General features: G+C 62.9%; 52 protein-coding genes and 1 tRNA gene (2 of these 53 only partly in view). 42 read left to right on the top strand and 11 right to left on the bottom strand.

Features of this window, described 5'->3' with window-relative positions; genetic code table 11:
- The 5 genes in view from DW178_RS00325 to DW178_RS00345 are tightly spaced (at most 44 nt apart) and all read left to right on the top strand, a layout consistent with a single transcriptional unit that may run on beyond the window.
- Nucleotides 1–311: the 3' portion of a YraN family protein gene (locus tag DW178_RS00325; protein WP_286168402.1), read on the top strand. Its footprint begins 247 nt before the window's first position; the window shows 311 of its 558 coding nt (coding positions 248–558); its start codon lies off the left edge, out of view; it ends in the stop codon at nt 309–311.
- Entirely contained in the window at nt 308–1,798 is a 1,491-nt protein-coding gene (locus DW178_RS00330) for a YifB family Mg chelatase-like AAA ATPase (protein WP_118349177.1), read from the top strand. The genes DW178_RS00325 and DW178_RS00330 overlap by 4 nt, the downstream gene beginning before the upstream one ends.
- Before the next feature lie 44 nt (nt 1,799–1,842).
- Complete coding sequence (dprA, locus tag DW178_RS00335; RefSeq protein WP_118349309.1) at nt 1,843–2,772, top strand: DNA-processing protein DprA; 930 nt, start codon at nt 1,843–1,845, stop codon at nt 2,770–2,772.
- Between the two features lie 29 nt (nt 2,773–2,801).
- The gene (gene trmFO / locus DW178_RS00340) at nt 2,802–4,190 is read left to right on the top strand and encodes a methylenetetrahydrofolate--tRNA-(uracil(54)-C(5))-methyltransferase (FADH(2)-oxidizing) TrmFO (protein ID WP_118349178.1); all 1,389 of its coding nucleotides are present in this window, start codon (nt 2,802–2,804) and stop codon (nt 4,188–4,190) included.
- Nucleotides 4,180–5,151: a tyrosine recombinase gene (locus DW178_RS00345; RefSeq protein WP_118349179.1), complete on the top strand. Its 972-nt coding sequence runs from the start codon at nt 4,180–4,182 to the stop codon at nt 5,149–5,151. The genes trmFO and DW178_RS00345 overlap by 11 nt, the downstream gene beginning before the upstream one ends.
- Before the next feature lie 90 nt (nt 5,152–5,241).
- On the opposite strand, the gene DW178_RS00350 is transcribed toward DW178_RS00345, so the two are convergent.
- Together DW178_RS00350 and DW178_RS00355 are read right to left on the bottom strand one after the other, a co-directional pair.
- Nucleotides 5,242–5,589, bottom strand: coding sequence for a nitrous oxide-stimulated promoter family protein (locus tag DW178_RS00350; RefSeq protein WP_118349180.1), 348 nt, complete (start codon nt 5,587–5,589; stop codon nt 5,242–5,244).
- A 10-nt stretch (nt 5,590–5,599) separates the two neighbouring features.
- Nucleotides 5,600–6,367 carry a teichoic acid transporter gene (locus DW178_RS00355; protein WP_118349181.1) on the bottom strand — a complete coding sequence of 256 codons (768 nt, stop codon included), beginning with the start codon at nt 6,365–6,367 and terminating at the stop codon, nt 5,600–5,602.
- A 317-nt stretch (nt 6,368–6,684) separates the two neighbouring features.
- On the opposite strand from DW178_RS00355, the gene DW178_RS00360 reads away from it, so the two are divergent.
- Entirely contained in the window at nt 6,685–7,554 is an 870-nt protein-coding gene (locus DW178_RS00360) for a TerC family protein (RefSeq protein WP_118349182.1), read from the top strand.
- 159 nt (nt 7,555–7,713) lie between these two features.
- Here the strand turns inward: DW178_RS00360 and DW178_RS00365 are convergent, their stop codons facing one another.
- Nucleotides 7,714–8,625 (bottom strand): diacylglycerol/lipid kinase family protein, encoded by a 912-nt coding sequence (locus DW178_RS00365; RefSeq protein WP_118349183.1) that lies wholly within the window; start codon nt 8,623–8,625, stop codon nt 7,714–7,716.
- A gap of 68 nt (nt 8,626–8,693) precedes the next feature.
- Between DW178_RS00365 and rnd the strand changes: the two genes are divergently transcribed.
- The 5 genes from rnd (at nt 8,694) to DW178_RS00390 (ending at nt 13,989) form a co-directional block, all read left to right on the top strand.
- Nucleotides 8,694–9,848, top strand: coding sequence for a ribonuclease D (gene rnd, locus DW178_RS00370; protein WP_118349184.1), 1,155 nt, complete (start codon nt 8,694–8,696; stop codon nt 9,846–9,848).
- A gap of 211 nt (nt 9,849–10,059) precedes the next feature.
- Nucleotides 10,060–10,731, top strand: a complete 672-nt coding sequence (locus tag DW178_RS00375; protein WP_118349185.1) for a zinc metallopeptidase — start codon at nt 10,060–10,062, stop codon at nt 10,729–10,731.
- Nucleotides 10,732–10,945: 214 nt separating this feature from the next.
- The gene (gene xseA / locus DW178_RS00380) at nt 10,946–12,400 is read left to right on the top strand and encodes an exodeoxyribonuclease VII large subunit (protein WP_286168443.1); all 1,455 of its coding nucleotides are present in this window, start codon (nt 10,946–10,948) and stop codon (nt 12,398–12,400) included.
- Nucleotides 12,401–12,413: 13 nt separating this feature from the next.
- Nucleotides 12,414–12,668, top strand: coding sequence for an exodeoxyribonuclease VII small subunit (xseB, locus tag DW178_RS00385; RefSeq protein WP_118349186.1), 255 nt, complete (start codon nt 12,414–12,416; stop codon nt 12,666–12,668).
- A 106-nt stretch (nt 12,669–12,774) separates the two neighbouring features.
- The gene (locus DW178_RS00390) at nt 12,775–13,989 is read left to right on the top strand and encodes an acetate/propionate family kinase (protein ID WP_118349187.1); all 1,215 of its coding nucleotides are present in this window, start codon (nt 12,775–12,777) and stop codon (nt 13,987–13,989) included.
- A gap of 481 nt (nt 13,990–14,470) precedes the next feature.
- Here the strand turns inward: DW178_RS00390 and pta are convergent, their stop codons facing one another.
- Entirely contained in the window at nt 14,471–15,478 is a 1,008-nt protein-coding gene (gene pta, locus DW178_RS00395; protein WP_118349188.1) for a phosphate acetyltransferase, read from the bottom strand.
- Nucleotides 15,479–15,687: 209 nt separating this feature from the next.
- On the opposite strand from pta, the gene DW178_RS00400 reads away from it, so the two are divergent.
- From DW178_RS00400 to cydC, 4 genes are all read left to right on the top strand, one after another.
- On the top strand, nt 15,688–16,725 hold the full coding sequence (locus tag DW178_RS00400; protein WP_118349189.1) for a glycosyltransferase family 2 protein: 1,038 nt from the start codon (nt 15,688–15,690) through the stop codon (nt 16,723–16,725).
- Between the two features lie 136 nt (nt 16,726–16,861).
- Nucleotides 16,862–18,151, top strand: coding sequence for a branched-chain amino acid transport system II carrier protein (gene brnQ, locus DW178_RS00405; protein WP_199669201.1), 1,290 nt, complete (start codon nt 16,862–16,864; stop codon nt 18,149–18,151).
- Complete coding sequence (locus DW178_RS00410; RefSeq protein ID WP_286168409.1) at nt 18,148–18,951, top strand: type III pantothenate kinase; 804 nt, start codon at nt 18,148–18,150, stop codon at nt 18,949–18,951. Before brnQ ends, DW178_RS00410 begins: the two co-directional genes overlap by 4 nt.
- A 249-nt stretch (nt 18,952–19,200) precedes the next feature.
- Nucleotides 19,201–22,677 (top strand): thiol reductant ABC exporter subunit CydC, encoded by a 3,477-nt coding sequence (gene cydC, locus DW178_RS00415; protein WP_118349190.1) that lies wholly within the window; start codon nt 19,201–19,203, stop codon nt 22,675–22,677.
- A gap of 131 nt (nt 22,678–22,808) precedes the next feature.
- Here the strand turns inward: cydC and yfcE are convergent, their stop codons facing one another.
- The gene (gene yfcE / locus DW178_RS00420; RefSeq protein ID WP_118349191.1) at nt 22,809–23,357 is read right to left on the bottom strand and encodes a phosphodiesterase; all 549 of its coding nucleotides are present in this window, start codon (nt 23,355–23,357) and stop codon (nt 22,809–22,811) included.
- The gene (locus DW178_RS00425) at nt 23,354–24,598 is read right to left on the bottom strand and encodes a deoxyguanosinetriphosphate triphosphohydrolase family protein (RefSeq protein ID WP_286168412.1); all 1,245 of its coding nucleotides are present in this window, start codon (nt 24,596–24,598) and stop codon (nt 23,354–23,356) included. The genes yfcE and DW178_RS00425 overlap by 4 nt, the downstream gene beginning before the upstream one ends.
- Nucleotides 24,599–24,767: 169 nt before the next feature.
- On the opposite strand from DW178_RS00425, the gene dnaG reads away from it, so the two are divergent.
- The 15 genes from dnaG to DW178_RS11230 all read left to right on the top strand — a co-directional run bounded on the left by dnaG (nt 24,768) and on the right by DW178_RS11230 (nt 39,954).
- Entirely contained in the window at nt 24,768–26,645 is a 1,878-nt protein-coding gene (gene dnaG / locus DW178_RS00430) for a DNA primase (RefSeq protein ID WP_118349193.1), read from the top strand.
- A 155-nt stretch (nt 26,646–26,800) separates the two neighbouring features.
- The gene (gene def, locus DW178_RS00435) at nt 26,801–27,334 is read left to right on the top strand and encodes a peptide deformylase (protein ID WP_118349194.1); all 534 of its coding nucleotides are present in this window, start codon (nt 26,801–26,803) and stop codon (nt 27,332–27,334) included.
- A 5-nt stretch (nt 27,335–27,339) separates the two neighbouring features.
- On the top strand, nt 27,340–28,296 hold the full coding sequence (fmt, locus tag DW178_RS00440; protein ID WP_118349195.1) for a methionyl-tRNA formyltransferase: 957 nt from the start codon (nt 27,340–27,342) through the stop codon (nt 28,294–28,296).
- On the top strand, nt 28,289–30,259 hold the full coding sequence (locus DW178_RS00445; protein WP_286168414.1) for a transcription antitermination factor NusB: 1,971 nt from the start codon (nt 28,289–28,291) through the stop codon (nt 30,257–30,259). The genes fmt and DW178_RS00445 overlap by 8 nt, the downstream gene beginning before the upstream one ends.
- A gap of 127 nt (nt 30,260–30,386) precedes the next feature.
- Nucleotides 30,387–30,968 (top strand): helix-turn-helix domain-containing protein, encoded by a 582-nt coding sequence (locus DW178_RS00450; protein WP_042434020.1) that lies wholly within the window; start codon nt 30,387–30,389, stop codon nt 30,966–30,968.
- A 105-nt stretch (nt 30,969–31,073) separates the two neighbouring features.
- Complete coding sequence (locus DW178_RS00455) at nt 31,074–32,867, top strand: AMP-binding protein (RefSeq protein ID WP_118349196.1); 1,794 nt, start codon at nt 31,074–31,076, stop codon at nt 32,865–32,867.
- Between the two features lie 8 nt (nt 32,868–32,875).
- Nucleotides 32,876–33,568 (top strand): ParA family protein, encoded by a 693-nt coding sequence (locus DW178_RS00460; protein WP_118349197.1) that lies wholly within the window; start codon nt 32,876–32,878, stop codon nt 33,566–33,568.
- A 124-nt stretch (nt 33,569–33,692) separates the two neighbouring features.
- Entirely contained in the window at nt 33,693–33,899 is a 207-nt protein-coding gene (locus DW178_RS00465; protein WP_042434027.1) for a 4Fe-4S binding protein, read from the top strand.
- Nucleotides 33,899–34,966, top strand: coding sequence for a 3-methyl-2-oxobutanoate dehydrogenase subunit VorB (locus DW178_RS00470; RefSeq protein ID WP_118349198.1), 1,068 nt, complete (start codon nt 33,899–33,901; stop codon nt 34,964–34,966). The genes DW178_RS00465 and DW178_RS00470 overlap by 1 nt, the downstream gene beginning before the upstream one ends.
- A 1-nt stretch (nt 34,967) precedes the next feature.
- Nucleotides 34,968–35,831, top strand: a complete 864-nt coding sequence (locus DW178_RS00475; protein ID WP_118349199.1) for a thiamine pyrophosphate-dependent enzyme — start codon at nt 34,968–34,970, stop codon at nt 35,829–35,831.
- Nucleotides 35,828–36,373 (top strand): 2-oxoacid:ferredoxin oxidoreductase subunit gamma family protein, encoded by a 546-nt coding sequence (locus DW178_RS00480; protein WP_286168416.1) that lies wholly within the window; start codon nt 35,828–35,830, stop codon nt 36,371–36,373. Before DW178_RS00475 ends, DW178_RS00480 begins: the two co-directional genes overlap by 4 nt.
- Before the next feature lie 521 nt (nt 36,374–36,894).
- Nucleotides 36,895–37,644, top strand: coding sequence for a DUF4190 domain-containing protein (locus tag DW178_RS00485; RefSeq protein ID WP_158573941.1), 750 nt, complete (start codon nt 36,895–36,897; stop codon nt 37,642–37,644).
- Between the two features lie 118 nt (nt 37,645–37,762).
- On the top strand, nt 37,763–38,185 hold the full coding sequence (locus DW178_RS00490; RefSeq protein ID WP_118349201.1) for a helix-turn-helix domain-containing protein: 423 nt from the start codon (nt 37,763–37,765) through the stop codon (nt 38,183–38,185).
- A gap of 90 nt (nt 38,186–38,275) precedes the next feature.
- Nucleotides 38,276–39,754 carry a serine/threonine protein kinase gene (locus tag DW178_RS00495; protein WP_118349202.1) on the top strand — a complete coding sequence of 493 codons (1,479 nt, stop codon included), beginning with the start codon at nt 38,276–38,278 and terminating at the stop codon, nt 39,752–39,754.
- Between the two features lie 103 nt (nt 39,755–39,857).
- Nucleotides 39,858–39,954, top strand: a tRNA-Sec gene (locus DW178_RS11230).
- Between the two features lie 300 nt (nt 39,955–40,254).
- Here DW178_RS11230 and selB read toward each other — a convergent pair.
- The gene (selB, locus tag DW178_RS00500) at nt 40,255–42,189 is read right to left on the bottom strand and encodes a selenocysteine-specific translation elongation factor (protein WP_118349203.1); all 1,935 of its coding nucleotides are present in this window, start codon (nt 42,187–42,189) and stop codon (nt 40,255–40,257) included.
- A 6-nt stretch (nt 42,190–42,195) separates the two neighbouring features.
- The gene (gene selA, locus DW178_RS00505; protein WP_118349204.1) at nt 42,196–43,659 is read right to left on the bottom strand and encodes an L-seryl-tRNA(Sec) selenium transferase; all 1,464 of its coding nucleotides are present in this window, start codon (nt 43,657–43,659) and stop codon (nt 42,196–42,198) included.
- 251 nt (nt 43,660–43,910) lie between these two features.
- Here selA and DW178_RS00510 point away from each other — a divergent pair, with 251 nt between their 5' ends.
- From DW178_RS00510 to DW178_RS00525, 5 genes are read left to right on the top strand one after another with little or no spacing between them, the layout of a single operon-like run.
- Entirely contained in the window at nt 43,911–44,753 is an 843-nt protein-coding gene (locus tag DW178_RS00510) for a formate/nitrite transporter family protein (RefSeq protein WP_502695377.1), read from the top strand.
- Nucleotides 44,754–44,765: 12 nt separating this feature from the next.
- A complete protein-coding gene (locus DW178_RS11635; protein WP_353653283.1) occupies nt 44,766–45,023 on the top strand; it encodes a 2-hydroxyacyl-CoA dehydratase in 258 nt (85 codons plus the stop codon).
- The gene (locus DW178_RS11480; RefSeq protein WP_353653285.1) at nt 44,954–45,226 is read left to right on the top strand and encodes a 2-hydroxyacyl-CoA dehydratase; all 273 of its coding nucleotides are present in this window, start codon (nt 44,954–44,956) and stop codon (nt 45,224–45,226) included. The genes DW178_RS11635 and DW178_RS11480 overlap by 70 nt, the downstream gene beginning before the upstream one ends.
- Before the next feature lie 51 nt (nt 45,227–45,277).
- Entirely contained in the window at nt 45,278–45,877 is a 600-nt protein-coding gene (gene yedF / locus DW178_RS00520) for a sulfurtransferase-like selenium metabolism protein YedF (protein WP_042434060.1), read from the top strand.
- 17 nt (nt 45,878–45,894) lie between these two features.
- Entirely contained in the window at nt 45,895–46,137 is a 243-nt protein-coding gene (locus DW178_RS00525; RefSeq protein WP_118349207.1) for a putative Se/S carrier protein, read from the top strand.
- A gap of 110 nt (nt 46,138–46,247) precedes the next feature.
- Here DW178_RS00525 and selD read toward each other — a convergent pair whose 3' ends face one another.
- Nucleotides 46,248–47,309 (bottom strand): selenide, water dikinase SelD, encoded by a 1,062-nt coding sequence (gene selD, locus DW178_RS00530; RefSeq protein ID WP_118349315.1) that lies wholly within the window; start codon nt 47,307–47,309, stop codon nt 46,248–46,250.
- Nucleotides 47,310–47,484: 175 nt separating this feature from the next.
- On the opposite strand from selD, the gene DW178_RS11235 reads away from it, so the two are divergent.
- From DW178_RS11235 to DW178_RS00555, 6 genes are all read left to right on the top strand, one after another.
- Nucleotides 47,485–47,649 carry a hypothetical protein gene (locus tag DW178_RS11235; protein WP_158573943.1) on the top strand — a complete coding sequence of 55 codons (165 nt, stop codon included), beginning with the start codon at nt 47,485–47,487 and terminating at the stop codon, nt 47,647–47,649.
- A 56-nt stretch (nt 47,650–47,705) separates the two neighbouring features.
- A complete protein-coding gene (locus tag DW178_RS00535; protein WP_118349208.1) occupies nt 47,706–48,839 on the top strand; it encodes an aminotransferase class V-fold PLP-dependent enzyme in 1,134 nt (377 codons plus the stop codon).
- 54 nt (nt 48,840–48,893) lie between these two features.
- On the top strand, nt 48,894–50,162 hold the full coding sequence (locus DW178_RS00540; protein WP_118349209.1) for a glycosyltransferase family 4 protein: 1,269 nt from the start codon (nt 48,894–48,896) through the stop codon (nt 50,160–50,162).
- Between the two features lie 553 nt (nt 50,163–50,715).
- Complete coding sequence (pyrR, locus tag DW178_RS00545) at nt 50,716–51,303, top strand: bifunctional pyr operon transcriptional regulator/uracil phosphoribosyltransferase PyrR (protein ID WP_042434078.1); 588 nt, start codon at nt 50,716–50,718, stop codon at nt 51,301–51,303.
- A 3-nt stretch (nt 51,304–51,306) separates the two neighbouring features.
- The gene (locus tag DW178_RS00550) at nt 51,307–52,251 is read left to right on the top strand and encodes an aspartate carbamoyltransferase catalytic subunit (protein WP_042434081.1); all 945 of its coding nucleotides are present in this window, start codon (nt 51,307–51,309) and stop codon (nt 52,249–52,251) included.
- Nucleotides 52,235–53,527: a dihydroorotase gene (locus tag DW178_RS00555; protein ID WP_118349210.1), complete on the top strand. Its 1,293-nt coding sequence runs from the start codon at nt 52,235–52,237 to the stop codon at nt 53,525–53,527. Before DW178_RS00550 ends, DW178_RS00555 begins: the two co-directional genes overlap by 17 nt.
- 244 nt (nt 53,528–53,771) lie before the next feature.
- Here the strand turns inward: DW178_RS00555 and DW178_RS00560 are convergent, their stop codons facing one another.
- Together DW178_RS00560 and DW178_RS00565 are read right to left on the bottom strand one after the other, a co-directional pair.
- The gene (locus DW178_RS00560) at nt 53,772–54,959 is read right to left on the bottom strand and encodes an MFS transporter (RefSeq protein WP_118349211.1); all 1,188 of its coding nucleotides are present in this window, start codon (nt 54,957–54,959) and stop codon (nt 53,772–53,774) included.
- Nucleotides 54,960–55,050: 91 nt separating this feature from the next.
- Nucleotides 55,051–56,247 carry an MFS transporter gene (locus DW178_RS00565; RefSeq protein WP_118349212.1) on the bottom strand — a complete coding sequence of 399 codons (1,197 nt, stop codon included), beginning with the start codon at nt 56,245–56,247 and terminating at the stop codon, nt 55,051–55,053.
- Between the two features lie 367 nt (nt 56,248–56,614).
- Between DW178_RS00565 and carA the strand changes: the two genes are divergently transcribed.
- Nucleotides 56,615–57,468, top strand: the 5' portion of a protein-coding gene (carA, locus tag DW178_RS00570; protein ID WP_118349213.1) for a glutamine-hydrolyzing carbamoyl-phosphate synthase small subunit. Its footprint extends 505 nt past the window's final position; 854 of the gene's 1,359 nt are visible here — the first part of the coding sequence; the start codon lies at nt 56,615–56,617; its stop codon lies beyond the right edge, outside the window.

Below are 57,468 nucleotides of genomic sequence, written 5' to 3' on the forward strand. Positions count from 1 at the left end.
CGCGCGGTTATGAGATCATCGCGCGGAACTGGACGTGCCAGGCTGGCGAGGCGGATATCATCGCGCGTGATGATGACATCTTGGTGTTCGCCGAGGTGAAGACGCGATCGAGTACTGAGAAAGGCTTTCCCAGCGAAGCCGTCGACAGCAAAAAGCGTGGGAAGTATCTTAAGATCGCCGAGCTTTTCGCAGGCAGATACGACGTGGAGGACCTGCAGGTTCGTTTCGATGTCATGTCGTTGGTCGTCACCGACAACGCGCACGCCACCATCCGTCATTACATCAACGCCTTCGGGGCCGAGTCGCTATGAGCGCGTCGTGCGTTGTGCACGCCGCAACGTTGCGCGGCGTGCAGGCGGTTCCCGTTGAGGTCGAAGTGTGCGTGAGCAATGGGATGCCGGGCTTTTCGGTGGTCGGGATGGCCGATGCTTCGGTGCAGGAATCGCGGGAGCGCGTGCGGGCTGCGTTGCGAGCCTGCGGTTTCAGCATGCCGAGCAGCAAAGTGGTGGTGAACCTTGCACCGAGCGCGCTGCGCAAAACCGGTTCCGGCTTCGACCTTCCCATAGCAGTGGGCCTGCTGTGCGCAACGGGCCAAGTGAACCCTGCCGTGCTCGATGGCGTGCTGTTTGCCGGGGAACTCTCGTTGGAAGGGGCGGTGCGGCCGATTGCCGGCTTGCTTGCCTATGCCTTGTGCGCCCAGCGGCAGGACCTTGCGCTTGTCAGCGCGGCTGAGGACGGCGCGGGGCGCATAGAGGGCATAAGGCGGCGCGTCATTGAGTCGCTTGGGCAGCTGCGTCGTGGAGAGTTCGCCGAACTTGGGGGCGCGTTGGCGCCCGAAAAGCCCCAGGAACTTGATTTTCGCGACATCGCGGGTCATGACATGGCCAAGCGCGCATTTCAGATAGCGGCGGCAGGAGGCCATGGTCTGCTGATGATGGGTCCTCCGGGTTCCGGCAAGACCATGCTGGCGTCGCGTCTGCCCTCGATATTAGCCCCTTTGTCGCGTTCAGAGGCGCTTGAGGCGGCGGTCATCCATTCCGTTGCCGGTCGGGATGCCGCGCCGCTGCTGGCGGGCATCAGGCCGTTTCATGCGCCTCATCATTGCGCTACTCTGGCGGGTTTGGTGGGCGGGGGATCGCCTCCGCGACCAGGTGCCATCTCGCTAGCGCATAACGGGGTGCTGTTTTTGGACGAGCTGCCTGAATTCGCCCCTTCGGTGTTGCAGGGCATTCGGCAGCCCATGGAGGCCGGCGAAGTGGTGGTCACGCGAGCCGATGGAAGCGTCCGCTTCCCTGCGCGCTTCATGCTGGTGGCGGCCGCCAACCCGTGCCCCTGCGGCTTTTTCGGCGACTCCGAGCGCACGTGCACCTGCTCGCAGCGCCAGGTGCATCAATATCAGGGACGTGTGGGCGGGCCGCTCATGGACCGCATCGACGTGCATATCGATGTCGCACGCATCCCGCCGGGACAGGTGCTGTCCACAGGGCACGGGACCTCGTCGGCGAAGCTTCGCGAAGGTGTGCTTGCGGCTCGAGAATACGCATCGTGGCGACGCAGCACCACGGGTTTTGATGAGCGCGCGCGTCAGGCCGAGGTGTTGGTCGAGTCGTGTGCGATGAGCGAAGCCGATCGCGACTTTCTGGAGAAGCTAGCCGCATCCGGATCGATGAGCGGGCGCGCCATCATGCGCACGTTGGCGCTGGCGAGAACCATCGCCGATATGGAGCAGGTGCCTAAGGTGGGCCGAGACCACTTATGCGAAGCGGTGGGATTCCGGTTGCGCGAAGAGGGTGCATGATGGCGGCAGGGAGATCTGATGGGAAGGGTGTGCGGTTGGCGGGGATGAGGACGGTGCTGTTGCCCGACGACCCACGGTTTCCCGCTGCTTTGCGCGTCGTCCCGCGACCGCCGAAGCGGCTGTACGTGCTGGGCGACCCTGAGGCGCTTACGGAAGGTCTTGCCGTGGTCGGCGCGCGCAAGGCCACGCCTTACGGCATCGGAGCGGCGAAGCGCTTCGCGCGGTTTGCGGCGCAGCGGGGTATCACGGTGATATCTGGCGGCGCACGGGGCTGCGACGCCGCCGCGCACGAGGCTGCGCTTTCCGAAGGCGCGCCCACGGTGGCTTTTTTGGGCGGCGGTTGCGACGTTCCGTACCCCCGAGAGCATGCGGGCCTGTTCGAGCGAATAGCGCTTTCCGGCGGGGCGGTGGTATCCGAACACGCTTGGGACGCGCCGGCCTTGCCTCAGCAGTTCCGCACGCGAAACCGGCTTATCGCGGGTTTGGCGCGGGCGACGCTGATCGTGGAGGCCGGTTTGCCGTCGGGTACCTTCTCCACCGCCGATGAGGCGCTTGCGGCAGGTCGTGACGTGCTAGTGGTGCCCGGCGCCATCAACTCGGCTTCCTCGAAGGGGGCGAATCGTTTGCTCGTGCAGGGGGCGTTTCCCGTAGTCGACGATGAATCGTTTTCCGATGTGCTGTTCAGCGTGTTCGGCTGCCTGAAGATGCAAGATGCTGATGAGCTGAGCGGGAAAGGGAGTCCAGCAGGGTCGGTCGGCTCGAGGGGCGCCCGCAGCGCAAGCCGCGCGGCTGCGGACCCGATTACGGCTGCGCTGCAAGCGGAGCCGTTAGGTATGGAGCAGCTCTTCGAACTGGCCAGCGAGCACTGTGGCAAGCGGGATGCGCGCGCCTGGCTGATGGAGCGGTTGGCGGTAGGCGAGCAAGCAGGTTCGTTCGCGCGTTATCCTGATGGGCGTTGGGGGCCACGGGCCTAGCGTCTGGTATGCTATGGCCTATGGAAACTATGAAACGAATCTCAATCATCGGGGCCGGTCTTGCAGGAAGCGAGGCGGCCTTGCAGCTAGCGGACCGAGGGTTCTCGGTCCGCCTTGTGGAAATGCGCCCCGAAAAGGGCACGCCCGTGCATAAAACCGGCTTGTGCGCCGAGCTGGTCTGCTCGAACAGCTTGAAGAGCACGAAGCCGGAAAGCGCGGCGGGCATGCTGAAAGCCGAGCTTGCCGCGCTTGGCTCGCAGGTGCACGCTGCCGCCCTTGACAACGCCGTGGCGGCAGGCGGCGCCCTTGCGGTCGATCGCGAGGCGTTCGCCCGTCAGATCACGCTGCGCATCCAGGAGTACCCGTGCATTTCCTTGGAGCATGCGGAGGTGCGTTCGGTGCAGCAGGCGTGTGAGGGCGCCGATGCCGTCATCCTAGCGTCCGGTCCGTTGACCTCGGATGCGCTGGCTGAATCCCTTGTCCAGATCACGGGGTCCGATCATATGGCGTTCTATGATGCGGCGGCTCCCATCGTCATGGCCGATTCGCTGGATATGAGCAAGCTGTTCCGTCAAAGCCGCTACGAGGATGCGGGTGGGCAGGTGGGCGACTACCTGAACGCGCCGTTCTCGCGCGAGGAATACGAGGCGTTCATTGAACAGCTGGTTGGCGCCGATCGCGTGATCCGCCGCGAATTCGAGACGCGCGACCTGTTCCAGGCTTGTCAGCCGATCGAGGAAATCGCCCGCAAGGGCGTCGATGCGCCCCGCTTCGGCACGCTCAAGCCCGTCGGCCTGACCGATCCAGCCACGGGCAGGCGCCCGTGGGCGGCCTTGCAGCTGCGCGCCGAGGATGCGCATGGGGAAAGCTATAACCTAGTGGGTTTCCAGACCAACTTGACGTTCCCCGAGCAAAAGCGCGTGTTCCGTATGATCCCGGGTTTGGAGCAAGCCGAGTTCGCGCGTTATGGCGTCATGCATCGCAACACGTTCATCAACGCCCCAAAGCTGTTGACGCCCGAGCTTAGGCTTCGCAGCACCGGTGGCGTCGATGTGCCCGTGTTCGTGGCGGGTCAGCTGGCGGGAACCGAGGGTTATTGCGAGGCGATCCGTTCCGGGCTTCATGCGGCGCTGCATGTCGCCGCGTTGCTCGGCGGCGTGAAGGCTCCGCAGCTGCCGGCGGAAACAGCGTTCGGCGCATTGCTGGCATACGCTACCGGTCCCGGCACCATCGATTATCAGCCCATGCACGTGAACTTCGGCATCATGGAGCCGCTTGAGCAGCGAATCCGCAACAAGGGGCAGCGCTATGCGGCCTATGCTGAGCGCGGGTCGCAGGCTCTTGAGCACTATTGCGACGAGCTGCGCGCTTGCGGGCTTTTGGGCTGTGCCGGGGAAGCTGCCGAGCATGGCGCCTAAGGCCGAAGCCGCTTGCGACGATAAGGCGCCCAAGGATGTGGATGCGCGCCTGTTCTCGGCTATCGAGCGCTTCATCGGCTCGTGGCGTACCGAGCGCAATCCCTCCGAGAACACCGTGCGCGCGTATCGCATCGACTTGCTCGATTATGCCCGATGGGCAAAGCGCACGCGCGTCGACGGGTTGCATCCTGCCCACCGGCAGCTTCGCCGCTATTTAAGCCAGCTTGAACAGGCGCAGTACTCGCGCGCCACGGTGAATCGCAGGCTGTCCGCCGTGCGAACCTTCTTCCAGTGGCTCAACGTCAACGGGATCGTGTCGGAGGACCCCGCCAGCGCGCTTTCCGGCCCCAAGCAGCCGCAGCGCCTGCCGCATCATCTTCGCCCGCAAGACGTTGCCGCGCTGCTAGGCGTATACGGCAAACGGCTTGATTCCCAAGGGCGCGATGAGCGCACGCCTTCCGAGATGCGCAATCAGGCGTTGCTCGAGTTTCTGTATGCGTGCGGGGCGCGCATATCGGAGGCTTCGGGATTATTGCTTTCCGCGGTTGATTTCGATCAGGGCCAATGCCGTGTGCTCGGCAAGGGGGCTAAGGAGCGCATCGTGCCTTTGCACGATCTTGCGCTTTCGAGCATGCACACGTATCTGCTGTTCGCGCGGCCCCTGCTTGTCAAGGATAAGGAATGTCCATACTTCTTCGTTTCAACGCGTGGCAATCAAATGGGTACCGATGCGATGCGCAAGATGTTCAAACAGGCGCTTGCCGCAGCGGGGCTTCCGTCCACCATCACGCCGCACGATCTGCGTCACACCTTCGCCACCGACGTGCTGAGCGGCGGCGCTGATTTGCGCAGCGTTCAGGAGATGCTCGGTCACGCAAGCCTATCCACCACGCAGATTTACACGCATACCACTCCTGAGCGTTTGGGCGCCGAGCATCATCGGGCGCATCCCAGGGGGTAAATATGCGGTTCGGGCGATTTGCTTCGCGCAAGTATTCGATCTTAGGGGTGCGGATTAGGAAAACGCCACGCGATCGCGTGGCGTTTTCAGTTATCTCCCTAGCAGATGCCTGATCGCGGCAACGGGGTGCTTCGTTATCATGCGCGGACCGCTGTATCGCATGACCTGGCGGATGCGCTCGCGCATTTCCGGCTTGTAGCAGTGGTTCTCACAGGCGTCGCAGCTGGTCTTCACGTGCATTTTGCGGCATCGGCGCGTGCGCAACGCCGCGTATTCGTCAAGCTTGGCGCATTCCGGGCACACTGCTTCGCCGCATATGGCGGTTTCAGTCCTGCTGGCAGGCTCATGGTTGCCAGCGCAGTACAGCGCCACCATTTGCGAGATGGTCTTCTCCTCGCGAGCCCGGCGTTTCGCGACTTGTGGGGTGTCTTGCTGCATGTAAGCCGCCTTACATCGCCGTCAAGCGGATGCCTACGTATGCTGCGGTGCTCGGCAGGCCTTTGATGTCGTATTTGTCTGACAACGGGGCCGCGGACACGCGCCAAGTGTAGGTGACGTCATCGATATCGACGGTGCCGGTTTGGAAGGTGTTGCCCACCTCGTCGGTGTCCATGGACGTGCCAGAGGACTCGAATCCTTCGGCGGCGATGGCAGCTTGGATTGCGGCCTCGAGCGTGCTCGACGAGAAGTCGGCGTACTTCACCGCCATGGTCAAGGTATCGGAGCGGTCGACGGTTAGCGTCCAGCTGCCGTTGAGCAGCAAGGCCGCCTGAGACGCCGAAAGGCTGCCAACGCCCTTTGCGTACATGGCCGCGGCATCGGCCACGGTAACGTCATCGGGAAGCTTGACCAGGTCAAGCCCGGCGGTGCCTTCGGCGGTTTGGTTATATACGGTGTAGCCGGCAGCGGCAAGCGAATCCAGAATGGCCTGGTCGTCCATATCCGCCATCTGCGTGAGCACGGGGAGGTTGTAGCTGACGGTACGCGAGAGGTTCTCCTCGACGCTTGCTTGGCTTTGGGCGTTTGAATCGTTCACCGTGGTGATGGCCCCGGCCGCTAGGCGAACGCCGATGATCACGGCGATGACGACGAAAACCGCCATGACGATCTGCTGGCTGCGCGGCATGTCCATAGGGCGCAGCAGGCTTGAGCCGTCCATGTAGCGGATATTGCCCTGTTCGATGGAATAATCGGTATGGCGATGGAATAACGACATGGGTACCTGCCTGTCGGTTTTTTAGTCGGTTTGTGTGCGTGGGTAAGTATAGCATTGCCCCGAGGGGGCGCTCATGGTAGCCTACGGAATGCCCATGGGGGAGTAGCTGGCAGGACATACCTGCGGTGCGTTCAACATCGTGGCCGGCAACGGTCTGGCGTACCTGAAATTGCAAGACTCATGGCGCAACGTTTTCAAAGCGTTGCGCCATGAGTCTTTTTTTGTTGCGCTGCTCATCCGAGGAGATGGGGTAAACCGCGCGCCGTGCGCAATGGCGTGCTTTGGATCGGACGAAACGACGTAAAGGAGCAATGTTTATGGACTTTTCCATCTTCGCCACACCCGAAGCTTGGATCAGCTTGCTGACGCTGATGTTTTTGGAGGTGGTGCTGGGCGTGGACAACATCGTGTTCATCTCCATCACCACCAACCGCTTGGCGCCCGAGCACCAGCACATCGGTCGCAAGCTCGGTTTGCTGGGCGCTATGATATCGCGCTGCATCTTCCTGTGCTTCGCCAGCTATCTGGTGCATATGACCAAACCGCTGTTCACTTTGGACCTGGGCTTTTTCCAGCATGCGTTCAACGTACGCGATCTGGTGTTGCTGGCGGGCGGCGCATACCTGATTTACAAGGGCATCGACGAGCTTCGCGATGTGCTGGCCTTGACCGAGGAGAAGGCCGCGCACTCCGAGGAGCATAAGGAGCTGCATCGCATCGGCCTGGGTCAGGCTATCGCCACCATTATGGTTATGGACCTGGTGTTTTCCATCGATTCGGTCATCACCGCGGTGGGCTTGGCCGAGCATCTGATCATCATGGTCATGGCGGTCATCTTCGCCATCGTCATCATGATGGTGTTCATCGACGCCATCGCCGATTTCATCAACAGGCATACGGAGATGAAGATCTTGGCCTTGGTGTTCATCACGGTCATCGGTATGCTGCTGTTCTTCGATTCCCTGGGCATCAATTCCGGTATCGAGGTGCTCGACATGCACATGGAGAAGCTCATGGTGTACTGCGCCATGGTGTTCGCGGTGGTGCTGGAGCTGATTCAAATGCGCTATAACTCGAATCTGGCGAAATGGAAGGAAGAGCGTAAGAGCGAGGATCTGGAAAGCGAGCACGGCAAGAACGAGGAGCTCGAAGGCGAGCCTCGCAAGGGCGAGGCACTGAACAGCTAGCCTGATAGCGTCAAAGCAAGCTTGAACGCCCGTCGACCGCCGTGTGCGGGCGACGGGCTCTTTCGCGGGATAGCGTCCGCGTGGCGGTTTCGGGTGGTAAGCCCGAAAGGATGAGGCCCTGCAGGATCGAACCTGCAGGGCCTCATCCGTCTTGCGGCGCTACTGTTTCTTGAACTGCGAGTAGCCTTCATCGGAGATGAACAGGCGCGCGGCCCTGGGCAGGATCCGCGCGGAAAACGGCGTGGAAAGGCCGGTGGCCTCGCCGTCGTATTGGACTTCCATGGCCGGGTCGGCTTCGATCGTGACCTCCTTGGCGCGGAAGAGCTCGAGCGCATCCGTGCGGTCGGGGAATTCGCCGTCTCGATCCAAAAGGCCTGCGATGGCGGCCGGTATCAGGTCGAATGCGGTCTTTGCTTTCAGCACCACCACGTCGAACTCGCCGTCTCGCGGCTTGTTGTCGTGCGTGACCGTGATATCGAACTGGATTTTGCTGAAGTTCACCAGCAACACCCCGAGGCCTTCGCTTTGCACCTGACGGCCGTCCAAGGTGAGCGTGAACTTCGACTGCTGCGGCATGGCGTTGGCCACCGCCGACTGGAGGTAGGCCATGGGGCCGAACAGGCGCTTGCCGCGCTGGGCCCCGCGCATGATGACGGCGTCGTAACCCGCTCCGGCCATGATGGAGAACCCGAAGCGCTTGCCGTCCACGCAGATCTCGCCCATGTCGAAATCAAGGGTCTGCCCGGTGCGCACCATCTTGGCGAGCGCATGAGGCTCGAGCGGGCTTGCAAGGTTGAGGGCCAGCAGGTTGGCCGTGCCGGCGGGGAAGGGCAGCACGGGTATGCCGGTGTTGGCAAGCAGGTAGCACACCGTGGCCACAGTGCCGTCGCCGCCCGCCGCGATCACGGCGTCGAAGTCCTTCGCATCGTCGAGCAGCGTGCTTATCGGGGTGGTGCCGTTGGTGCAGCGCATGCAGATGTCGTCGCCGTCGGCGGCGAAGCTGCGCATGAAATCGTAGATGGCTCCTTCGCCGTATCCCGATGCCAGGTTGTTGATGACAAGCAGTTTCACGGTTTTCCCTTCCGTTGCGGTATTCTTACATCATAAAGCACAACGATATGAACGTGAGGAATTACCGGGTGTATATCGAAGATCAAGAAGCACTGGAGGCGTTCGTCGAGCGAGCACGCCGCTCAAGCATCCTTGCCATCGACACCGAGTTTTTACGCGAGAAGACCTATTATGCGCGCCTGTGCTTGATCCAATTCGCCACCGACGACGAGGTGGCGGTGGTCGACCCGTTTTGCATAGAAGACCTGCATGTGCTGGCCCCGCTTCTCGAGGATGCCGGCGTCATGAAGGTGCTGCACTCCGGCGGGCAGGACCTCGAGATCTTATGGCACGAGGTGGGCGTGCTGCCCCAGCCGCTGTTCGACACGCAGGTTGCGGCGGCGCTTTTGGGGCACACGCAGCAGATCGGCTATGGGGCCTTGGTCGGCGCCGAGTGCGGCGTGGCGCTTAAGAAGGTCGATTCCTTCACCGACTGGTCGCGTCGCCCCCTGTCGGAATCCCAGCTGCGCTATGCCGCCGATGACGTCATCTATCTTCCCCGCATGTACGAGCATATGAAGCAGGAATTGGAGCGCCAAGGGCGCCTTCATTGGCTCGATCCCGAGTTCGCCGAGATGTGCGATCCTGCGCGTTTCGAATCCGATGAACGCGAACGCTACCGCAGGCTCAAGCGCGTCGGCCAGCTTTCGCGAAAGCAGCTTGCGGCGGCCCGCGAGGTGGCTGCATGGCGCGAGGTCACGGCGCAGAAGCGCAACGTGCCGCGTAAGTGGGTCATCACCGACGAGCAGATCGTGGAGGCGTGCAAGCGCGAGGCCCGTACCATCGACGAGCTGTTCATGGTGCGCGGCATGCGCGAGAAGCTCAACACCCGCGATGCTCGAACGGTTGCCGGTCTTATGAAGAAGGCGTTGGAATCCGGTCCGCAAAGCTGGCCGGAACTCGACCGCAGCGGGCGCAACGAGCCCAACGTGGATGCGCCGCTCGACCTTATGAGCGCGCTTGTGCGCCTGCGCGCCAAGGAGAACGGCGTGGCGTTCCCCACGCTGGCAAGCCACGATGACCTGGTGCGCATGGCTCGCGGATATCGTCAGGGCATTGACCTTCTGCGCGGCTGGCGCCGGGCGCTCGTGGGCGAGGAGCTCATCGAGCTGCTCGAGGGCAAGCTCGTGCTGTCCTTGAACGGCCATGATTTGCGCGTCACGCGCCTGGATGGCGAAGAGTAGCTAACGCGTCGCCGCGTTGCGCGGCAACTTGAACGCGGCGAATGCGATGCGTTTCCGGTAACGGATTGCGAACGTTTCGCGGGAACATTCGTGAAGCTGCGGGCAAGGGGTTTCGCTTCGGTATACTTTTGGTTCGTTTAACCGAGCGCGCCGCCTTGCGGCTGCGCCCCGGGGCGCAGGGCATGCGCCGTACGCATTCGATAGGAGTTGCATCACCCACATGAGCATGAGCTATTTGAGCCTGATCGTCGTCACCATGGTCATTGGCATGGGCGCGTCGTGGTACGTGAACCGCCAGATCAACAAATACCTGCACGTTCCCGCGTCCACGCGCGTCACTGGCGCGCAGATGGCGGAGATGATGCTTGCCGCAAACGGCGTGCATGGCGTGCAGGTGTATCGCGGCGGCCCGCAGCAGGACCATTTCGACCCTCGCAGCAACTCCATTACCTTGGACCCTGATGCGTTCGGCGGAACCTCCATCACCGCCATCGCCACGGCATGCCACGAGGCCGGCCACGCCATCCAGTTCGCGCAGGGGTATGCTCCCATGAAAATCCGCGGCGCATTGGTGCCGGCGGTGAACTTCGCGTCCAACGCCTGGGTGTTCCTGCTGATGTTCGGCATCTTCATGCAGCTGTCGGGCCTTACCACGCTTGCCATCATCATGTACGCCGTGGTGGTGCTGTTCCAGCTGGTCACGCTGCCCGTCGAGTTCGATGCATCGCGTCGCGGCCTTGCGTATCTCAAGACCCAGGGCATCTCGCAGGCCGAGCAGGGTGGGGCGTATTCCGTGCTGCGCGCTTGCGCGCTCACCTACGTTGCCGCCGCTTTGACGTCCATCCTGCAGCTGCTGTGGCTGCTGCAGTCTCGTGACGAGTAGCAACGTGGCCTACGATCGATCATATAACAGCGCCGCGGGCAAACCCCGCGGCGTTTTTGCTAACTCGGGGGCTTCCTCGGGCTCGGCGCGAAACGCCGAGGAGGCGGCCCGCGCCTGCGCTGCCGCGTTCGGAGCGCATAAGGCGACGGGTGCGAACGCGGCTTCGCGTAACGGGGGAGCTTCAACGCAGGAATCCGCTTCGCGCGCCTTATCGGTGTCTGCTGCCATGCAGCTGGCGAAAGGGGCGCTCGAAGGCGTGACGGTGTGCCTGGTCGGTGAGATTTCCGAGCTGTCGAACAAGCCCGGGTACAAGGCCGTGTACTTCACGATCAAGGACAAGTCGGCAAGTCTTCCGTGCATGATGTGGAACAACCGCTTCCGCGCCGCTGGCGTGCAGGTAGCGGTCGGCCAGCTGGTGGAGCTGACGGGCAGGTTCACGCTGTACGCGGCGAAAGGTCGCATGAACTTCGACGTGTTCTCGTTGGCGCCGGTAGGCGAGGGCCAATTGCGCTTGCAGGTGGCCAACCTAGCACGGAAGCTTTCCGCCGAAGGCCTTGCGGACCCCGCGCGAAAGCTGCCTTTGCCTGCATACCCGCTTACCATCGGCTTGGTCACAAGCCCGCGCGGCGATGCGGTGCACGATGTGCTGCGCACCTTGCGCCGCCGTTTTCCCGTGGCGCGGGTGCTGTTCTCCGGCGTGGCGGTCGAAGGTCCGCAGGCCCCGGCCGGCATCGTGGAGGGCATGCGCGCCGTGGTTCATGCCGGTGCCGAGGTGGTGCTCGTGGTGCGCGGCGGCGGATCGTACGAGGACCTTATGCCGTTCAACGACGAGTTCTTGGCCCGCATGATCGTCAAATGCCCCGTGCCGGTGGTCACGGGCATCGGGCATGAACCCGATACGTCCATTGCCGACATGGTCGCCGACGTGCGCGCTTCAACGCCCACGGCCGCCGCCGAGGCGGTGAGCCCCGCCCGTGAGAACCTTGATGCGCTCTTCGGTGCGCGTCGCGGCAGTCTGGATACTTGCGTTCGGCGTGCTATCGAGGGCAGTGCGGCGCAGGTCGGGCGCATCGCTAGCCGCCCGGTCTTCTGCGACCCCAATGCTTTGCTAGCAGTTTCGGCGCAGGGTGTCGACCTGTACGCCGACAGGCTGGCAAGGGCGCTGCCCGCTAGCTTGGATCGCGATCGCGCGCAGGTTGATCGGCTGCGCGAGCGTTTAGGTTCGGCGCTTCCCAACGCCTTGACCCTCGACGTTGCCGCCGTTCAGCGGCAACGCGAGCGTTTGACGCAGGCGCTATCGCAGGTGCTCGACCCGCCGACGTCGCAAACGCAACGCGCACGCGAACGTCTGGTGCGCGTGATGCCGCTGGGATGCGAACGCCAACGCGTTGCGCTCGACCATGATCAGCGGCGCTTGCGCGCCGTGGGTTGCCAACTGCTCGAGCCGTTTCGCCGGCAGGCGGGCCTTTCGGCGGCGCAGCTTGATGCGCTGTCGCCCTTGTCCGTCCTTGGCAGGGGCTACTCCATCGCCCGCGACGGCGATGGGGACGTAGTGAAGTCGGTCGAGCAGGCGAAGCCGGGGCAGCCGCTTGACGTGACGGTGTCGGATGGCGTTCTCGAGTGCAGCGTGTCGAGGGTCCGGCGCGCCGGCGTGGACGATATCGCGTGAAAGGAATCATCAAATGGGCAATGAGGCTTTGAAGCCGGTAGAGGATCTGACGTTTCGCGAGGCCATGGCGGAGCTGGACGGCATCGTCGGCGTGCTTGAATCCAACACCCTCGAGCTGGAGGACAGCCTTGCCAGCTACGAGCGCGGGGTTGCGCTGCTGCGCGCCCTGCAGGGCCGCCTGGCAACTGCGCAACAGAAGGTCGACGTGCTCATGGGCCAGCTTGAGCCGGAGGTGTCGGACGAGCAGCGCGATACCACGCTTTCGTAACGCCGCTTGCCGACAGAGTGCCGCGCGGGCGCCGCTTGCAGCAACGTGCGGCGTGTTTTGCATCTACAATGAGTGCTCGAAATCTTTTGGGTAAGGAGGCAGGCCGTTGAACGTTTTGGTTATCAATGCGGGTTCATCTTCGCTGAAGTACCAGCTTATCAATGTTGAAACGCATACGCTCATGGCCAAGGGCATTTGCGAGCGCGTCGGTTCGGCCGAGGCGTTCCACAAGCACGGTCTTGACGATAATGAAGTGGTCATCGACGCGAAGATGGCGGACCATGACGACGCTATGGCGCTCGTGCTTGAATCCCTGGTCTCGGGCGAGGACGCCGCGATCGCTTCGCTTTCCGAGATCGACGCCGTCGGTCATCGCATCGTCCAGGGCGGCAAATACTTCGATCGCTCCGTTCTCATCGACGACGATGTCATCGCGAAGATCGACGAGCTTGCCGAGCTGGCGCCTTTGCACAACGGCGCGGCGCTTATGGGCATCCATGCTTGCATGAAGCACATGCCCGGCATCCCCATGGTTGCCGTGTTCGATACCTCGTTCTTCACCACGTTGCCGCCGAAGGCGTACATGTACCCGCTCCCTTATGAGCTGTACGAGAAGTATGCCATCCGCAAGTACGGTGCTCACGGCACTTCGCATCGCTATATTTCCGAGCGCGCTGCCGCGGTGCTCGACGAGCCCCTTGAGGACCTGAAGCTGATTACGCTACATCTGGGCAACGGCTGCTCGGCATCGGCGATCGACCATGGCGTGGCCGTGGACACCTCCATGGGCCTCACCCCGCTCGACGGCCTTATGATGGGCACCCGCTGCGGTGCCATCGACCCGGCTATCGTGCCGTTCGTCATGGAACATGAGAACCTTACCGCCGAGGAAATGAACAACCTCATGAACAAGCAGTCCGGTTTGCTCGGCATCTCCGGCGTGTCCAACGACCTGCGCAGCGTGCGCACGGCCTCTGAAGAGGGCAACGAGCGCGCCATGCTGGCCTATGACATGTTCTCCAACTCGGTGAAGAAGTACATCGGCCAGTACATCGCCGTCATGGGCGGCGTGGACGCCATCGTGCTGACCGCCGGCGTGGGTGAGAACTGCGACAAGATGCGTCGCATGATCTTCTCCGGCCTGCAGCCTTTGGGCATCGTGCTGGACGAGGAGAAGAACCGCCATCGCGGTTTTGAGCGCATCATCTCTACCGATGATTCAGCGGTGCAGATCATCATCATCCCGACCAACGAGGAGTACATGATCGCGCGCGACACCTACGAGATCGTGCACGACCAGATGGTCGGCATCCAGCCGTAAGCCGCCGGTTGCCCCATAGCGGCAAAACGCTGCGTTACCCGCAATGTCGAAAAGCCCTCGAGAGAGGGCTTTTCTTTTGGCGTATGCGGTCAAGGGTTGTCGGGTGTCGCGCGTGTTGATGCCTCGGATCGACTTAAGATGGCGGCTAGCAGGGTTTTCCGCTGGTTTGCGGGTGTGGACTGCGCATAGTGAGCGATGCGGCTGCGAGCCGCCTTGAAATCTCGGTAACCGTTTTTCTGGGTCCATGGACGTATGTTTAAGCTTCAAAACAGATTCAAACCGTAATGACTGCATTGGCGCCGTTACGGTATGCGTGATTGGCGAGGTTCGCGGCCTGGAGCATGCGGGGGTTCTTGGTTGTCTCGGCAGATTCGACAAGAAAGCCCCCGCTTTCCGAACGTGGTCTTCGATTCAGGAAGCGGGGGCGTGTGCGCTTGGGGTTCAGGCTCTTGTTGCGGGGGCGCTTTTGCGTTGGTACGGGCTACTGGGCGTCGGCGGCTTTTTTCGCCTGTGCCTGCACGCACGTGATGGCGATGACGCCCACGATGTCATGTGCGCTGCAGCCGCGAGACAGGTCGTTGACGGGGGCGGCGATGCCCTGGGTCACCGGGCCGAACGCCTCGGCGTGCGCCAGGCGCTGCACCAGCTTGTAGCCGATGTTGCCCGCATCAAGGTCGGGGAAGATCAAGCAGTTTGCCTTGCCGGCAACCTTGCTGTCGGGGGCCTTCGAAGCGCCCACGGAAGGCACCATGGCGGCATCGGCCTGCAGCTCGCCGTCGAGCGCCAGCTCGGGTGCCAGCTCGCGGGCGATGGCGGCAGCTTCTACCACCTTGTTCGCATCGTCGTTTTTGGCGGAGCCGTAGGTGGAGTGGGAGAGCATGGCCACCACGGGTTCGGTGCCGATAAGGGTTTTCCAGGACTGGGCGGAGTTGACGGCGATGTGCGCAAGCTTCTCCGCGTCAGGCTGGATCTCCAGGCCGCAGTCGCTGAACAGGAACGTGCCGTTCTGGCCGTACTCGCAGTTGGGGACCACCATGATGAAGAAGCTGCTGACCAGCTTCACGCCCGGGGCGGTTTTGAGGATCTGCAGGCTGGGACGCAGCACGTCGCCGGTGGAATGGCAGGCGCCGGAGACCATGCCGTCGGCGCGGCCGGTCTTTACCATGAGCACGCCGAAGAACAGCACGTCGCGCACCTTCTCGGCGGCTTGCTCGAGGGTCATGCCCTTATGCTTGCGCAGTTCATACAAGGTGTTTGCGAACTCATCATGCAAATCGGAGTCCTGCGGGTCGATCAGCGTGACGCCGTCGAGTTTGCGCCTTGATTCCTTGATGGCGGCAACGTTGCCCAAGATGATCAGGTTGGCAACACCTTGCGCGAGGATGGTTTCGGCTGCTTCGAGCGTACGAGGGTCGTCGCCCTCGGGTAGCACGATGGTCTGCTTGTCGGCTTTGGCGCGTGCAAGCATGGTGTCCAAAAACGAGCTCATGTTCGTACCCTTTCTTCGCGATGTGTCGGACGCCGTTGCCGCAAGAGATATTTGGTTTATACGGCGCCCAAGCGGTTCACTTGGATTTTATCCATAATGTCCCCGCAGGGGACAGCCGTGTGCATCTCTACCGGTAAAATGGCGAGCGAACCATTTGAACGGCGCGTTCCCGATCTCGTTTTCGCCGTTGCTTTCAGGAAAGGAAAGGCATGAAAAGCATCACGTTCGCCATCCCGTGCTACAACTCCGCGGCATACATGGATAAGTGCATCGAGTCCATCCTTTCGTGCGGGGGCGACAAGGGCGTCGACGACATCGAGATCATCATCGTCGACGATGGTTCGGTCAAAGACGACACCGCGGAGAAGGCCGATCGTTGGGAGCAGCTGCATCCGGGCATCATCAAAGCCGTTCATCAGGAAAACGGCGGACACGGGCAAGCGGTGAACACCGGTTTGACGAATGCGTCGGGCTTGTACTTCAAGGTGGTAGATTCCGACGATTGGCTTGATCGCCGTGCTATGGAGGACGTCATGGCGTACGTGCGCAGCCAAGTCGGGCGCAGCGCCCCGACCGATCTGGTCATCGCCAATTACGTGTATGAGAAGGTGCACGAGAACACGCGCACCATCATGCATTACCGCAACGTGTTCCCCGAGGGTCGCGAGTTCGGCTGGTCCGAGGTTGGGCATTTCAATCCCAGCCAATACCTGCTCATGCACTCGGTCATCTACCGCACCGAGCTGTTGCGCGGTATGGGCCTTCAGCTGCCCAAGCACACCTTCTACGTGGACAACATCTTCGTGTACGTGCCGCTGCCGCACGTCAAGACCATCTACTATCTCGATGTTGACATGTACCGCTACTTCATCGGCCGCGACGACCAAAGCGTTAACGAGTCGGTCATGATGAGCCGCATTGATCAGCAGCTGCGCGTCACCCGCATCATGATCGACGCCGTCCAGCTCCCCGGCGATGTGCCCGAGAAGCGGCTGGAGCGCTACATGGAGAATTATCTGTCCATGATGATGTGCATCTGCAGCATCTTCCTGCGCATGATCAACACCGTCGATGCCGAGGACGAGCGCGACGCCATCTGGCGTTATCTCAAGGAGAACAACTCCGATGTATACCGCCGAGTCAGGCACAGCGTGCTGAACATGGGCACGAACCTGCCCACTAATCTGGGACGCAAAATCGGCATCACCGGGTATCATGTGGCTCAGAGGATTTTCAAGTTCAATTAAGCGTTAAGCGAAAAGGCCTGCTCGCGCAGACTTTTTTGTTGCAACGTTTTGGCATCGCGCCGAGTTGCCGGCTTCTTTTTTCGTTTGGATTGCGTCATAATAGGCATTTCGGACGCAATTCCATAAAGGAGCATTCTTGAAGAAAGACACTTTGATTACCGGACTGGCCCTGTTCGCCATGTTCTTCGGTGCCGGGAACCTTATTTTCCCGCCGTTTTTGGGCATGGAAAGCGGAACCGATTGGGTGATCGGCTTTTTGTGCTTCATCTTGATTGACGTGGCGCTTTCCTGTCTGGGCATCTTCGCGCTCAACGCTGCAGGCGGGGCGAACGCAGCCGTCGAGGGCTCGTTGGGTCGGGTGCCGGGCCTGGTGCTCAACACCGCCGTCATCTTGTGCACGGGCATGATCATCGCCGAGCCGCGTACGGCCGCCACCACCTACGAGATGTCCATGATCCCGCTGTTCGGCGATTCTGTGAACATGTTGGCGTTTTCCGCGCTGTTCTTCGCGGTGGTGCTTGCGCTTTCCATTCGCCAAACGCGTTTGGTCAGCATCATCGGCAAGGTGCTCACCCCGCTGTTGGTGCTCTGTGTGTTCGTGATTATCGTCACCGGCGTCGTGTATCCGCTCGGTGAGATCGGGGCCCCGCTTTCCAGCCACGCCGCGCAGGATGGCATCTTGGCCGGTTACCAGGCAATGGACGTGCTCGCCTGCGTGGGCTTCGCCATCGTCATGGAGAACGCTGCGCGCAGCGCCGGCTATACGCGTCGCGAGGATCAGCTCAAGGTCATCGCTGGCGCTTCCGTGGTTGCCGGTGCCCTTCTGGCTGTGATTTACGGCGGACTGACTTATCTGGGCGCTTCAAGCGCGCTTGCCTTCGGGGCCGGCATGGACCGTTCTACCCTTATCGTGGAGATCACCAAGCATCTGCTCGGCAACACCGGCGTGATCATCCTCGGCATCATCGTCGGGCTTGCGTGCCTGACCACCGCCATCGGCCTTACCGGCGCATCAGCATCGTACTTCGAGCGCACCACGCACGGTAAAATCTCGTATCGCACTGGCGTCATCGTTACTGTTTTGGTGTCCTTCGCCATTTGCAATCTGGGTTTGAACGCCATCGTGGCGTTCGCGGCGCCTATCCTGTCGGTGGTTTGCCCGCCGTTCATGGTGTGCGTGGTCATGGTGCTGTTCAAGAAGCGGATGGGCACCACATGGCCGATCAAGGGCGCTGCCCTCGGGGCGTTCGTCATCAGCCTGCTCACCACGATTGATGACACCTATGGCGTGCTGCCTGCCATCAAGGCACTTCCCTTCACCGATCTTGGCTTTAGCTGGTTGCCTTTCGCCATTGTAGGCGGGATTATCGGAGCGGTGGTGTTCAGAGTCATCAAGGGGAGCAAGGACAGCAAGGCGGTCGCATGATGGCGCGTTCGAATCAAGGCGGATCCGGGGTAATCCTCGTCGTTGATATCGGGAACTCCGTCACCAATCTGGGACTAGCCTGCGAAGGGGGCCTTTCGTCCGCATGGAGCGTGACCACTCCTGATCGCTTGACCGCTGATGAGGCGCTTTTGTGCGTGACGTCGTTTTTGCGGGTACGCGGATATGATGCGCAAGTACGCGATGCCATTGTGGCTTCCGTGGTTCCCGGGCTTACCGATGCTTGGGTAGAGGCGTTGTCTGTGCTTTGCGGCGTACGTCCGTTAGTGGTGGGACCGGGTTTGAAATCCGGTTTGAAGCTGCATTTGAACAGCCCTGCAGATTTCGGCGCTGATCGTGTGGCCGATTGCGTGGCTGCAAAGCAGCTGTATGGGTTCCCGCTTATCGTCGTTGACTTCGGGACCGCAACCACGCTTGAGGTCATCGACGATGCGGGCGTAGTGCAGGGTGGGCTTATCGCTCCGGGCTTGCGTTTGGCTGCCCGTGCGGTGGCGGACGCCGCTGCCCAGCTCCCCGTCATCGGGCTGCATACGCCCCGGACCATCATCGGCAAATCCACACGCGATGCCATGCAGGCGGGTATCGTCATCGGCGAAGTCGCCCGTATCGACGGCCTGATCCAAGCCGTTTGGGACGAACTTGGCTACGAAACGCGCGTTGTCGCCACCGGCGATGACGCTCAGGCCATGGCCGGGCTTTCCCGACGTATCGAGGTTGCCGACGATCAGCTCACGCTTAAAGGCTTGATCTTGTTGCACCGTAAGAACAGGAGGGCTTGGTAGGGAGTCCTTCCGAACACGCTTGCGCTGTCAGCGGATTTTCGGACTGCAATGGTATATCGAATAGCTGAGCCCGGCATATGCTGGGCTTTTTTGGCGCTATAGATTAGTCATATGTAACAATAATCGATATCATATAGTTTGCTCTGGCTACCAAAGTTTCCCAATGGTACCATTCGACTGTTTGAATCAAGATCGATGCGCCGCATCCCGGCGCCGTGCAGACTTTGGGATTGAAAGGAAATCGGCTCCGTGTTCAACAAACGGTTGATATCGATGGTGCCGCAGGCTATGCGGTACAACCTGTGCAACGTGGCGGCGCAATGGACGGCGCTCGTGGCGAACGTCGTGCTTATGCTTCTTATCGGGCTGTTTCTGCAACGCCTGTTCGATGGCGTCGCCGTCGATGGTTGGGTCGTGATGCTTCTGGGCGCTGGCGTTGCCGTTATCGCGGTGCGCATGGTGTGCTTGACCTACGCGCAGCGCATGGGGGTGGCGGCAGCTGCGGCCGCAAAGCGCTCGGTTCGCCGCCAGGTGTACGACAAGCTGGTGCGCATGGGCCCCGGTTATTCCGAGCGCATCGCCACAAGCGAGGCGGTGCAAGTCAGCGTTGAGGGCTGCGAACAGCTGGAAAGCTATTTCGGGCAGTACCTTCCGCAGCTGCTTTACGCCGTGCTCGCCCCGCTTACCGTGTTCGCGTTCCTGGCCCCGCTGTGCCTGCCCGCCGCCGTGGCCCTGTTGGTTTGCGTACCGCTTATCCCCATCTCCATCGTGGCGGTGCAGAAGATCGCCAAGCGCGTCATGGGCAGGTATTGGGGCGCCTATACCGATCTTGGCGGCGCGTTTCTCGAGAACCTGCAAGGTTTGACCACTTTGAAGATCTATCAGGCCGATGAGGCTTGTCACCGCCAGATGAACGAACAGGCCGAGAGCTTCCGAAGGGCGACCATGCGGCTGCTAACCATGCAGCTCAACTCCATCACCGTGATGGACGTGTTCGCCTTCGGCGGCGCTGCCGTGGGCATCATCGCGGCGATGGTGCAGTTCGCCAATGAGCAGATCCCCTTTTACGCGGCGTTTTGCGTGGTGTTCTTGTCGGCGGAGTTCTTTATCCCCATGCGTGCCCTGGGCTCGTTTTTCCATACGGCTATGAACGGCATGGCGGTAGCTGAGAAGATGTTCGCCATCCTTGATGCGCCCGAGCCCAAGCAGGGGTCGGGCAGCGTCGATCCCGCGCACGCAGGTATCGTCGTGCGCGATGTTTCCTACTCCTATGACGGGCAGCGCACGGTGCTCGACCATGTCAACTTCGCCGCCCCTGCCGGAAGCTTCACCGGCATCGTCGGCGAAAGCGGTTCGGGCAAATCCACGTTGGCCGGCATTCTGTGCGGGCGCAATCGGGGTTTCAAGGGCGATGTGGAAATCGGCGGTGTGCCGCTCGGCGAGGTTTCCCGTGAAAGCATGGCGCAAACGGTGACCGTCGTCCCGTTCTCCAGCTACCTGTTCTCCGGAACGGTGCGCTCCAATCTTCTGATGGCGCGTCCCCAGGCGAGCGATGACGAGCTTTGGGACGTTTTGCGGCGTTGCCGCATCGACGGGTTCGTTCGTGCATCGGGCGGGCTTGATGCGCCCGTATCCGAGCAGGGCGGCAACTTCTCTGGCGGGCAGCGTCAGCGTTTGGCGCTTGCCCGGGCGCTTTTGCACGATACCCCCGTCTACATCTTCGACGAAGCAACCTCGAACGTGGATGCGGACAGCGAGCAAGCCATCGTCGGCGTTATCCATGAGCTGGCGAAAAGCCGCACCGTCATCATGATCTCGCATCGTTTGGCGTCGGTTGCAAAAGCCGATCGCGTCTTGGTGCTGGAAAACGGCCGCGTAGCCGAGAGCGGGTCGCATGAGCAGCTTTGCGCTGCCGATGGGGCGTACGCGAAGCTGTGGGGCCGGCAGATGGAGCTTGAGGCGTTTGCGTCGCGTGCTGAGCAGCGCACTGCCGACGTTGGGGAAGCTGATGAAGCTCAAAGCACCGGCGTCGGTCCTGGGGTTGTACATTCCGGTGAGCCTCAGACGCGCCGTAGGTCGAACCTCTCGATCATGTGCCGTATGGTGAAGCTGGTCAAGCCGCTTGTGCCGGTCATGGTCGCCGCGGTGATCCTGGGCGTCGTCGGTTTTCTGTGCGCGATCTTCCTTACGGTGGGCGCAGCTTTGGTGCTCACGGGAATGGCGGGTTTCGAACCGGCGCTTGGGGTGAGCGCGGGTATCGCTTTGGTCGCCGCCTGCGGCCTTTTGCGCGGTCCCTTGCATTACGGCGAGCAGATGTGCAACCACTATCTTGCGTTCAAAATCTTGGCGCTCGTCCGCGATCGCGTGTTCGGCAAGCTGCGCACGCTCGCCCCGGCGAAGCTCGAGGGTCGAAGCAAAGGCGACTTGGTGTCGCTCGTGACCTCGGATGTCGAACTCCTTGAGGTGTTCTATGCGCATACCCTCTCCCCGGTGCTCATCGCCGTGTTAGTTTGCGCTGTCATGATTGCCTTCATCGGCAGCGTCTGCTGGCAGCTTGCCATCGGCGCGTTCGTCGCATACATCTTGGTCGGAGCGGTGGCGCCGTGGGCTGCGTCGCGCGCGGCGGGGAATGGCGGCAGGGAGCTGCGCGATGCCCTTGGCGACATGAACTCGTTCGTGCTCGATAGCTTGCGCGGCCTTCGCGAAACGCTGCAATTCGGCCAGGAGCATGCGCGAGCCGAGCAGCTTGATGCTCGGATGGATTCGCTTTCGAAGGTGGAGCATCGCCTGAAGGGCCGTGCGGCGCGCAGCGTGGCGGCCACGAACGGGTTGGTTCTTGCGCTCGATGTGGCCATGGCCGCGCTTTCCTGCGCGCTCTGCGCGCAGGGCGTCATCGATTTCGGGCAGGCGTTCGTGTGCGTTGCCGCCCTGATGTCTTCTTTCGGCCCGGTGATCGCCGTTGCGAACCTTGGCAGCGGCTTGCAGCAGACGCTCGCAAGCGGAGCGCGCGTCCTCGATCTGCTCGACGAGCAACCGCAAACCCGGGAGGTCGTCGACGGTTGCAAGGTAGATTCGTTCTCTGGCGCGGCCGCCGAGGACATCGATTTCTCATACGGCGGCAGCCCGGTGCTCAAGGACGTGTCCCTTGAGGTGACGCCTGGCTCGATCGTGCATCTAGCCGGCAGGAGCGGTTCGGGCAAATCGACGCTCTGCAAGCTGTTCATGCGGTTTTGGGATCCAAGCGACGGTTGCATACGCATTTCCGGGCAGGATATCAGAGGCGTGAACACGGACAGCCTGCGCGCCATCGAGGGCTATATGACGCAGGAGACGCATCTGTTCTCCGGCACGGTGGGGGATAACATCGCGCTCGCCAAGCCCGATGCTGCCCCCGAGGAGCTCATGGAGGCCTGCGAGAAGGCGTCGTTGACCGGTTTGATCGCGCGTCTTCCGCAAGGCCTGGACACGCCGGTCGGCGAATTGGGTGATACGTTGTCGGGCGGCGAGCGCCAGCGCATCGGCCTTGCGCGCATGTTCTTGCATAATGCGCCGTTCGTTTTGCTCGACGAGCCTACCAGCAATCTGGACAGCCTCAACGAGGCTGCCGTGTTGCGGGCGCTGTTGGATGCTCGAGAGGGCAAGACGGTGGTGCTGGTGAGCCATCGTGCGTCAACGGCTGCCATTTGCGATGCCTCCTACACCGTGGAGCGCGGAAGGCTATCGTAGCCGAGCGCCTTGAAATCGCATAAGAAGGGAAGGGTCGCAGCTGCGATCTGCGGCCCAGAACACGGACGGCTTGCATAAAGCCTAAGCCGCTGGGGACTGGCTTTGGAACCCCTCCGGAGTCCGTGCCTTCGTTATTCCCAGCCTGCTTCAAGCAACGTTTCCCCGTCAAGCGTCTTCAGGGCGAACGTGCCGTTCTCGTATACGGCATAACTTGCGCAGCCGTCCTTGGGGATGGAGGTGCTCCCGGGATTCACGTACATCACGTCGTCGACGAGCTCAAGGCGCTTGATATGCGTGTGACCCGTGAGCAACGCGCTTCCGTGCGGCAGCGCCGGCGGCCGATCGGGCGAGTTGCCTGCCAGGTGCCCATGGCTCAGATGCAGCAGGTGCCCGTCGGCCCATACCTGGGAAAAGTCGCTTAAGCAGGGGAAACCGAGCACCATCTGGTCCACTTCCGCATCGCAATTGCCCCGAACGGCTACGATGCGCTCGGCAATGCCGTTAAGGGCAGCGAGCACTTCTTTGGGCGCATAGCCTTCGGGCAGGTCGTTGCGCGGGCCGTGATAGAGCAGGTCGCCGAGCAGGAGCACGCGGTCGGGCGTTTCCTGGTCGATGCGTTCCATCAAAGCGCGAACGGCGGGCGCCCCGCCATGCAGGTCGGATGCGATGACGAACTTCATTGGTCATTCCTTTCGATAGATGGCAGATCGGCGCAGTATCCTCGCGCCAAGATGTGCTTTTCGCTGCTGGGGAACAGGTAGCGGTACAGCTCCATGAAGTACCGGTCGGTCATGGACGCCATGTAGTCGACCACCACCTGATCGGGATCGGTGTGCGCAAGGTAGTCCTTTACGGTGATGCTGCGCGACTTCGCCGCCAGCTGCTTGGCGTGGTGCGATATGACCGGTGACCGTTCGTCATCGGTTTGCAGGTCGGTCAAAAGCCTGTCGTACATGTCCTCGAACATCTCGCCGACGGTGTTGCCGCTTCCGGCGCGCCAGCCTTCGCAATCGTAGATGCGATCGTAGTTCTGCCGTTTTGCGCGCTTGACGTCCTCGAAAACCTGGCGGCTCATGCGGATATCGTCTTGTCCGAAGCTGTGGTTGACAACATCGACGGTGATGTTGTTGATGATGCGCGCGTTATCGCGCCCGATGACGTCGGTTTCGAAGCCGTCAAGGGAGGCAAGCACGCCCATGGCGATGGCGTCGTCGCGGTCCTTGCCCAAGTAGGCGATCATGTCAGCCAGGCGCACCACGCAGCCCTCGAGCGTGGAGGGGCGGAGGCGCTTGATGGCGGCCTCGTCGAGCGTGCATGTCTCGACGAGCTTATCGAGCTGCTGAAACGTTTCCGTGTCGCCTTGGCGTAGCACCTGTTGGGCGAACTCGCCGTTATGACACAGCGCCCCGTCAAGCACCTGCAGGCTGATGTTGCGCGGGTAGAGCCGGTCCATCACCCGCACGGAATGGACGTTGTGGTGAAAGCAACGGCCCGTGCGGCTTTGCAGGCACTTCGACAGGAACTTCTCCCCGGCGTGGCCGAACGGCGTATGCCCCAGATCGTGCCCCAGCGCGATCGCCTCGATGAGCTGGCAGTTCAATCCCAGCAGCCGCCCGATGTTTCGCGCGATGCGCCCGACAAGCTGCACGTGCAGCCCGCGGCGGCAGATGTCGTCGTTCTCAACCAGGCTGAATACCTGCGTTTTGCCTGCATAGCGGTTATATGCGGGAATGTTCATGATCTTGTCGATATCGCGTGAGAACGCCGGGCGCGCAAGCGTGGCCGCATCGTGGGGGTTGTCCTCGCGGCGCAGCACCTGTTCGTCGGGGAAGCTGCGCGGATGCATGCGCCCGCAGCGCAGGTTCTCGGCGATGGCCTGTTCCACATCGGGGTCAAGTTGCAGGTATGCGGGTTCGCTCACGGCGCTTCCTTTCCGCATGTCGAGATGTTACGGGCTTATTGTATCGCACGCGCTGAACATACAGGAACATAGGTTCTATGCGGTATACTTTACCCAGAAAAGCAACCGGCACGCCCTTGCGCGGCCGGAATCGGGAACACGGGCACAAGGCGGGGGTTCGGTCACATCCATGGCGATCAGCGATGAGGATATCCAGAAGGTTCGCGAGGCCAGCGACTTGGTGGCCATCATGGGCGAGACGGGTCCGGTCAAGCAGCGCGGTCGCGATTTCTGGCTGTGCTGCCCGTTCCATAACGAGAAAACCCCGTCGTGCAAGATAGACCCCGCCCTGCAGCTGTGGCATTGCTTCGGCTGCGGGGAAGGCGGCGACGTGTTCGCCTTCATCATGAAATCCCAGGACCTGTCGTTCCCCGAAGCGGTGCGCTACCTGGCAGAACGCGCCCATATCGACATTGCCGATGACCAGGCGAAACGCGGACCTGGTATGGGGCAGGGCGCAAAAGCACGGCTGCGCGCCGTGTGCGCGGAGGCTGCGGAGTTCTTCCATATGCAGCTCATGCGTAGCAAAAGCCCGCAGGCCGGCGCCGCACGCGCCTACCTTTCGCAGCGCGGGCTGGGCGGCGATATCCCGAAAACCTGGATGCTCGGCTTCGCGCCTGGACAAGGCGCGCTTGTGCGCCATCTGGCATCGAAGGGCTTCCAATCCAACGAGATGATCCAGGCAAACGTCGCCGTCGTCGGCTCCGATGGGCGCGTGCGCGACCGATTCTTCAATCGCGTGATGTTCCCCATCAAAGACGAGCAGGGCCAGTGCATAGCCTTCGGCGGGCGCGTGATCGGCAAAGGCGAGCCGAAGTACCTGAACAGCCAGGAAACTCCTCTGTTCCACAAGGGCCGCATGCTCTATGCGCTCGACAAGGCGAAGGCGGCTATGGCGTCCACGGGCGTGGCCGTGGTATCGGAGGGCTACACCGACGTCATCGCCATGCACGAGGCCGGCATCCGCAATGCGGTCGCCACCTTGGGAACGGCGCTCACCCGCACGCACATCCGCGTGCTCTCGCGTCATGCCCGCAACCGCATCGTGTACCTGTTCGACGGCGATGCCGCAGGCCAGCGTGCCGCCGATCGCGCTTTGCAGTTCATCGACTCCTCCATGACGCCCGAGGCCGGCGCCGCCCGCATCGACCTGTTCGCCGTCACGCTGCCCGATAACCTCGATCCCGCCGAGTTCATCGACGCTCACGGCGGCCAGGAGCTGCAGGCCCTGATCGACCAGGCGAAGCCTTTGCTGGAATACGGCATCGACCGAAGGTTGGGAAACTGGGACCTTTCGCGTGCCGAAGGCCGCTCCGACGCCGTCGCCGATGCGCTCAGCGTTCTGGCGCCCATCAAGGATTCGCTGCTCGCGAAAGACTACGCACGGCAGATCGCCAGCCGCGCCCGCGCGGACGAGAAGGACGTGTTGGAGCAGCTGGCGGCCCTCAAGCCGCCGCGCGTCTTCGATGCGGAAGCGCCCGCAGCCGACGGCCGCGCCGATCATGGCGTTTCCGCGCCCCCGGTGCGTCGCCGCCTGCCCCAGTCGGAGATGAACCGGCGCAGGTTCGAGCGCCAGCTGCTGGCGCTGTGCGCCGCCCGCACCGATCTTGCCCTGGTCCACGCCGACGCCCTTGCCTCGGTGCAGTGGCACGATCCGGCGTGCGCAGCCGTGTCCGCCAGCATGCTCGACACCTTGGCAGACGATCCCGCCGCTTCCCCGGCGGCCATCGTGGGCGCGGCAAGCATGGCCGAGCCCCGTGCGGCGGGCTTCCTGACAAGGGGCGTTCACGAATCGGCGGTGCCCGAGGACTTGGCGGCGTTTTTGGTCGAGGAGCTTTCCATCGGCGATGCCGAGGAGGCCGTTGCCGCCATGCGTGCGCAGATGTCTGCTCCCGGCTCCATGTCGGCCGAGGACTACGAGCTTATGTTCCAGACGGTGGCGGCCATGCAGCGCGAGCTCACCGCCCGCAAAAGAGCCCATGCCGAAAGCGCCGCCTCAAGCAGATAGGTCTTGCGCTTCCCATTCATGCCGAGCAGGGGTTTTGTGGAACTTTGCGCCCGCAAGGGCGTTCTTTGCGCGTGCATGTCACAATAATCAGAATAGAAAGGCGGGCGTATCGCGCACCCGCCGCCAACCATACCTACCCGCTAAAGGAAATGCATATGCTTTCAATCGTGCAATCGCCCGACCCGTTGCTCAACACGGTATGCGAGCCCTGCGATTTCAATGACAAGAGTCTGAAGCGCCTGGCCAAGCAGATGGCGCATGTCATGTACAAGAACGCCGGCTGCGGCCTGGCCGCGCCCCAGGTGGGCGTGCTCAAGCGTCTTGTGGTCATCGACTGCGACCAGGAGGACGGCGCCCGCGAGCCCATCGTCATGCTCAACCCCGTCATCGTCGCCCGCGAGGGCGAGCCGGTCGCGGAGGACGAGGGCTGTCTTTCCATCCCCGGCATCTCCGTGCCCATCGCGCGTCCACCGTTCGCGCGCTGCCGCTACTACGACCTTGACGGCCAGCTTTGGGAGATCGAGGGCGACGGGCTGCTCGGTCGCTGCCTGCAGCACGAGACCGACCATCTTGACGGCGTCACCATGTTCGAGCGCGCCGAGCCGATGGTCCGTCTGAAGGCCCTTGAGGATTACGAGCGCGCCCTGGCAGCCGGTGCGCGTCCCGGCGAGACTTCGGTGGAGGCGTAGGGGGTATGCGCATCGTATTCATGGGCACGCCCGACTTCGCCGCATCGGTGCTCTCCGAGCTTGCCTCGCAGCACGATGTGGTGGCCGTCTACACGCGTCCCGACGCCGTGCGCGGCCGCGGCAAGCAGTTGGTGCCCAGCCCGGTGAAGGTGGAGGCGTGTGAGCGCAGCATCCCCGTGTTCACGCCGAAAACGCTGCGCAACGCCGACGAGCAGCAAGCGCTAGCGGCGCTCGAGCCCGATGTCATCTGCGTGGCTGCCTACGGCATGCTGCTTCCTGCCGAGGTGCTGTCCATCCCCAAGCATGGCTGCTTGAACGTGCACGCCTCGCTGCTGCCGCGCTGGCGCGGCGCCGCTCCCATCGAGCGCGCCATCCTGTCCGGCGACGAAGAGGCCGGCGTGTGCATCATGCGCATGGAGGAAGGGCTTGACACGGGCGATTACTGCGTGTGCCGATCGCTTGAGGTGGGCGACAAGGATGTAGCGCTGCTCACCGACCTGCTCGCCGACCTGGGCGCGCACGCGTTGCTCACGGCGTTGACGCAGCTGGAGGCGGGATGTATCCGCTGGACGCGCCAGGATGAGGAGCATGTCACGTACGCCGAGAAGATCGGCAAAGACGAGCTTTCGCTCAGCCCGGCCGACACGGTGGAGCAGGCGTGTCGCAAAGTTCGCGCGTCAAGCGCGGCGCACCCTGCGCATGCCACCATCGCCGGCAAGGACGTCACCGTGCTTGCTGCGCGTCCGGCGCCCGCCGATCAGACGGATGCGGTTTGTGAGGGCGTGGAACCCGGTAGCGTGCGATTCGCCGCAAAGCGTTTGTACCTGGGCGCTGCGGACGGCGTGATAGAGCTTATGGAAGTGAAACCCGCCGGTAAGGCGGCCATGGCGGCAAAGGCGTTTGCCGCAGGCATTCAGGGAATCAAGGAAGACACCAAGACTTGGGAGGGCCCGCGTGGCTGAACAGCATAACAACGAAGGCGCGCCGCGTCAGCGCCGCGAAGGCGGCAACGGCGGTTATCGAAAGGGCGGCCAGCACGGCGGCCACGGCAATCGTCAGGGCGGCCCGCGCCGCGACGGCGGCAAAGGCGGCTTCGGCGGTCGCAACGACCGTCGTGGCGGCAATCGCGGTCAGGGCGGCCGCGATGGCCAGCGCCGCGATGGCGGAAAGGGCGGATATCGCGGCCGTGACGGCGAGAAGCTCGACTTCCGCGGACAGGGTGGACGCGACGGCGAGAAGCGCGAGTATCGTGGCAACGGTGGCCGCGACGAGCGCCGCGGCGGCTACAACGGCGGCCGCGATGATCGTCGTGGTGGCTATAAGGGAGACCGCGGCCCGAAGCGCGATTTCAGGCGCGAGGGCACCGAGGGCGGTCAGCGCCCCGAGGCCGCGCGGCATGCCGGCTCCGATCGCCCCGCGCGCGAGCCGAAGCCCGATTTCCGCGGCCGCAACACCGCTCGCGACCCGCGTCGCAAGCCTGAGCAGGGCGCTCAGGGCGTATCGCGCGGCGGCGAAAAGGGCGGCTTCCGCGGTTCTGCCAAGCCGGCGCGCCCGCGTCGCAAGTCCAATGCAACGCCCGCCCGCTTGGCGGCGCTCGACGTGGTGCGCACCGTCCGCGAGCGCAACGCGTTCGCGCAGGACGTCATCGCCCAGGTGATCGACAAGTCCACCATGTCGGTTGAGGACCGCGCGTTCGCCACGCTGCTCGCGCTCGGCACGGTGAGCGCCCGCGGCACGCTCGACGAGATCATCGACCGCGCGCTCGACACGCCCGAGGACATCTTCCGCGAGACGCGCGATGCGCTGCAGATCTCCACCTACGAGCTCATTTTCCTGGGCAAGGAGGCCCATGCGGCCGTCGACCAGGGCGTCGAGATGGTGAAGTCGTTCAGCCCGGGCCCTGCGGCTCGCGTGGCCAATGCCGTGCTGCACAAGATCGTGCGCCTGCGCATCGATTTCCCGTTCGGCAACCCGGCAACCGACCTTGATGCGCTCGCCCGCACCCAGGCGTTCCCCACGTGGATGGCCAAAAAGCTCATGGAGGAGATGGGCCCGCAGGCCGCCATCGAGTTCATGCGTGCGTCCAACGAGCAGGCCCCGCTGTATGTGGCCGTCAACGCCTGCAAGGTGGACGACGATCACGTGCTCAAGGCCTTTGAGCGTGCGGAAGAGGAAGTGCAGCCGGTGGCGCTCGGCGACATGAACGTGCAGGGCTGCCTGCGCGTGCCCGAAAGCCGTGCCCTGCTGGTGCCCGCGCTTGCGCGCCAGCTCGACCAGGGCAAGATCTTGGTCTCCGACGCCGCTGCGCAGATGGTGGCCACCAACGTGCTTCCCGATGAGAAGCCCGAAAGCGTGCTCGAGATCGGCGCCGGCCGCGCCACGAAGACCATCCTGCTGCAGTCCAACGCCTGCCGCAAGTACGGGTCGCAGATCGAGGAGTACGTCACCATCGACAACCACGCCTACAAGACGCGCCTGCTCGAGAAGCGCGCCGAGCAGTACGGCGTCGTGGTGACCGAGGCCTTCACCGGCAATGCGCTCGAGCTTGACAACATCATGCCCGATCGCATGTTCTCGTTCATCTTCGTGGACGCCCCGTGCTCGGGCATGGGCACGCTTCGCCGACACCCCGAGATCCGCTGGCGTACGAGCGAGGAGGACCTGGCAGGTTTCGTGGAAACCCAGCTGGGCATGCTCAAGGCCGCGGCGGGCCACGTGGCCCCGGGCGGTGCGCTGGCATACTCCACGTGCACGGTCACGCGCGAGGAGAACGCCGGCGTGGTGAAGGCCTTCCTGGAAAGCGAGGAGGGCGCCGGCTTCACGCTCGACCAGCTGTGCGGCCGCAACTGCCTTGCAACCCGCCTTGCCCCTGGCTCGTCCGATGCGCACTTCGCCGTGCGCTTCGTTCGCAAGCCGCAAGAGTAATCTCATACCCCGTTTTCATGCCGGCGAGGGCTTCTTCGCCGGCATGAAACATATTGGAAACAGTTTCGCGCGTACCATCCATTTACTATGAAGTTGAGATAATTGCATGTGAGGAGGTCAGGTTTACATGGAGCCGAACTATCAAGAGGTGGCGAACAGGATCCGTGCGCTGCGCGAGGATATGGGCCTGACCATGCAGGAGATGGCCGATGCCACCGGTCGCAGCCTGGCGGAGTATCAGGCGCAGGAATCGGGGGCGGAGGAGCTTTCATTCACCTTCCTGTATAAATGCGCGGCGAATCTCGGCGTCGACCCTATCGAGCTGCTCACCGGCGAAACCCCGCACCTGACGGGCTACACCCTTACGCGCGCCGATGAGGGCTTGGCCGTCAAGCGTCGCAGCGGCCTTGAGTACCTGCACAAGGCCCCGCACTATCGCAACAAGCTGTGCGAGCCGTTCTTCGTCACCGCCGATTACCGTCCCGAGCTGCAGGATAAGCCCATCCATCTGTCGTATCACGCCGGGCAGGAGCTTGATTACATCCTGGAAGGCCGCATGCGCTTCCAGTACGAGGAGCATACTGAGGAGCTTGGCCCTGGCGACATGCTGCTTTACGATTCCGGACGTGGGCACGGCATGATCGCCATCGATGGCGCACCGTGCAAATTCCTGGCTGTCGTTCTGAAGGCGAAGGAAGACATTATCTAGGCAAGCGCCCGCCTAGGGTTGCTTGCCGAAAACCAACCTTCATATCGACCGCATCGTGCGCGGTCCGGTTCCGCGCACCAAATTTCAAGGAAGTCCGGCAACACCATGAGAAATATCAATCTGCGTTACTGCGAGGAAACCTACGACGAGCAGGGCGTGCTCACCGATTTCAAGGTGAAGTGCCCCGATACCTTCAATTTCGGCTACGACGTGGTGGACGACATCGCGGAGAACGACCCTGACCGCCGTGCCATGATGTGGTGCAACCCCGAAGGCGAGGAGCACCTGTTCACGTTCGCCGATATGAAGCGTTGGTCGGATAAAACGGCGGACTACCTTGCCGCCCACGGCGTGGGCAAGGGCGACATGGTCATGGTGATCTTGCGCCGTCATTATCAGTTCTGGTTCGTGGCCACCGCCCTTGCGAAGCTTGGCGCCGTCATGGTACCGGCCACGTTCATGCTCAAAGAGCATGACCTGGAGTATCGTTTGAACGGCGCGTCCATCAAGGCCGTTATCTGCACTTCCGTCGGCACCATCGCGCAGGTGGTGGACAACGTGATCGATCAGTGCCCCTCGGTTGAGCACCTGTTCCTGGTCAACGGGGCCGGCGGCGGTTTGACCGAGCAGGATGCGGATGGCAACTGGCTGGCAACCGACGGCCCGGTGGGTGCGGCGCTCTCCGGCCCCGAGGGTGTGTGCGCCGTTCCCGCGCAGCGCCCGGGTTGGCACGACTTCAACACCGGCGTGCGCAACGCCGATGAGGGCTTCTCGCATGTGGAAACCCATGTCGGCGACCCTATGCTCATGTACTTCTCCTCCGGCACCTCCGGCAACCCCAAGATGGTGCTGCATGATTCCTACTATGCCTTGGCGCACCTGGTCACGGCTAAGCACTGGCACAACGTCAAACCCGACGGGCTGCATCTGACCATCGCCGATACCGGGTGGGGCAAGGCGGTATGGGGCAAGTATTACGGCCAGTGGCTTATGGAGGCCTGCGTGCTCACGTACGATTTCGATCGCTTTCATGCCGATGAGATCTTGGATCTGATCCCTCGCTACGGAGTCACCACGCTGTGCTGCCCGCCCACCATGTACCGCATGATGATGCAGGCCGACGTGGATGCCCACGATTTGAGCACGCTCACGTATTGCACCACCGCCGGCGAGGCGCTCAACCCCGACCTGTTCGACTTTTGGAAGGAGCATACGGGGCTGACCATCTTCGAGGGCTTCGGCCAGACGGAGACGCCGCTGACGGTAGCCAACCTCACACATGCGGTGCCCAAGCCCGGCTCGATGGGCCATCCTTCGCCGGCGTTCACCATCGAGGTGCAGCGCGGCGACGGTAGCCGCTGCGACGTCGGAGAGACGGGCGAGATCTGCATCGATGTGCACGAGAAGGCTCCGGGTATCATGCTGGAGTACTACCGCAATCCCGAGAAGACCGAAGCTGCCGTGTACGACGGTTGGTATCACACCGGCGACACCGCCTGGGTCGATGAGGACGGTTACCTGTGGTACGTCGGCCGCAACGACGACGTCATCAAGTCGTCGGGATATCGCATCGGTCCCTTTGAGATCGAAAGCGTGCTGCTCGAGCATGAGGCCGTGCGCGAATGCGCCGTCACCGGCGTGCCCGACCCCGTGCGCGGCAAGGCGGTCAAGGCCACCGTGGTGCTCGCGGAAGGTTTCGAGGGTTCCGAGGTGCTCGTGCGCGAGCTGCAGCAATGGGTCAAGCAGCGCACGGCGCCGTACAAATATCCCCGCATTGTGGAGTTCGTCGATGCTCTTCCCAAGACCGTTAACGGCAAGATCCGCCGAGCGGCCATCCGCGAGGCTGACGAAAGCCAGGAGGGCACGCCGAAGACCAAGGTGCCCGAGGGCTTGGTGTAGGTGAGGCCGTGAGCGAGTTCGATGTAAAACGGTTAAAATCAGTGACCGTCATCACGGGGCATTATGGGGTCGGAAAGACCAATCTGGCCATCAACCTGGCCCTTGATGCCCGGGATGCTGGCATGGAAGTGCGGGTTGCCGACTTGGATATCGTCAACCCGTATTTCCGCAGCAGCGACTACCGGTGTCTTCTCGAGGATGCCGGCGTGCAGGTGATCGCCCCGCGGTATGCGGGGACCACGCTCGATGCGCCCGCCATCTCCGGGCAGGTTTCGGCCGCCTTGGATTGGACGCGCGGGGAACGGGGAAGGCTGCTGATCGTCGATGCGGGCGGCGACGATGCCGGCGCCACGGCGCTCGGCAGGTTTGCAGGCGGCATCGCCGAGGGGGATTACGACTTGCTGTACGTAGTGAACCGCAGCCGCAACCTCACGCACGATGCGCACGAAGCGCTTTCCGTGCTCCGAGAGATCGAGGCGGCCAGCCACCTGCATGCCACCGCGGTTGCGAACAACACGCACCTGGCCGACTTCACCGACGGTGAAGTGCTCAGCCGCGGCGTCGGATTCGCGCAGGAGGTCGCCGCGCTGGCCGGTTTGCCCCTGGCGTTTTCCGCGGTGCCCCGTCGTATGCTCGAAGATGCCGATATCCCCGGTGTGCGCTATCCTGTTTCGGTGTATGTGAGAAAACCCTGGGAGTAAGGGCAAAGTCCGCTCCGGTGGATTCGGACTGGGCCATGCCTCTGTTCAAGGAGCGTTTTCGGGGGAGTGTTCGATAACCATATGCCGGCCTTTTTGGGCCGGCTCAGACGAGAAAGGAAGGCTCATGGCAGCGATAACGGTCGATGACGGTTTCTGCAAGGGCTGCGGGTTGTGCGTGGACGCATGCCCGGCCCATATCATCGAGCTTGACCGTTCCCGCATCACGGCGAAGGGCTATCATCCGGCCCGGCTGATCGATGCGTCCAAGTGCACGGGCTGCTGCTCGTGCGCGCTTATGTGCCCTGACGTTGCGATCGAGGTGATGCGCTGATGTCTCAGGAAAAGGTGCTCATGAAGGGCAACGAGGCCATGGCCGAAGCGGCCATCCGCGCAGGATGCCGTTTCTTCTTCGGCTATCCCATCACGCCGCAGACCGAGGTTGCCGCTTACATGGCCAAGCGCATGCCCAAGGAAGGCGGCACGTATCTGCAGGCCGAAAGCGAGATCGCGGCTATCAACATGGTCTACGGCGCATCGTCGGCCGGCGCGCGCGTCATGACCTCGTCGTCTTCGCCGGGCGTGTCGCTTAAGGGCGAGGGCGTCTCGTATATGGCGGGCGCCGACCTTCCCGGCGTCATCGTCAACGTGCAGCGCGGCGGCCCGGGCCTTGGCGGCATCCAGCCTTCTCAATCCGACTACTGGCAGGCCACCCGCGCTATGGGCCATGGCGATTTCCAGGTGCTCGTGTTCGCTCCTTCCACCGTCCAGGAGATGGCCGATCTGGCGTACCTGGCCTTTGAGAAGGCCGACGAGTACCGCATGCCCGCCATGATCCTCTCCGACGGCATGCTTGGCCAGATGATGGAGCCCGTCGTGCTTCCCGAGCGCGTGGAGCAGCTGCTGGAAAAGCCTTGGGCCACCACCGGTCATAAGGGCGAGCGCAAGCACAACATCGTGGACTCGCTCTACCTGACGGCAGACGAGCTCGAGCGCCTGAACATCGAGCGTTTCGAGCGCTATGAGACGGTGAAGGCCCGCGAGCAGCGTGCCGAGACGTTCATGTGCGAGGACGCCGACATCGTGCTCGTGTCCTTTGGCGCCACCGCGCGCATCGCGCATTCGGCGGTCGTGCGCGCCCGTGCCGAGGGCATCAAGGCAGGTCTTTTGCGCCCCATCACGCTCTGGCCGTTCCCTGTGGACGCCATCGAAGGCTGCATGGGGCGTGCGAAGGCGTTCTTGTCGGTGGAGATGAACATGGGCCAGATGGTCGATGATGTGCGCCTGGCGGTCAACGGCCGCGTCCCCGTGGAGTTCTTCGGACGCACGGGAGGCATCATCCCCACGCCCGATGAGGTGCTGGGCGCGATCCGCAAGCTTGCGGGGAAGGGTGGTGAATAACATGGCTGAGCAGAAACAGGGCGAAGGCCGCGTGGTGTTCTCGCGTCCGAAGTCGTTGCTTCCCGTGGTCACGAACTACTGCCCGGGTTGCCCGCACGGCATCGTGCACCGTTTGGTCGCCGAGGTCATCGACGAGCTTGATATCGAAGGCCGCACCGTCGGCGTCGCGCCGGTGGGCTGCGCCGTCACCGCTCCGGACTTCTTCGGCTGCGACATGATCGAGGCGGCGCATGGCCGCGCCCCGGCGGTTGCCACGGGCGTCAAGCGCGTGCTGCCGGACAACGTGGTGTTCGCCTATCAAGGCGATGGCGACCTTGCCTCCATCGGCATGGCCGAGACCGTGCATGCGGCTACGCGCGGCGAGCATATCACCGTTATCTTCATCAACAACGCCATCTACGGCATGACCGGCGGGCAGATGGCTCCCACCAGCTTGCCGAACCAGGTGACGCAGACCAGCCCCTATGGCCGCGACGTCTCCACCGCCGGCTACCCGGTGCGCGTGTGCGAGCTGCTGAGCAGCCTTGACGGCCCGGCATATCTGGAGCGCGTGACCGTGGACACGCCCAAGCATGTGCGCCAGGCCAAGCGCGCCATCAAGAAGGCGTTCCAGAACCAGATCGACGGCATCGGCTATTCGATGGTGGAAGTGGTGTCCACGTGCCCCACAAACTGGGGCCTCACGCCGCAGGACAGCTTTGCGTGGATGCGCGAGAACATGCTGCCGTATTATCCGCTGGGCGTGTATCGCGATGTGGTGTCCGATGGGTTCGCTGATGCGGCGCAGGCTGCTGCCGCGCGCAACGCCGACTGCCCGGTCGCCCATCCCGAGAAACGCGCCGAGGGCAAGGAGGGTGCGCGATGAGCGAACCGAAACGTTGCATGCAGGCCGTGCTCGCCGGGTTCGGCGGCCAGGGCATCTTGTTCGCCGGCAAGATCATCGCCAACGCCGGCCTGCTTGAGGACCGCGAGCTTTCCTGGCTTCCCAGCTACGGGCCCGAGATGCGCGGCGGCACCGCCAACTGCAGCGTGTGCATCTCCGACGACCCCATCGGAAGCCCGCTCGTGCTCAACCCCGACGTGCTGGTGGTCATGAACCAGCCGTCGCTCGACAAGTTCGAGCATAGCGTGCAGCCCGGCGGCTTGGTGATCGTCGACAGCACGCTTGTGCCTCGCATCCCGGATATGCCCAGCGTCACGGTGTGCGCCGTGCCCGCCACGGCCCTCGCCGAGGAGGCGGGCCTGAAGGGCCTTGCCAACGTCATCTTGGTGGGCAAGCTGTTCGCCGAAACCCGCTTCTGCAGCGAGGAGACCATTCGCGCGGCTGTGGCCGCCGTGGTCCCGGCGCGTAAGAAGGACAAGCTGGCAGGCAACCTGCGCGCCCTGGAGCTGGGTGTCCAGGCATAGTCTGCGACTGACATCGCAGGTTAATCGCATGGGCGCGAGGCGCGCTTGGCGTGGGGTGCCGGGGATGCAGGTGCGATCCGCGCTTGATGCTGCCTAGCTGTGCGCGCATGCATGATCTGTGCATGGCGTGCCGTGCCGTGCCGTGCCGTGCCGTGCCGTGCCGTGCCGTGTCGGGGGATGCAGGCTATATTCTCGTTTTATGGTTCAAAGCATCGCGATAGCCCGGGTTTGCGGGTGCAAGCCGCGCTCGATATCGCGAGATGCTCGATAGTCCGGGTCCTGTAAACCGATTCGAAACCCAACCGGTAACCGATGGTTACCGGTTGGGTTTCGTTGTTTCATATGCGGTAGCTTTTCCCTTTCGGTGAGAGGGTTTTGCTTCGTTCGCTTGTGGCCGCCTTCCCTTTTCACCGAAAAGGTTTCGGAATCGTAGCTGCCAGCTAATGAAATCACAAGGGCCTTTCCTTAGCATTGATATCGTTTCAGCACGTCAGTGCATCGTTTAGGGAAAGGGAATGCTCATGGAAACCAACACCGTGCAAGCCTCGCCGCTGGTACAGCCGTCGAAATCGGGGCTGGGAATCGCCGGCTTCGTTCTGGGGATCATCGCTTTAGCGACATCGTTTCTGCCCATCATCAACAATTTCTCGGCTTTGCTTGCCGTAATCGGCTTTGTTCTCGCGCTCATCGGCATGATCGCGTGCGTGAAGGGGAGGAAGTCGGGCAAGGGCCTGTCCATTGCCGGCGTGGTGATGAACGTCATCGCATTCGCCGTGGTGCTGGCCACGCAAAGCATGTACAGCTCCACTATCGATGATGTCTTCTCCGGCACCTCGGTGGCGCCGCAGCCGGCAAACGAGCAGCCTGCAACTACCGCCCCTGCTTCCGATGAAGCCGCCGACAACAGCCAGACAACGGCGGCGGGCAATTCCATAACGTTGAAGAACGGCCTCGTGCTCACGGTGGACGACGTGGTCACCGGGCTTCAGAGCTACGATGGAAAGCCTATCACGCAGGTGAGCGTGACCTATCAGAACAACGGCAACAGCCAGGCGTCGTTCAATCCCTATGATTGGAAGGCTGAGGATGCCCAGGGCGCCCAGCGCTCGCAAGCGTTCTACACCGACGGCGACAACGAGTTGCATTCCGGCACCCTTGCCGCAGGCGGCACGGTTTCGGGCAATCTGTACTTCGAAGGCGATGTGGTGAAGGTGCTGTATGAAAACGCCTTCCTCGGCCGCGGTTCGGATGTCTCCTGGAACATCGTCTAAGCTTCGCGAAAAGTCGTGCCCATCGGGTCGGGCGGCCGCGTCTGTATCCGATGGGCATTTCTTTGCTACTATGGAACCAAGGAAACGAAAACCGGCGAAGCGCAGAAGGAAGCGGCGAGTGAAAGAACCCATGACCGAGGACCTGCTCAACGAGCTGCTCGATTCTCCTGACCCTGCCGCATTCGCCAGCAAGCACAAGCTTGCGTGCCGCAGCCTGCCCGATTATCTTCAGCAGCTGCTCGACGAGCGCGGCTTGAGGCGTCCCGAGGTGGTGCGCCGGGCGGGCATCAACCCCACGTTCGGGTATCAGATCTTCGTCGGCCAGCGCAACCCGTCGCGCAACAAGCTGCTGCAGCTGGCCTTCGCCATGAAGCTGTCGCTGCGCGAGACGAATCGCCTGTTGCAAGCGGGCGGCTGCAACGAGCTGTATTGCAAGAACCGCCGCGATGCCATCATCATCTTCTGCATCGATCATGGCGAAACGCTGCAAACCGTCGATGAGCAGCTGTACGCCTTCCACGAGGACACCATCACCGAGTAGCTGGCGGCGTCGGGAGGCATTGTCATTCCGGTCCCGTTAGCGACATGCGGGCATTGGCGAGCTTGCGTATCTGCTACCATCGTCATCGTTATGAAAGGATCCCTGCAACAACATCTGGAAAGCCTTGCTCGCGATGAGTGCTATCGCGTCGATGCGGTTTTGAAGGAAGGTCATCTCGAGCGCACGGAGCGCGTGTTCTTCGTCGGGGCTAACGGTGCCGAGCAGGGTCCCTACGTGCGCAAGGTGTTCGAAGCCGAATCGGGGTTGGGCAGCGCGTACGGGCGGGTGCTGGCAGCGCAGCGGCAGGGGAAACGGTTCCTGCACCTGCCGCGCATCATAGATTGCTATTCATTGGGTGAGCAGGATGCGGTGGTGATGGAGTTCGTGCCCGGGCGCACGCTTGCCGACGAGCTCTACGAAACCGGGCCGTCCCTTGATGCGGCCAAGCGGCTGTTCCCCGGCATATGCGATGCCATCGCCGAGCTGCATGGCCGTTTCGATCCGCCGCTTATCCATCGCGATATCAAGCCGTCGAACTTTATGGTGGAGGGTGACACGGTCTTGGTGATAGACCTAGGCATCGCCCGCACCTTTGACAAGGATGCCGTGTGCGACACAAGCCATTTCGGCACGCGTGCGTATGCGCCGCCCGAGCAGTTCGGCTACGGTCAGACCGATGTGCGCAGCGATGTCTATGCGCTGGGCATGTTGCTGTTCTACCTGCTGTGCGAGGAGACCCCCGTTCCCGCGACGGTTCAAGATCGCCTGCGCGTGTATGGGGTTCCCCAATCGGTGCGCGACGTGGTGGCCCAGGCGACCGCGTTCGACCCTGCCGATCGGTTCGGGTCGGTGGGAGCGATGCGCGCGTCGTTCATGTACGCGATCGGGTGCCCCGTCGATTTTCAACGGGGATCTTTTGCTGCTGATACGGGTTGTGTGCGGGGCGCTGGCTATGTTCCGCGTGGCGATTCGGCTTCCGAAGCAGGTTGCGCGCAAGGTCCCGGATTCCAGCCTGGTCTCCGAATGGATGGTGCTTTACGGTCCGGCAACGCTGGGCATGCCGCTGATTCTAATCTCGCCGGCGTCACGCCTGGTGCGGCAGAGCCGGCTTTGTCGTCTGCAGCGCCTGATACATTAACGTTGCGTGACGCCAAAGAGCGGGGAAGATCCAAGGCTTTTGCGCGTGGTGCAGAAGCCGCCTTTCGATGGCTGTGGGGGTTTTGGTCCGGCATCGCGCACCGCTTGCCGTTAGGCGTGGGGGTGGCATGGGATATCCTGCTGGCCGCCTGGGGCGCGGTCATGGCCTTCGCGTGCGTCGCCTCCGGCATGAACCCGCAAGGGGACATGGCTCGTTTGCCTGCGGTCGCTTGTGCGGTGTCGTATGTGTGCGTGTGGCTGGCCATGGACTGGACGATCCCGTTGCTCATCGACACTCGGCCGCTGGAGAAGCTGTTCACGTGGTTTGAACGGCCTTCGCTCAAACAACGGGTGATTGCGGCAGCGTGCATGGCGGGTGCCGCGTTCGCTGTGCTCACGCTGATAGGCATCCTGTTTCTACGTGAATCCTAGTATTTGCTATTGCTATCCAACCAATTTTTGGAAATAACGCGCCGTTTATCGAATAAGGCCGCTTCAGATTACGGTTCGGGTACAATACATGATGAAATCACGTGGAGATGGATGGGTCCTGGTGGGCCCCGCGGCCTTCAAAGCCGTTGTGAGGCGCGCAGAACGTCTCGGGTGTGTTCGATTCGCACGCGTCTCCGCCATATTTGACGCAAAAAGGAGCCTTCTAGGGCTCCTTTTTATATTGTCGGCTTTCGCTTGCGGGGCGATTGCGGGTTGATGAGGCGGACCTGGCTTATAGGACAAAATAGCGTGTCTGATTTTGAGGCGTCAGCGCAGGCTGATGCCTCTTTTTCGTTCGCCTGAAAGCAACAACGCCTCCCTTCCATGTCTAGCGGAAGGGAGGCGTTTTGAGTTCGCGAATCGTGCGTTAGAACAGGGGTTCGTGCTCTTCGGAAGGGCCGTTCAATCGGTTTATCGCTGCTCCGATCGGCGTATTTTGCTTAGTTTGCCAGCTCGCGTGCGTCGCCGATGCGGCGTGTGACACCCGTGTCGTCGAAGTGCTCGAGCACGGGGATGGCGTGCTTGCGGCTCAGGCCCATGGCGTCCTTGAGGTCGGCAGCGGAAGCGGGGCCGTTTGCCAATGCGGCTCGCACGGCGTGCTCGAGTGCGTCAAGCGCGGCGGCGTCGAAGTAGAACTCCTCGCTGGCTTTGATGGCCTGGCCTTGCTTCTCCAGCAGCCCGAGCGCCTTGTAACCCTGCTTCGGCGCAAGGTCTGCTTGCTTGAGCAGGTCGGCAACCGTAGGCGGTTTCGGGCCCGCCGCAGCTAGCAGCTCGGCCAGCTTCTCAGCGTTGCCTTCCTCCAGCTTCCGGGCGCCGGCGCCGGCTTGCGGGTGGCTTATCATGCCGCCATCGGCCACGGCTTTGCCTTCCGCGCATGCGCGTGCAAGCACCGCATCGAATGCGTCGGGCGCGCAGCGGGGCATGCAGGCTTGGCGTAGCGCCTCTTTCGACATGCCGGTTACGGCGGGGTTTGCGCTATGGTAGCGAAGCAGCGCGTTCTCGATCGCCCCCGAAAGCTTCTGCAGCATGCGTTTTGTTGCGAACCGGATGTTCGCGCCTGCGGCCCCGGGCAGCTTCTCGGCGGTGCCGCGTTCGGCGAGCGCTTCAAGCTCATCTGCGGTTTGCGCAAGGGAAAGCCCGGTTGCATGGGCGATATCGGCGGGCGTCGCAGGGAACTCGGCGGCATCGAAAGCGGCTTGGACCGCCTTTGCGCCATCGCCCGAGCGAAGCGCGTCGAGCAGCGTGCGGTCCGCCTGGGTTACCGTGGTGGTGCGCTTCGGGTGGGCGCGCAGCACCACGCCGCCGCCGATCACGTGGACGGGGGAGTATGAGCGGATGACGAACCGGTCACCGTATGCAACCGGTACATCGCTTTCGGTTCGAATCTGCGCTGCAGCCGTTTGACCACGGGAAATGCTCTTCACGCCATCCATGAGCAGCACGCGGCCGATGCATTCCGTGGTACCGTGCGCAACGTGGACGCGGCATCCGGTTTCCAGCGGCTTGTCCTGACCGGGGATGCCCAGGTAGGTGATGTCGGCATCGAAGTGGTCGGTGGGCGTGACGGCGTTGGGAGTGCAGATGAAGCTGCCTAGCCGCACGTCGTCGGTGGTCACGGCGTTCAGGTTCAGCGCGGTGCGGTGTCCTGACGCTGCCTGCTCCACCGCCTGCCCATGCACCTGGATGCCGCGGATACGGGTGCGCAGGCCCGAGGGCAGCACTTCCACCTCGTCGCCAACGTGCGCGATACCGCTCCAAAGCGTGCCCGTGACAACGGTCCCCGCGCCCCTGATGGTGAAGCTGCGGTCCACGGGCAGGCGCATCGCTTCCTGCCCGGCTCGGCCGGCGGTGGCGCGGGCGGCAAGCTGTATGGCATCCCGCAGCTCCTCCAAGCCCTGCCCGGTTCGGGCTGAGACGGGCACGATGGCGGCTTGGGCATACGGCGTCGATGCCAGGCGCGTGCGCACCTCGTCTTCCATGAACAGCGCCCATTCTTCGTCCACCAGATCGCATTTCGTCAACGCCACCACGCAGGTGGGCACGGCCAGAAGCTGCAGGACCGCAAGATGCTCCTCGGTTTGCGGCATGATGCCGTCATCGGCGGCGATGCACAGCAGCGCCGCGTCGATGCCGGTGGAGCCCGCGATCATCTGGCGCACGAAGCGCTCGTGCCCCGGGACATCGACCACGCCCATGGCGCTTCCGTCGGGCAGCTCAAGCTGAGCGAAGCCGAGCTCGATGGTGATGCCGCGCTGCTTCTCCTCGCTCAACCTGTCCGGGTCGGTGCCGGTGAGCGCCTGAACCAGGGTGGATTTGCCGTGGTCGATATGGCCGGCGGTCCCGAGCACCAGGTCTCGTTTCGATTCGGTTGCCATAGCGCGCTACGACTCCTTTCGCCCTTCGATGGCCGTGAAATAGCTGGCCACGGCGCTGGCAATCTCAGGGATATCCTCTTCGGTGATGGTGCGTGCATCGAAGAGCACGCATTCGCGCTTGATGCGCCCGATCACGGGCACGTCGCGCTTTCGCTGGAGGTGCTCCTCGCAGCCTTGCGCGTTGCCAGCCTCGAAGCGCATGCGCACGCAGAACGTGGGGATGTCGCACATGGGAAGCGACCCCCCGCCCGCACGGCCCGTTTCCTCGACGATTTCCAGCTGCGCCTGCTCGGGGGTCACGCGCTCGGCCAGGGCCGCCATCAGCGCCTCGGCGCGTTCGCGCACCGTTTCGGCATCCTCGGTGAGCATGCGCAGGGTGGGGATGCGGCGAAGCGCGTCCTCGGGGTCCAGATACAGGCGCAGCGTAGCCTCAAGGGCGGCGAGCGTCATCTTGTCCAGGCGCAGCGCGCGGGCGAGCGGATGCTTCTTCAAGCGGTCGATGTATTCCTTTCGGCCCACCACGATGCCTGCCTGGGGGCCGCCGAGCAGCTTATCGCCCGAGAAGCTGACTAGGTCGCACCCTTCGGCAAGCGATTCGCGCACCGTGGGCTCGGCGTATTCGCCGAACACGTCGAGGTGCATGAAGGCGCCCGAGCCCTGGTCCTCGTAGACCAGCAGTTCGGGGCAGGCTTCGCCGGCGGTGGCGCGGCGGGCGTTCTCCGCATCGGCGATGCGTCGCAGGTCGGTTTTCGAGACGCTTTCGGTGAAGCCGATCATGCGGTAGTTGGAGGGGTGCACCTTGAGCAGCATGGCGGTGTCGGGCGTGATGGCTCGCTCGTAGTCGAAGGCATGCGTCTTGTTCGTGGCGCCAACCTCCACCATGCGCGCTTTTGATTGGGCCATGATGTCGGGTACGCGGAAGCTGCCGCCGATCTCGACGAGCTCGCCTCGGCTGACGATGGCCTCGTGACCGGCGGCGAACTCGGCGAGCACCATCATGACGGCGGCCGCGTTGTTGTTCACGGCGATGGCGGCCTCTGCGCCGGTGAGCGCGCAGATGAGGTGCTCCACATGGTTATGGCGGCTGCCGCGCGCCATGTTGTCGATGTTGTATTCAAGCGTGGAATAGCCGCGTGCCGCCTCCACCACCGCCTGCACGGCGGGCTCGGCAAGCACGCTGCGGCCGAGGTTGGTGTGGATGATCACGCCGGTGGCGTTGATAACGCGCCTGAGGCTCGGGCGCAGCGTAGCCAGCGCACCGTTGACGGCGTCGGTCAAGATGGCCTCGACGTCTACAGCGTCCACTTCTCCCGCCAAGATGAGCTGACGGTGCGCATCCACTGCCGCACGGGCGCGGTCGACGAGCATGGAGCGGGGGACGATGGCCTCGAGCGCCTTCATGGGGTCGGCTTGCATAAGCTCTTCGACCTGGGGTAATGCGCGTAACAGATCGGTACGTGGTTCGGGCATGGATCCTCTTTCCTTATGGCGTGCGGCGGCGCCGTTTGTGGGTCGCCGCGGGTTTTCCGTAACTCAATATAGCAGGCAAGCTCGCAACGGCTTGGGGCAAGGCGGCGAGTGCGCCAAATGCCCGGCAAATGCTATCGCAGACGGGTCAATTCGTGCCGTTCACGTCAATGAGCACGATTCACGCGCGTAGCCATGCAAGAATTACCGTGTTTTTCCTAAAGACGAGATATCGCGAACAGGGGGAGGTTTCCATGGCAATGGATCAAACGGATGTGAAAGCGCTACGACCTGATGCGCTCGGCCCCGCCGAGATCGAGGCGAAGGCCGAGACGCTGGCCGTGGGCAAGGCCGGCATGGCAGGCGCGAAGTGCTTCGTGCTGGCAATGCTCGCCGGCGCGTTCATCGCGTTCGGCGCAACGTATTTCCTGGTGTTCCTGGGCGACTCGGCCGTGCCGTTCGCCGCTCAGCGCCTGGTCGGCGGCATCTGCTTCAGCTTGGGCCTGGTACTCGTGCTGTGCTGCGGCGCCGAGCTGTTCACCGGCAACATGCTCATGGTGACGGGTTTGGCGTCTAAGAAGATCAAGCTTGGCGGCCTGGTGCGCAACTGGGTCATCGTGTGGCTCGGCAACCTGGTCGGTTCGCTGATCGTGGTGGCGCTCATCTATTGGTGCGGCGTCGGCGCGATGAACGGCGGCGCCGTGGGCGATGCCATGGTGTCGGTGGCCGTCGGCAAGGTCACCCCTGATTGGCTCGTGCTCATGGCCAAGGGCGTCATGTGCAACGTCATGGTGTGCCTGGCGGTGTGGATCGGCTTCTCCGCGCGCACCGTGGTGGACAAGGTACTTGGAATCATGCTCCCCATCAGCTTCTTCGTGGCTGCCGGCTTCGAGCACTGCGTGGCGAACATGTTCTTCCTGCCCACTGGCCTGCTCATGAAGTCCGCCGGGTTCGGCGCGGCGGTCGCCAACGCCGGCGCGTTCGATGTGACGGCCATCCTGTACAACCTGTCCGCCGCGACGGTGGGCAACATCATCGGCGGCGTCCTGGTCGGCCTGGCCTACTGGTTCGTGTATGCTAGGAACAAGGCGAAGTAGCGCTGCGGTTGCGTGTTTCCGCCTAATGGGTTTTTGCGAACGGCACTTGCGGATTGCAGGTGCCGTTTTCGTTTGCACGACGCCGCGAGAACGGGCGCGGTTGGCCTGTGCGGCATGAACAACGAAACCATCCCCGATGCCGAGACGGTGCTGCCGAAAAACCTCTGCCCGCTCATCAAGGGCACCTACGGCTTCGCGCCATCTCCGGTCGCTATCTGCAAATCAATTGCTCGGTCATGTCGCCCAACGAGGGCCGCATCGAGCATATGATGGATATGGTGGAGAAATACGAGGTCGACGGCGTGGTCGAAGTGGTGCTGCAGGCGTGCCACACCTTCAACATCGAGGCGGTGCGCGTGCAGCGCGCCTGCGAGCAGGCCGGCGTGCCCTACATGAAGCTTGAAACCGATTACTCCACCAACGATGCCGGCCAGGTGGAAACCCGCCTGGGCGCGTTCATCGAGATGCTGTAGCGGGAAGATTTGCGCAAGTGCGGCGCAAAACGCCGCGGAAAGGAGATGCTCATGGAGAAGCTCGATTGCAAGGGGCAGGCGTGCCCGTTGCCCGTGGTGAACGCGAAGAAGGCCCTTGCCGGCATGGGCGAGGGCGCCCTTGAGGTTGTGGTGGACAACAAGACGGCCATGCACAACCTGGAAAACCTTGGCAAGTCGCTCAAGGTCGAAACCGCCTCCGAGGAGCGCGGCGATGCCGAGTTCGCGGTGGTCTTTACCAAGGGTGCGCAGGTCGCCGATGCGGCATGCGAGGAGTGCCAGCCGCTCGTGCCGGCAGGTAGCAAGGTGGTCGTGCTGTCGAGCGAGTTCATGGGCGCAGGCGACGATGAACTTGGCGCCACGCTTATGAAGGCGTTCGTGTTCGCGCTCACCCAGCAAGACGAGCTGCCGGCGGCCATCCTGGCCTACAACGGCGGCGTGCATCTGACCGTCGAGGACAGTCCCGTGCTCGATGATCTGAAAAAGCTCGCCGAAGCAGGCGTTGAGATCTTCAGCTGCGGAACCTGCCTCAACCATTTCGGCATCGCCGACAAGCTTGCGGTGGGCGAGGTGACGAACATGTACGTCATCGTCCAAAAGCAGCTTGAGGCCGGCGTCGTCGTGCGTCCTTAGCCTTGGCGGTATGTGCGATGCAGAGATGCAAAACGCCGCATGCGGTGGTGACCTTCCATAGCACGGCCGATGCGATGGCCTTGCAGGCTGCCGCGGTCGGAGGCGTTCTGCCGGGGCGCGTCATCCCGGTGCCTTCCGAGATCTCGGCGGGGTGCGGCCTTGCCTGGAGCGTTCCCGTCGAGCTGCGCGAAACGCTCGAGCAAGCGCTTGAGCAGCGGGGGCTTGCCTTCGAAGCCATCACCGAAGTGGATTTGTACTAAACGCAAGGGGAGCCGTCGTTTGACGGCTCCCCTTTGTTGTGAGGATGGCTTGTTGCGGTCACGTGCGGCGTCGGTTTGGCTGGGGCGCTGCAGGGCGTGAGCCTTCCCGTTTACCAGTTCACGAAGATCTTACCCGCCGGACCGGCTTCAAAGATTCCGATTCGGGAGGGTTTGCGCCCTTGGCGCCGCTCGCACTCCGCCTCAAAACGGCAAGCATTCTCGGGCGGGATGGCCACGAGCAGACCGCCGGAGGTTTGCGGGTCGCATAGCACGCCCATGCGGTCGTCGAACTCGAAATCGTCGATGCCGCCTTGTTCCACGAACGCGCTTGCCCAGTCGATGATGCCGAACGTCTTGCCGGGGCGGCAGTAGTCGCACGAAAGCTCGTACACGCCGTCGAACAGCGGCAAAGCGTCCCAGTCCAGGCGCGCTGCGCACCCCGACGCTTCGAGCATCTCGTGCAGATGGCCTGCCAGGCCGAAACCGGTGACGTCGGTGCATGCGTGCACGTCGCATTCCAGCATGGCCTCGGCGGCTGCGCGGTTAAGCTCCATCATGCCGTCGATGACCGGGCGCAAGTCCTCGTCGGTGCGCAGCTTCGCACGCAGGGCGGCGTTCATGATGCCCGTGCCAAGGGTTTTCGTGTAGTACAGCGCGTCACCGGGCTGCGCCCCGCCGTTTCTCACCATGCGCTCAGGGTGCACCAGGCCGAACACGGAAAGGCCGTACTTGGGCTCGTCGTCCTCGATGGAATGGCCGCCTACCACGAACGCCCCGGCTTCACGCACTTTGTCCGCGCCGCCGCGCAGCACGTCTCCCACCACTTCAGTGCCCATGCAGCTGGGGAAGGCCAGGATGTTGAGCGCGGTGACGGGCTTCCCGCCCATGGCGAACACGTCGGACAGGGCGTTGGCTGCGGCAACGGCGCCGAACTCGTACGGGTCGTCAACCACGGGGGTGAAGAAATCGAGCGTCAGCACAGCGGCGTTGTCCTTGTCCACCTGCCAAACTGCGGCGTCGTCTGCGGTGTCGAAGCCCAGCAGCAGGTTCGGGTCGGGCACGGCCGGCGCGATGTCGCGCAGTATCTTTGAGAGGTCTCCCGGACCCCATTTGGCCGCTCAACCGCCTTTGTCGGTGAGCGTGGTCAGGCGTATGCGATCGCCGTCGCACATTGCGCCGTTCGCAGGGTTGTCCGTGCTCATGTGCGGTCCTTTCTTATGGGATCGGGTAGGTATCATTGCCAGTATAGTATAGTCGCAAGATGGTATGCATAGTTTTGCATCACAGTCTAAGCGCGACAACGGCGGAGCCTCATGGGTCCGAACCCTCAGACAAGGAGCAACGCACATGGCGGGTATCGGCATCGATATCGGATCGACGGCTACGAAAGCCGTCGTCGCGGACCCTTCGGGCGCTATCGCGTTCAATCTGGTCATCCCCACCGGGTTCTCCAGAGTGGAAGTTGCCGAGCAGGTGCGCTGTGCGCTCGCTTGCGAGGGCTTCGAGGCGTGAGAGATGCCGGTGGTAATCGGTAACCGACGTATTCTTCAAACGATTGGGCACAAACCATGATCTATCTGGACAATGCGGCTACCACCATGAACAAGCCCCAAGCCGTCATCGATGCGGTGTGCGGCGCCATGACGTCGTTCGGCGGCCCTGGGCGCGGTTCGCACCAGGCGGCGCTCGATGCGAGCATGGCGGTGTTCGGGGTGCGACAGGCGGTTTCCGACCTGCTCGACGCCTGGGGCGCCGGCAGCGTTTCGTTCGCTTTGAACGCCACCATGGCACTCAACATAGCCATCGACGGGCTGTTGCCTGCGGGCGGCATCGCGGTTACCACGGCCGCTTCGCACAACTCCGTGCTTCGCCCGCTCAACCGTGCGCGCGATGAGCGCGGTTGCCAGGTGCGCGTCGCCGCTATCCTGCCCGATGGCTCGCTTGACTGGGAATCCTACGAGCGGGCGCTTGTCGGCGCCAGCCTGGTCGTGGTCACGCATGCTTCCAATGTGACCGGCGATGTGTACGACATCGAGCGCATGGCCGCTGCCGCCCATAAGGCCGGCGCGCCGTTCGTCCTCGATGCGGCGCAGACGGCCGGCGCATGGGCGTTCTCGGCATCGGGCATCGGCGCCGACGTCGTGTGCTTCACCGGCCATAAAAGCCTGTACGGGCCGCAGGGCACCGGCGGGCTGTGCGTGCGCCCGGGCCTTGATATCGCCCCGCTTGTGGAAGGCGGTTCGGGCGTGCACAGCTTCGACGAGCGCCATCCGCGCTTTATGCCCGAGGCGCTCGAGGCCGGAACGGCCAATGCGCATGGCTTGGCGGGTCTTGCGGCGGGGTGCTGCTGGCTTGCGGAGCGCGGGGTGGCGGATGTGCAAGCGCATATCGAAGGGCTGGTCGCGCGTTTCCTGGATGGCGTGGCCGATATCGACGGTGTGAAGGTCCTCGGCGGCGGCTCCGGGCAGCGCTGCGGCATCGTCGCCGTCAACGTAGGCGATGCCGACTCCGGCGAGATCGCCGATCGGCTGGCGCAGGGATGGGGCGTGTGCGTCCGCCCGGGCGCGCACTGCGCCCCGCTCATGCACACGGCGCTGGGAACGCAGCAGCAGGGTGTCGTGCGATTCAGCTTCGGCGCCATGAATTCGCAGTTGGATTGCGACGACGCCTTGAGCGCGTTGCGGGACATCGCCTGCCCGTAGCGTACTCCGCGACGCTCCCGTGCCCAATGCTCTCCCGATCTCGAAAGGACCTTCATGCGCATCCTCTGCATCTCCGCCCAAAAGCCCGATAGCACCGGCAGCGGCGTTTACCTGGCCGAAACGGTGGCATCCCTGGCCGCCGCCGGGCACCAGGTGGCCGTCATCGCCGGCATCGACAAGGACGACTCCCCGCAGCTCGCCCCTGGCGTCGAGTTCCTCCCGGTGCGCTTCCGCACTCCCGAGCTGCCGTTTCCCGTGTGCGGCATGAGCGACGTCATGCCCTACGAGGCCACGCGATACCGCGATATGACGCCGAAGATGGTCCAGGCCTTTCGCAGCGTGTTCGGGCGGCGTATCCGCGAAGCCGTGCTCGACTTCAAGCCCGATGCGGTCATCTGCCATCACCTATACCTGGCCTGCTCGGCCGCGTGCGACGTGCTTGACGATCTGTCCGGTGAATATCGGTCACCGATTGCGGAAGGTTCGGGACTCGCGAAGGGCCGCCCGTGCCCGATCTGGGGCGTTTGCCATTCCACCGACCTGCGCCAGCTGCGCAACCACGATCTGGAGAAGGACCGCATTGCTGTAGCTGTCCGCTCGCTCGACGGCGTGATGGCGCTGCACGAGGCGCAGAAGGCAGAGATTGCCGAGCTGTTCGACCTGCCCGCCGATCGCGTCCGCGTTGTGGGGACGGGCTACAACTCCCAGGAGTTCGCTCCTCGTGCCGGCTTGCGCGCCGCCCACCCGTTGCGCGTGCTGTACGTGGGCAAGATATGCCGCGCCAAGGGCGTGGAAAGCCTCATACGCGCTATGGGACTGCTTCCCCTCGATCCGCAAGCCGTGGAGCTGCGCCTGGTGGGCGGTTACAGCGACCAGGGGCAATACGATCGCATCGTCGAGCTGGCCGGTGGCTGCCGTTTCCCGGTGGTGTTCGGCGGCCGCGTTTCTCAAGACGACCTGGTGCTTTCCTATAACGAAAGCCACGTGTTCGCATTGCCCTCGTTTTTCGAGGGATTGCCGCTTGTGACGGTGGAGGCGCTTGCGAGCGGATGCCGCGCGGTGGTCACGAGCCTGCCAGGCGTTCGGCCGTGGCTCGATGCGTCCCTTCCGGACGCCCCCGTTTCGTTCGTTGAGCCGCCGCGTATCCAGGGCGTCGACGTGCCCGTGCCCGAGGATCTGCCGGCCTTCGAGCGACGCCTTTCGGATGCGCTGCTCGAACAGCTTCAAGCGGCGGCGGAGCAGCCCCTTGGGGGAACCGGGTTCGACGCCACCGCCGTGTCTTGGGATTCGCTTGCCGCCCGCATGGTCGCGATGGTCGGCTAGCGCTGACGCGAACCGCATAGGCAGGCGGGGGAGTGCGGAACTTGAGCAGGGGACAGGGATGCGTTCGCGCTGCGTTGCCGAAGGCGCGGTGATCGACTGCGTGAACGCACCTCCGTCCCCCCTGGTCACCCGTTCGCCGTCCTTTCTCTCGGAAGGGCCCTTGGCCCTTGCTTCTGGAAAGAAATTCTCGAGTTTATCCGGACATGTTCGGATAAACTCGAGAAGGAAGCTCAAGCATTTGGATGAGCTTGCGAATCACCCGCTGCATAAAAACCGACCGCTCGGGTTGTTTTTTCGATATTCGGGGTTGTCAAACCGTGCCGGTACGCATAAACTGCCAACAGTTCCTTTAAATGCGGTACAGAGAGACCGACAAGGTAACACCCGAACGCTCGCTTTCACAAGAGCGGATCTGAGATGAAGCCTTTGTCAGCCGCAAAGGCGTTTTTTATGCCTTGCGACATGGCGTCAAGGTTCGGGCGGGCCGAAAAACTCGGCGGCTTTCCCGAAAGACGTGTCTGTCTGTACGCACTCGACTAGAGAAAGGGTGTGTATGACTGACGCAGGGACGGTCAAGAACGTCTGCATGGACGCAGACGAGATCGAGCGCTCTCTGGTGCGCATCGCGCATCAGATCCTCGAGACCAACAAGGGCGCGGACAACCTCGCGCTCGTCGGCATCGTCACGCGCGGCGATCTGCTCGCCAAGCGCCTGGCTGAGAAGATCGAGCAGATCGAGGGCACGAAGGTGCCGCTCGGCAAGCTCGACATCAGCTTCTACCGTGACGACTTCGCCACTCACTTCGCCCCCGAAGTGCATTCCACCGAAATCGATTTCGATATGGACGGCAAGGACGTCGTGCTCGTCGACGACGTGCTCTTCACCGGCCGCACCATCCGCGCCGCGCTCGACGCGCTCATGGACATCGGCCGCCCGGCTCGCGTGGAGCTGGCCGTGCTGGTGGACCGCGGGCATCGCGAGCTTCCCATCCGCGCAGATTACGTCGGCAAGAACGTGCCTTCCGCCGCACAGGAGAATGTGCGCCTGTTCCTGGAGGAAGTCGACGGCAAGTCCGAGGTCGAGATTCTGGAAATGTCCGACGGCGCGCATATCGGCGCCGCACCGCTGGGAGGTGAATAGGGAATGGCTTTCAACCATAAGCATCTTATCGACATCACGGAGTATTCCGCCGATGACATCATGGCCATCCTGGAAACGGCCGTGAAGTTCAAAGAGGTCAACGAGCGCCGCATCAAGCAGGTGCCCACGCTCAAGGGCTTCACCGTGGTCAACATGTTCAACGAGCCGTCCACCCGTACGCGCTCGAGCTTTGAGATGGCCGAGAAGCGCCTGTCAGCCGCAAGCCTGAACTTCGGCGGCAGCTCCACCTCCTCGGTCAAGGGCGAGAGCCTGGTGGACACCGTGGAAACGCTGTGCTCCTACAAGATCGACATGATTGTCGTGCGCGACAAGCACGCCGGCGTGCCGCGCAAGATCGCCGACGTGTCCGGCGTCCACGTCATCGACGCAGGCGACGGCAAGCATCAGCATCCCACGCAGGCGCTGCTCGACCTGTACACCATCTGGCAGACCAAGGGCCGTCTCGACGGCTTGAAGGTCGGCGTCGTCGGCGACATCGGACACTCCCGCGTGTGCGGCAGCCTCATCCCGGCCCTGAAGATCATGGGCTGCGAGGTCACCGCCATCGCCCCGCCCACGCTGCTGCCCGCACGCCCCGAGGTGCTCGGCGTCGACCATATCTCGCACAACATCGACGAGGTGCTCCCCGAGCTTGACGTCGTGTACATGCTGCGCATCCAGCGCGAGCGCCTCGAGGGCGCGCCGTACCCCAGCCTGCGCGAGTACAACATGCTCTACGGCCTCACCGAGAAGCGCAACAAGCTCATGCGCCCCGACTGCATCGTGTGCCATCCCGGCCCCATCAACCGTGGCGTCGAGCTGGATTCCTTTATGGCCGACCACCCGGAGCGTTCGGTCATCCTTGACCAGGTCTATGCCGGCATCCTGACCCGCATGGCCGCCCTGTACCTGCTGCTTGGAGGGAGCGAAGATGGCATTACTGCTTAAGAACGCGCACGTGATCGACCCGCAGGTCGGTCTGAACGAAACCGCCGACATCCTCATCCGCGACGGCAAGATCGTCGAGATCGGCCAGGGCCTTTCCCTGGAGAAGGGCGTCGAGCGCGACTTGGCCGGCAAGATCGTCGTCCCGGGCCTGGTGGACATGCACGTGCATCTGCGCGAGCCGGGCTTCGAGCAGAAGGAAGACATCGCCAGCGGCACCCGCGCCGCAGCCCACGGCGGCTTCACGGCTGTTTGCGCCATGCCCAACACCAACCCGGTCGTCGACAACGCCGTTGCCGTCGAGTATGTGAAGTCCATCGCCGCCCAGGCCGGCAAGTGCCGCGTGCACGTGTCGGGCTCCTGCTCGCAGGGCCTGAAGGGCGAGACGCTCTCCGAGATGGGCGACATGGCCGCACACGGCGCCGTCGCGTTCACCGATGACGGCCGCGGCATCCAGGCCGCCGGCATGATGCGCCGCGTCATGGATTACGCCAGCCAGTTCGGCCGCGTGGTCATGAGCCATTGCCAGGACGAGGACCTGGTCGGCGATGGCCAGGTCAACGAGGGCGTCGCCTCTACGCGCCTAGGCCTTCTGGGTTGGCCGGCCGAAGGCGAGGAGCTGCAGATTGCTCGCGACATCGCCCTGTGCCGCTTGACCGGCTGCAAGCTGCACATTCAGCACATCTCCACTGCGCGCGGCCTTGATATGGTTCGCGCCGCAAAAGCCGAGGGCCTGCCGGTCACCTGCGAGGTCACCCCGCATCACCTGTTCCTCACCGAGGATAACATCGGCGACGATTACTCCACGGCCCTCAAGGTCAACCCGCCGCTGCGCACGGCTGCCGATGCCGAGGCCCTTATCGCCGGCGTGATCGACGGCACCGTCGACGCCATCGTCACCGACCATGCCCCGCACACCGCATGGGAGAAGGACCGCGAGTTCGAGCTGGCGCCGTTCGGCATGATCGGCCTGGAGACCAGCCTGGGCCTGGTCATCACCAACCTGGTCGCCACCGGCAAGATCTCCTGGGAGCGCATGACCGAGCTCATGGGCGCCAACCAGCGCGCCATCCTGGGCGTGGAGCGCGTGGCCCTCGAGGCCGGCAGCACCGCCGACCTGACGGTCATTGATCCCGAGGCTGCCTGGACCGTCGATGCTGCGGACTTCTGCAGCAAGGCGAAGAACTCCGGCTTCATCGGTGCTCAGCTCACCGGTCGCGCAACCGACGTGTACGTCGGCGGCTACGCCACCATGGAGGACGGCAAGATCGTCGAATAGCGCTGAGCTTTACCAGCGTATACAACGAAGGGATGCCCCGGATCGAATCCGGGGCATCCCTTTTTGCGTTCTCGGCGGTCAACTTGTTCGCGGCCGCGCGTTCTCGGAGGCGAGCGAACGCATTCGCAAGCCGATGCTCTAGCGGTCGGCGTCGAGCGCCATTCGGATCACGGCATGGCGTTGCAGCTTGTCGTGCGGCCCTGGCGTCCTGCTGCGCCATAGGCTCCGCTGCCGCATATCAGCGTTATTTGCGCAGCGCCTTCGTTGCGAAACCGGGGATCATGAACACCATCGAGATGGCGAAACCGACCATAAGAACGGTGCTCAAAGCCAAGGTGTTGGCGATGGTGCTCATGGCGATGCTCACCACCGTGGAGCCCACATAGCCGGTGAAGTTGATGAGCGATACCACGCTGGCGCTGTCGGCGGGGTCGCTGTAGCTGATGAGCATATGCATGCTGGCGGACAGGAGGATGCCGGTGGAAACGCTGAACACGCCGTCGGCGATCAGGAACGGCACCGTCATGCCCTTCGTGAGCGTAACCCACAAGATCGCGTAGCTGACGCACAGCAGCGCCGTGCCGCCGTATACGGCGAATCGCGTGGTGGTGCGGGCGGACATGGGCCCGCCCAGCGCGCTCGGTGCCATGGCCAGCGCGAACATGAGCGCGGGAATCAGCGGGTCGGCGGATTGGAAATATGTCACTGCGGCAGGGGTTGACAGCGATTGGAAGAACACGCCGGTGCCCCATGCCGCGATATAGCATCCCGCGGCAAGCGGGAATACCGGGCGAAGGTTCTTCGGGATATGCACGAGCGGTTTGATGGCCTTGCGGATGGTGATCCGTTGCGTGACCGTCTCCTGTGCAAGCGGAAGAAGGATGGCGTTGAGCATCATCAGCACGATGAGCACGGCGAACATGGGGATATAGTTGCGTGAGAACGTGGCGTAGATGCCGATGCCCAAAGACCCGATCATCATGCCGATCAAACAGCCGGTGCTGGCGATGGTGGTGCCGAAGGTGCGATAGCGCTGCGAGGTGCAATCGAGCATGAAAGCCGAGGTCGCGCTCATGGTAAGGCCGCACGACACGCCTTGCACCATACGGGCGATCTGCAAGGCGGCTCCGTTTGGCAGCCAGATATACAGCGCGCAGGCTAGCGAGCCGAATAGCAGAGCGGCGGCCACGAGCAGCCTGCGACCGAGCGCATCGGAGAGCGAACCCCCTATGAACAGCGTGGTCAGAACGCCGGTGAGATAGGACACCATGGTCAGCGAGATGTCGGCATCGGTCAGCCCCAGGGCTATCTTGTACTCGGCGTACAACGGTACGGGCACCGCTACCGCGGCGAAGGTCAGCAGCATGGCGCACGCCGCGATGATGGCGCTTCTCAGGTCGTTCGCATTCGATGCGTGGCAGACTTCGGTCATGTCCCCTCCTCGTCATTGCAAGCTCGTCGCGTTGCATCGGGGTAGCGTCAAGGCGTTTGCGCCCCGGAAGCGACGGGTTGTTCGCTACCTGTTATCGTTGATGTTTGGCCATCGATATGCATCCCGGCACGATTGAGATGGCGGCAAGAAGCGCGATGAAAGCGTATACCGTTGCCAGGTCGAATGTGGCGGTGAGACCCGTTTGGATGGTCGAGACCACGGTCGACCCTACGTAACCGGTCAAGTTGGCGAGCGTCACCACGCTGGCATTCTCCTGCGGCGTCGATGCGCTGATGAGCATATGCAGGCTCGAGGATAGGATCATGCCCGTAGTGACCGCGAACACCACCTCGAGCACCAGATAGGGGACCAAAAGCCCCAAAACCATGCATACCTCTAGAGCCACGATCGCGCCGAACATGATGATGTAGCCGACGATCATTGAGGATCGCGTGCCCATGCGTGCTGAAACAGGGCCTCCGAGCGCGCTCGGGGCCATGGCCAAGGCAAGCACGAGGGACGGGATGAGCGGATCGGTTGCCCCGAAGTAGTCGACCGAGGCCGGCGTGGAAAGCGATTGGAAGAAGAAGCCGACCGACCAGGTGGAGATATAGCCGCCGGCCACGATGGGAAGCAGCTTGCGAAGATGCGCCGGCACGTGCGTCATCGGTTTAACGGCCTTTTTCCAGGTGATGCGGTTGTGCACCGTTTCGGGCGTGAAGGGAAGGGCGAGCATCGTGGCAAGCATGATCACGGCCATCACAGCGAACACCTGCCAGTAGGCGGTGGAAACGGTGGCGAAAAACCCGATGCCCAGCGAACCCACGGTAAGCCCGATCAGGTACCCCGTGCTTGCGATGGTCATGCCGAACGTGCGATGGCGCTCCGAGGTGCAGTCGATCACGAACGCAGAGGTGGCGCTCATGGACAGCGCGCAGGAAACGCCCTGCACGAAGCGGGCGAATTGCAGCATGGGGCCGCTTGACAGGCCGATGAACAGCAGGCAGCCGGCAACGCCGCAGGCAAGCGCGGCGCCCACCGTGGGCCTGCGCCCGGATGCGTCCGACAGCGATCCGGCGAAGAACAGGACGGAAAGCACGCCGAACAGGTACATAACGATGGTCATGGAGACGTCGGAGGCGGAAAGACCCAGCTGTTGCTGCCACGTGGCGTAAAGCGGTATGGGCGCGGAGGCGGCCGCGAACACCGTCACCAAAGCCACCGTTCCCACGATGGCGCCGCGCATCGCACCTGGAGGTTGGCTTGTCGCCTGTTCATCGATTCCCATCGGTTTCCCCTTCCCGATTCCGGAATAGTTCCCCGTATAGCAAACATCCTACTACGTATGGGAGGTTCCCCTCAATGGGAAAGCAGGCCGAAATCCGCGTCCCACCAGGGGTTTATGTGCGCCTGCACAAAATCGGCAGTCAATTCCAATGCATATTACGTTAACAACAGGTAATAAAACTGCATAACACAAAGTAAAACAGCTATTCAGTTGTATACTCCTCCAAGTCCTTTAAGGGCGGTACGGAGAGACCGAAAAGGAATATGGCAGGCCATGGCCGGCTTTGATTGCATGGTGTTCGGCCCACGACGTGGGGATTCGGCCTTGTGGAGCCGGTGCGCGCTTGCCATCACGAAAGGAGTTGCATGTGAGCGACATCACAGAACAGCTGCTTCGCGGGACCTCGAAGGGGGTTGGCGCGAAGGCTGCGTTGGCTTTAGAAGATGGCACGGTGTTCTTCGGCACCTCGTGCGGTGCCGCGGGGGAGGCTTTTGGCGAGATATGCTTCAACACCTCGCTTGAGGGGTATCTCGAGGTGATCAGCGACCCCAGCTATGCAGGCCAGATCATCACGCTGACGTATCCTCAGATCGGCAACTACGGCGTGAACCTCGAGGACGCGCAATCGGGCAAGCCCGCACTGCGAGGGCTGGTGGTGCGCGATATGTGCGCAACGCCGAGCAATTGGCGCAGCGATATGGCGCTTGGCGAATACCTGCAACGCAACGGCGTGGTGGCCATCGAGGGCGTGGACACGCGCGCGCTCGTGCGCCACGTGCGCGATCATGGTGCCCAGCGCGCGATCATCTCCACCGTAGATGATGATGCGGAAAGCCTGCTGGCGAAAGTGCGCGCGAGCGAGAGCATCGTGGGGCGAAACCTTGCTGCCACGGTGTCTTGCGAGCGTCCCTATGCGCATACCGCCCACGATATGCCGGATAGCGTGAGGTTCGCCTTGGCCGAGGTTCCTGATGCCCGTTTCAAGGTGATCGCCTACGATTGCGGCGTGAAGCGCTCCATCCTCGATGGGCTCGTGCGCGCCGGATGCTCGGTGACGTGCGTGCCGTGGGACACGCCTGCCGAGGACGTGCTCGCGCAGCATCCCGATGGCGTGTTCTTAAGCAACGGACCCGGCGATCCAGATGCGGTCTCGGGCACGTATTCCCAGGTTGAGAAGCTGCTCGGTAACGTACCGATGTTCGGTATCTGCCTGGGTCATCA

The organism is Eggerthella sp. AM16-19, from assembly GCF_003474385.1.
In the GTDB taxonomy this organism is placed as follows: Bacteria; Actinomycetota; Coriobacteriia; order Coriobacteriales; family Eggerthellaceae; genus Senegalimassilia.

Excerpts from the sequence above, each read along its gene's own strand:
- DW178_RS00555 (WP_118349210.1), top strand. The coding sequence starts at position 52,235 with ATGGCATTACTGCTTAAGAACGCGCACGTGATCGACCCGCAGGTCGGT.
- trmFO (WP_118349178.1), top strand. The coding sequence starts at position 2,802 with ATGAAACGAATCTCAATCATCGGGGCCGGTCTTGCAGGAAGCGAGGCG.
- fmt (WP_118349195.1), top strand. The coding sequence starts at position 27,340 with ATGCGCATCGTATTCATGGGCACGCCCGACTTCGCCGCATCGGTGCTC.
- DW178_RS00355 (WP_118349181.1), bottom strand. The coding sequence starts at position 6,367 with ATGTCGTTATTCCATCGCCATACCGATTATTCCATCGAACAGGGCAAT.
- DW178_RS00525 (WP_118349207.1), top strand. The coding sequence starts at position 45,895 with ATGCAGAGATGCAAAACGCCGCATGCGGTGGTGACCTTCCATAGCACG.
- DW178_RS00535 (WP_118349208.1), top strand. The coding sequence starts at position 47,706 with ATGATCTATCTGGACAATGCGGCTACCACCATGAACAAGCCCCAAGCC.
- DW178_RS00410 (WP_286168409.1), top strand. The coding sequence starts at position 18,148 with ATGATGGCGCGTTCGAATCAAGGCGGATCCGGGGTAATCCTCGTCGTT.
- DW178_RS00360 (WP_118349182.1), top strand. The coding sequence starts at position 6,685 with ATGGACTTTTCCATCTTCGCCACACCCGAAGCTTGGATCAGCTTGCTG.
- DW178_RS00485 (WP_158573941.1), top strand. The coding sequence starts at position 36,895 with ATGGAAACCAACACCGTGCAAGCCTCGCCGCTGGTACAGCCGTCGAAA.
- DW178_RS00550 (WP_042434081.1), top strand. The coding sequence starts at position 51,307 with ATGGCTTTCAACCATAAGCATCTTATCGACATCACGGAGTATTCCGCC.
- DW178_RS00330 (WP_118349177.1), top strand. The coding sequence starts at position 308 with ATGAGCGCGTCGTGCGTTGTGCACGCCGCAACGTTGCGCGGCGTGCAG.
- DW178_RS00465 (WP_042434027.1), top strand. The coding sequence starts at position 33,693 with ATGGCAGCGATAACGGTCGATGACGGTTTCTGCAAGGGCTGCGGGTTG.
- DW178_RS00475 (WP_118349199.1), top strand. The coding sequence starts at position 34,968 with ATGGCTGAGCAGAAACAGGGCGAAGGCCGCGTGGTGTTCTCGCGTCCG.
- DW178_RS00565 (WP_118349212.1), bottom strand. The coding sequence starts at position 56,247 with ATGGGAATCGATGAACAGGCGACAAGCCAACCTCCAGGTGCGATGCGC.
- dprA (WP_118349309.1), top strand. The coding sequence starts at position 1,843 with ATGAGGACGGTGCTGTTGCCCGACGACCCACGGTTTCCCGCTGCTTTG.
- DW178_RS00400 (WP_118349189.1), top strand. The coding sequence starts at position 15,688 with ATGAAAAGCATCACGTTCGCCATCCCGTGCTACAACTCCGCGGCATAC.
- DW178_RS00560 (WP_118349211.1), bottom strand. The coding sequence starts at position 54,959 with ATGACCGAAGTCTGCCACGCATCGAATGCGAACGACCTGAGAAGCGCC.
- def (WP_118349194.1), top strand. The coding sequence starts at position 26,801 with ATGCTTTCAATCGTGCAATCGCCCGACCCGTTGCTCAACACGGTATGC.
- DW178_RS00350 (WP_118349180.1), bottom strand. The coding sequence starts at position 5,589 with ATGCAGCAAGACACCCCACAAGTCGCGAAACGCCGGGCTCGCGAGGAG.
- DW178_RS00510 (WP_502695377.1), top strand. The coding sequence starts at position 43,911 with ATGGCAATGGATCAAACGGATGTGAAAGCGCTACGACCTGATGCGCTC.
- DW178_RS00480 (WP_286168416.1), top strand. The coding sequence starts at position 35,828 with ATGAGCGAACCGAAACGTTGCATGCAGGCCGTGCTCGCCGGGTTCGGC.
- DW178_RS11235 (WP_158573943.1), top strand. The coding sequence starts at position 47,485 with ATGGCGGGTATCGGCATCGATATCGGATCGACGGCTACGAAAGCCGTC.
- yfcE (WP_118349191.1), bottom strand. The coding sequence starts at position 23,357 with ATGAAGTTCGTCATCGCATCCGACCTGCATGGCGGGGCGCCCGCCGTT.
- yedF (WP_042434060.1), top strand. The coding sequence starts at position 45,278 with ATGGAGAAGCTCGATTGCAAGGGGCAGGCGTGCCCGTTGCCCGTGGTG.
- DW178_RS00470 (WP_118349198.1), top strand. The coding sequence starts at position 33,899 with ATGTCTCAGGAAAAGGTGCTCATGAAGGGCAACGAGGCCATGGCCGAA.
- DW178_RS00455 (WP_118349196.1), top strand. The coding sequence starts at position 31,074 with ATGAGAAATATCAATCTGCGTTACTGCGAGGAAACCTACGACGAGCAG.
- selB (WP_118349203.1), bottom strand. The coding sequence starts at position 42,189 with ATGGCAACCGAATCGAAACGAGACCTGGTGCTCGGGACCGCCGGCCAT.
- DW178_RS00450 (WP_042434020.1), top strand. The coding sequence starts at position 30,387 with ATGGAGCCGAACTATCAAGAGGTGGCGAACAGGATCCGTGCGCTGCGC.
- DW178_RS00345 (WP_118349179.1), top strand. The coding sequence starts at position 4,180 with ATGGCGCCTAAGGCCGAAGCCGCTTGCGACGATAAGGCGCCCAAGGAT.
- xseB (WP_118349186.1), top strand. The coding sequence starts at position 12,414 with ATGGGCAATGAGGCTTTGAAGCCGGTAGAGGATCTGACGTTTCGCGAG.
- DW178_RS00495 (WP_118349202.1), top strand. The coding sequence starts at position 38,276 with ATGAAAGGATCCCTGCAACAACATCTGGAAAGCCTTGCTCGCGATGAG.
- pta (WP_118349188.1), bottom strand. The coding sequence starts at position 15,478 with ATGAGCTCGTTTTTGGACACCATGCTTGCACGCGCCAAAGCCGACAAG.
- pyrR (WP_042434078.1), top strand. The coding sequence starts at position 50,716 with ATGACTGACGCAGGGACGGTCAAGAACGTCTGCATGGACGCAGACGAG.
- dnaG (WP_118349193.1), top strand. The coding sequence starts at position 24,768 with ATGGCGATCAGCGATGAGGATATCCAGAAGGTTCGCGAGGCCAGCGAC.
- DW178_RS00540 (WP_118349209.1), top strand. The coding sequence starts at position 48,894 with ATGCGCATCCTCTGCATCTCCGCCCAAAAGCCCGATAGCACCGGCAGC.
- selA (WP_118349204.1), bottom strand. The coding sequence starts at position 43,659 with ATGCCCGAACCACGTACCGATCTGTTACGCGCATTACCCCAGGTCGAA.